This window comes from Nocardia nova (assembly GCF_002933465.1).
GTDB lineage: Bacteria > Actinomycetota > Actinomycetes > Mycobacteriales > Mycobacteriaceae > Nocardia > Nocardia nova_B.
The window spans coordinates 1-57,671 of record NZ_PSZE01000036.1; the positions used below are offsets into that span (position 1 = coordinate 1).

51 protein-coding genes and 3 pseudogenes are annotated in these 57,671 nt (G+C 65.3%); 22 read left to right on the forward strand and 32 right to left on the reverse strand.

Translation table 11 applies throughout. The annotated features are described in order from the left end of the window. Nucleotides 1–32 precede the first annotated feature (32 nt). The 3 genes from C5E41_RS29205 to C5E41_RS29220 all read right to left on the reverse strand — a co-directional run bounded on the left by C5E41_RS29205 (nucleotide 33) and on the right by C5E41_RS29220 (nucleotide 3,641). Nucleotides 33–1,205 carry an amidohydrolase family protein gene (locus C5E41_RS29205; protein WP_104378943.1) on the reverse strand — a complete coding sequence of 391 codons (1,173 nt, stop codon included), beginning with the start codon at nucleotides 1,203–1,205 and terminating at the stop codon, nucleotides 33–35. A 214-nt stretch (nucleotides 1,206–1,419) separates the two neighbouring features. Then, entirely contained in the window at nucleotides 1,420–2,907 is a 1,488-nt protein-coding gene (locus C5E41_RS29210; RefSeq protein WP_104378944.1) for an aldehyde dehydrogenase family protein, read from the reverse strand. A gap of 278 nt (nucleotides 2,908–3,185) precedes the next feature. Further along, nucleotides 3,186–3,641 (reverse strand): MaoC family dehydratase, encoded by a 456-nt coding sequence (locus C5E41_RS29220; RefSeq protein ID WP_104378946.1) that lies wholly within the window; start codon nucleotides 3,639–3,641, stop codon nucleotides 3,186–3,188. A 721-nt stretch (nucleotides 3,642–4,362) separates the two neighbouring features. On the opposite strand from C5E41_RS29220, the gene C5E41_RS29225 reads away from it, so the two are divergent. From C5E41_RS29225 to C5E41_RS29260, 9 genes and pseudogenes are all read left to right on the forward strand, one after another. After that, a complete protein-coding gene (locus C5E41_RS29225) occupies nucleotides 4,363–6,795 on the forward strand; it encodes a sensor histidine kinase (protein WP_104378947.1) in 2,433 nt (810 codons plus the stop codon). Continuing rightward, a complete protein-coding gene (locus tag C5E41_RS29230; RefSeq protein ID WP_104378948.1) occupies nucleotides 6,792–7,208 on the forward strand; it encodes a roadblock/LC7 domain-containing protein in 417 nt (138 codons plus the stop codon). Before C5E41_RS29225 ends, C5E41_RS29230 begins: the two co-directional genes overlap by 4 nt. Next, the gene (locus tag C5E41_RS29235) at nucleotides 7,205–7,582 is read left to right on the forward strand and encodes a DUF742 domain-containing protein (RefSeq protein ID WP_104378949.1); all 378 of its coding nucleotides are present in this window, start codon (nucleotides 7,205–7,207) and stop codon (nucleotides 7,580–7,582) included. The genes C5E41_RS29230 and C5E41_RS29235 overlap by 4 nt, the downstream gene beginning before the upstream one ends. Next, nucleotides 7,563–8,162 (forward strand): GTP-binding protein, encoded by a 600-nt coding sequence (locus C5E41_RS29240; protein WP_104378950.1) that lies wholly within the window; start codon nucleotides 7,563–7,565, stop codon nucleotides 8,160–8,162. Before C5E41_RS29235 ends, C5E41_RS29240 begins: the two co-directional genes overlap by 20 nt. Nucleotides 8,163–8,459: 297 nt before the next feature. Then, complete coding sequence (locus C5E41_RS29245; protein ID WP_181063472.1) at nucleotides 8,460–9,398, forward strand: alpha/beta hydrolase; 939 nt, start codon at nucleotides 8,460–8,462, stop codon at nucleotides 9,396–9,398. A 442-nt stretch (nucleotides 9,399–9,840) separates the two neighbouring features. Beyond that, the gene (locus tag C5E41_RS29250; RefSeq protein WP_104378952.1) at nucleotides 9,841–10,800 is read left to right on the forward strand and encodes an alpha/beta hydrolase; all 960 of its coding nucleotides are present in this window, start codon (nucleotides 9,841–9,843) and stop codon (nucleotides 10,798–10,800) included. Between the two features lie 24 nt (nucleotides 10,801–10,824). After that, nucleotides 10,825–10,988: pseudogene (locus C5E41_RS35465) on the forward strand (methylated-DNA--[protein]-cysteine S-methyltransferase); the annotation flags it as partial. Between the two features lie 560 nt (nucleotides 10,989–11,548). Continuing rightward, nucleotides 11,549–11,920: a hypothetical protein gene (locus C5E41_RS29255; protein ID WP_104378953.1), complete on the forward strand. Its 372-nt coding sequence runs from the start codon at nucleotides 11,549–11,551 to the stop codon at nucleotides 11,918–11,920. Nucleotides 11,921–12,126: 206 nt separating this feature from the next. Beyond that, entirely contained in the window at nucleotides 12,127–14,454 is a 2,328-nt protein-coding gene (locus tag C5E41_RS29260) for an ATP-binding protein (protein ID WP_104378954.1), read from the forward strand. A 29-nt stretch (nucleotides 14,455–14,483) separates the two neighbouring features. Here C5E41_RS29260 and C5E41_RS34190 read toward each other — a convergent pair whose 3' ends face one another. The 6 genes and pseudogenes from C5E41_RS34190 to C5E41_RS35795 form a co-directional block, all read right to left on the reverse strand. After that, a complete protein-coding gene (locus C5E41_RS34190) occupies nucleotides 14,484–14,630 on the reverse strand; it encodes a hypothetical protein (RefSeq protein WP_181063473.1) in 147 nt (48 codons plus the stop codon). A 283-nt stretch (nucleotides 14,631–14,913) separates the two neighbouring features. Continuing rightward, nucleotides 14,914–16,491 (reverse strand): class I adenylate-forming enzyme family protein, encoded by a 1,578-nt coding sequence (locus C5E41_RS29265; protein ID WP_104378955.1) that lies wholly within the window; start codon nucleotides 16,489–16,491, stop codon nucleotides 14,914–14,916. 197 nt (nucleotides 16,492–16,688) lie between these two features. After that, the gene (locus tag C5E41_RS29270) at nucleotides 16,689–16,868 is read right to left on the reverse strand and encodes a hypothetical protein (RefSeq protein WP_104378956.1); all 180 of its coding nucleotides are present in this window, start codon (nucleotides 16,866–16,868) and stop codon (nucleotides 16,689–16,691) included. 202 nt (nucleotides 16,869–17,070) lie between these two features. Next, on the reverse strand, nucleotides 17,071–18,264 hold the full coding sequence (locus tag C5E41_RS29275; RefSeq protein WP_104378957.1) for a thiolase family protein: 1,194 nt from the start codon (nucleotides 18,262–18,264) through the stop codon (nucleotides 17,071–17,073). Next, the gene (locus C5E41_RS35790) at nucleotides 18,261–18,488 is read right to left on the reverse strand and encodes a Zn-ribbon domain-containing OB-fold protein (RefSeq protein ID WP_308706134.1); all 228 of its coding nucleotides are present in this window, start codon (nucleotides 18,486–18,488) and stop codon (nucleotides 18,261–18,263) included. The genes C5E41_RS29275 and C5E41_RS35790 overlap by 4 nt, the downstream gene beginning before the upstream one ends. A gap of 81 nt (nucleotides 18,489–18,569) precedes the next feature. Further along, a pseudogene (locus C5E41_RS35795) lies at nucleotides 18,570–18,647 on the reverse strand (zinc ribbon domain-containing protein); the annotation flags it as partial. A 233-nt stretch (nucleotides 18,648–18,880) separates the two neighbouring features. Between C5E41_RS35795 and C5E41_RS29285 the strand changes: the two are divergent. Then, nucleotides 18,881–19,699 carry an enoyl-CoA hydratase/isomerase family protein gene (locus C5E41_RS29285; protein WP_104378959.1) on the forward strand — a complete coding sequence of 273 codons (819 nt, stop codon included), beginning with the start codon at nucleotides 18,881–18,883 and terminating at the stop codon, nucleotides 19,697–19,699. Between the two features lie 48 nt (nucleotides 19,700–19,747). Here the strand turns inward: C5E41_RS29285 and C5E41_RS29290 are convergent, their stop codons facing one another. The 8 genes from C5E41_RS29290 to C5E41_RS29325 all read right to left on the reverse strand — a co-directional run bounded on the left by C5E41_RS29290 (nucleotide 19,748) and on the right by C5E41_RS29325 (nucleotide 28,651). Continuing rightward, on the reverse strand, nucleotides 19,748–20,920 hold the full coding sequence (locus C5E41_RS29290; protein WP_104378943.1) for an amidohydrolase family protein: 1,173 nt from the start codon (nucleotides 20,918–20,920) through the stop codon (nucleotides 19,748–19,750). Between the two features lie 104 nt (nucleotides 20,921–21,024). Next, entirely contained in the window at nucleotides 21,025–22,236 is a 1,212-nt protein-coding gene (locus tag C5E41_RS29295; RefSeq protein WP_104378960.1) for a CaiB/BaiF CoA transferase family protein, read from the reverse strand. 378 nt (nucleotides 22,237–22,614) lie between these two features. Continuing rightward, a complete protein-coding gene (locus tag C5E41_RS29300; protein ID WP_104378961.1) occupies nucleotides 22,615–22,872 on the reverse strand; it encodes a hypothetical protein in 258 nt (85 codons plus the stop codon). 303 nt (nucleotides 22,873–23,175) lie between these two features. Further along, nucleotides 23,176–24,744, reverse strand: coding sequence for a class I adenylate-forming enzyme family protein (locus tag C5E41_RS29305; protein ID WP_258081338.1), 1,569 nt, complete (start codon nucleotides 24,742–24,744; stop codon nucleotides 23,176–23,178). A gap of 794 nt (nucleotides 24,745–25,538) precedes the next feature. Next, nucleotides 25,539–25,793, reverse strand: coding sequence for an AMP-binding protein (locus C5E41_RS29310; protein ID WP_146097731.1), 255 nt, complete (start codon nucleotides 25,791–25,793; stop codon nucleotides 25,539–25,541). Beyond that, nucleotides 25,790–26,236, reverse strand: coding sequence for an enoyl-CoA hydratase/isomerase family protein (locus tag C5E41_RS29315; RefSeq protein ID WP_181063474.1), 447 nt, complete (start codon nucleotides 26,234–26,236; stop codon nucleotides 25,790–25,792). Before C5E41_RS29315 ends, C5E41_RS29310 begins: the two co-directional genes overlap by 4 nt. Nucleotides 26,237–26,308: 72 nt before the next feature. Beyond that, nucleotides 26,309–27,490: an acetyl-CoA C-acetyltransferase gene (locus C5E41_RS29320; protein ID WP_104378963.1), complete on the reverse strand. Its 1,182-nt coding sequence runs from the start codon at nucleotides 27,488–27,490 to the stop codon at nucleotides 26,309–26,311. A 24-nt stretch (nucleotides 27,491–27,514) separates the two neighbouring features. Then, the gene (locus tag C5E41_RS29325) at nucleotides 27,515–28,651 is read right to left on the reverse strand and encodes an acyl-CoA dehydrogenase family protein (RefSeq protein WP_104378964.1); all 1,137 of its coding nucleotides are present in this window, start codon (nucleotides 28,649–28,651) and stop codon (nucleotides 27,515–27,517) included. 100 nt (nucleotides 28,652–28,751) lie between these two features. On the opposite strand from C5E41_RS29325, the gene C5E41_RS29330 reads away from it, so the two are divergent. The 4 genes from C5E41_RS29330 to C5E41_RS35470 all read left to right on the forward strand — a co-directional run bounded on the left by C5E41_RS29330 (nucleotide 28,752) and on the right by C5E41_RS35470 (nucleotide 34,427). Next, on the forward strand, nucleotides 28,752–29,336 hold the full coding sequence (locus tag C5E41_RS29330; RefSeq protein ID WP_104378965.1) for a TetR/AcrR family transcriptional regulator: 585 nt from the start codon (nucleotides 28,752–28,754) through the stop codon (nucleotides 29,334–29,336). 408 nt (nucleotides 29,337–29,744) lie between these two features. Next, entirely contained in the window at nucleotides 29,745–31,982 is a 2,238-nt protein-coding gene (locus C5E41_RS29335) for an MMPL family transporter (RefSeq protein ID WP_104378990.1), read from the forward strand. Nucleotides 31,983–32,007: 25 nt separating this feature from the next. Beyond that, nucleotides 32,008–32,625 (forward strand): TetR family transcriptional regulator, encoded by a 618-nt coding sequence (locus C5E41_RS29340; RefSeq protein ID WP_104378966.1) that lies wholly within the window; start codon nucleotides 32,008–32,010, stop codon nucleotides 32,623–32,625. A gap of 434 nt (nucleotides 32,626–33,059) precedes the next feature. Next, nucleotides 33,060–34,427 (forward strand): TetR/AcrR family transcriptional regulator, encoded by a 1,368-nt coding sequence (locus C5E41_RS35470; RefSeq protein ID WP_258081339.1) that lies wholly within the window; start codon nucleotides 33,060–33,062, stop codon nucleotides 34,425–34,427. Nucleotides 34,428–34,485: 58 nt separating this feature from the next. On the opposite strand, the gene C5E41_RS29360 is transcribed toward C5E41_RS35470, so the two are convergent. From C5E41_RS29360 to C5E41_RS34195, 3 genes are all read right to left on the reverse strand, one after another. Continuing rightward, entirely contained in the window at nucleotides 34,486–35,556 is a 1,071-nt protein-coding gene (locus C5E41_RS29360) for a LacI family DNA-binding transcriptional regulator (protein WP_104378967.1), read from the reverse strand. An 84-nt stretch (nucleotides 35,557–35,640) separates the two neighbouring features. Then, the gene (locus C5E41_RS29365) at nucleotides 35,641–37,689 is read right to left on the reverse strand and encodes an alpha-L-arabinofuranosidase C-terminal domain-containing protein (protein WP_104378968.1); all 2,049 of its coding nucleotides are present in this window, start codon (nucleotides 37,687–37,689) and stop codon (nucleotides 35,641–35,643) included. Then, complete coding sequence (locus tag C5E41_RS34195) at nucleotides 37,686–37,838, reverse strand: hypothetical protein (protein WP_181063475.1); 153 nt, start codon at nucleotides 37,836–37,838, stop codon at nucleotides 37,686–37,688. Before C5E41_RS34195 ends, C5E41_RS29365 begins: the two co-directional genes overlap by 4 nt. A 111-nt stretch (nucleotides 37,839–37,949) precedes the next feature. Between C5E41_RS34195 and araB the strand changes: the two genes are divergently transcribed. The 6 genes from araB to C5E41_RS29395 all read left to right on the forward strand — a co-directional run bounded on the left by araB (nucleotide 37,950) and on the right by C5E41_RS29395 (nucleotide 43,895). After that, entirely contained in the window at nucleotides 37,950–39,728 is a 1,779-nt protein-coding gene (gene araB, locus C5E41_RS29370) for a ribulokinase (protein ID WP_104378969.1), read from the forward strand. Further along, entirely contained in the window at nucleotides 39,725–40,429 is a 705-nt protein-coding gene (locus C5E41_RS29375; RefSeq protein ID WP_104378970.1) for an L-ribulose-5-phosphate 4-epimerase, read from the forward strand. The genes araB and C5E41_RS29375 overlap by 4 nt, the downstream gene beginning before the upstream one ends. A 14-nt stretch (nucleotides 40,430–40,443) precedes the next feature. Further along, complete coding sequence (araA, locus tag C5E41_RS29380; protein ID WP_104378971.1) at nucleotides 40,444–41,955, forward strand: L-arabinose isomerase; 1,512 nt, start codon at nucleotides 40,444–40,446, stop codon at nucleotides 41,953–41,955. A 137-nt stretch (nucleotides 41,956–42,092) separates the two neighbouring features. Next, nucleotides 42,093–42,464, forward strand: coding sequence for a sugar-binding domain-containing protein (locus C5E41_RS36065; RefSeq protein ID WP_146097732.1), 372 nt, complete (start codon nucleotides 42,093–42,095; stop codon nucleotides 42,462–42,464). Further along, entirely contained in the window at nucleotides 42,449–43,444 is a 996-nt protein-coding gene (locus C5E41_RS29390) for a DUF4982 domain-containing protein (RefSeq protein ID WP_104378973.1), read from the forward strand. Before C5E41_RS36065 ends, C5E41_RS29390 begins: the two co-directional genes overlap by 16 nt. Before the next feature lie 124 nt (nucleotides 43,445–43,568). Next, nucleotides 43,569–43,895 carry an SDR family NAD(P)-dependent oxidoreductase gene (locus C5E41_RS29395; RefSeq protein WP_104378974.1) on the forward strand — a complete coding sequence of 109 codons (327 nt, stop codon included), beginning with the start codon at nucleotides 43,569–43,571 and terminating at the stop codon, nucleotides 43,893–43,895. Here C5E41_RS29395 and C5E41_RS35475 read toward each other — a convergent pair. The 8 genes and pseudogenes from C5E41_RS35475 to C5E41_RS29430 all read right to left on the reverse strand — a co-directional run bounded on the left by C5E41_RS35475 (nucleotide 43,871) and on the right by C5E41_RS29430 (nucleotide 52,575). Further along, nucleotides 43,871–44,806: a glycoside hydrolase family 3 C-terminal domain-containing protein gene (locus C5E41_RS35475; protein ID WP_258081344.1), complete on the reverse strand. Its 936-nt coding sequence runs from the start codon at nucleotides 44,804–44,806 to the stop codon at nucleotides 43,871–43,873. The genes C5E41_RS29395 and C5E41_RS35475 overlap by 25 nt on opposite strands. A 35-nt stretch (nucleotides 44,807–44,841) precedes the next feature. After that, nucleotides 44,842–45,756, reverse strand: a pseudogene (locus C5E41_RS35480) (glycoside hydrolase family 3 C-terminal domain-containing protein); the annotation flags it as partial. Beyond that, nucleotides 45,756–46,187, reverse strand: a complete 432-nt coding sequence (locus tag C5E41_RS29405) for a MarR family transcriptional regulator (protein ID WP_104378975.1) — start codon at nucleotides 46,185–46,187, stop codon at nucleotides 45,756–45,758. The pseudogene C5E41_RS35480 and the gene C5E41_RS29405, both read right to left, overlap by 1 nt. Continuing rightward, on the reverse strand, nucleotides 46,184–47,581 hold the full coding sequence (xylB, locus tag C5E41_RS29410) for a xylulokinase (protein WP_104378976.1): 1,398 nt from the start codon (nucleotides 47,579–47,581) through the stop codon (nucleotides 46,184–46,186). The genes C5E41_RS29405 and xylB overlap by 4 nt, the downstream gene beginning before the upstream one ends. Nucleotides 47,582–47,586: 5 nt before the next feature. Then, entirely contained in the window at nucleotides 47,587–48,369 is a 783-nt protein-coding gene (locus C5E41_RS29415; protein WP_258081340.1) for a TIM barrel protein, read from the reverse strand. A 1,096-nt stretch (nucleotides 48,370–49,465) separates the two neighbouring features. Further along, nucleotides 49,466–50,497, reverse strand: coding sequence for a DUF3533 domain-containing protein (locus tag C5E41_RS29420; protein ID WP_104378977.1), 1,032 nt, complete (start codon nucleotides 50,495–50,497; stop codon nucleotides 49,466–49,468). Continuing rightward, nucleotides 50,494–51,507 carry a hypothetical protein gene (locus C5E41_RS29425; protein WP_146097733.1) on the reverse strand — a complete coding sequence of 338 codons (1,014 nt, stop codon included), beginning with the start codon at nucleotides 51,505–51,507 and terminating at the stop codon, nucleotides 50,494–50,496. The genes C5E41_RS29420 and C5E41_RS29425 overlap by 4 nt, the downstream gene beginning before the upstream one ends. A 345-nt stretch (nucleotides 51,508–51,852) precedes the next feature. Beyond that, a complete protein-coding gene (locus C5E41_RS29430; RefSeq protein ID WP_104378979.1) occupies nucleotides 51,853–52,575 on the reverse strand; it encodes a TetR/AcrR family transcriptional regulator in 723 nt (240 codons plus the stop codon). 742 nt (nucleotides 52,576–53,317) lie between these two features. Between C5E41_RS29430 and C5E41_RS34200 the strand changes: the two genes are divergently transcribed. Next, nucleotides 53,318–53,494: a hypothetical protein gene (locus C5E41_RS34200; protein ID WP_181063477.1), complete on the forward strand. Its 177-nt coding sequence runs from the start codon at nucleotides 53,318–53,320 to the stop codon at nucleotides 53,492–53,494. Between the two features lie 92 nt (nucleotides 53,495–53,586). On the opposite strand, the gene C5E41_RS29435 is transcribed toward C5E41_RS34200, so the two are convergent. Then, a complete protein-coding gene (locus tag C5E41_RS29435; protein ID WP_104378980.1) occupies nucleotides 53,587–54,369 on the reverse strand; it encodes a dioxygenase family protein in 783 nt (260 codons plus the stop codon). Nucleotides 54,370–54,454: 85 nt separating this feature from the next. Here C5E41_RS29435 and C5E41_RS29440 point away from each other — a divergent pair, with 85 nt between their 5' ends. Next, a complete protein-coding gene (locus C5E41_RS29440; RefSeq protein ID WP_258081341.1) occupies nucleotides 54,455–54,922 on the forward strand; it encodes a MarR family winged helix-turn-helix transcriptional regulator in 468 nt (155 codons plus the stop codon). Between the two features lie 56 nt (nucleotides 54,923–54,978). Here C5E41_RS29440 and C5E41_RS29445 read toward each other — a convergent pair whose 3' ends face one another. The 3 genes from C5E41_RS29445 to C5E41_RS29450 form a co-directional block, all read right to left on the reverse strand. After that, nucleotides 54,979–56,376 carry an ABC1 kinase family protein gene (locus C5E41_RS29445; RefSeq protein ID WP_104378981.1) on the reverse strand — a complete coding sequence of 466 codons (1,398 nt, stop codon included), beginning with the start codon at nucleotides 56,374–56,376 and terminating at the stop codon, nucleotides 54,979–54,981. 81 nt (nucleotides 56,377–56,457) lie between these two features. Beyond that, entirely contained in the window at nucleotides 56,458–56,634 is a 177-nt protein-coding gene (locus C5E41_RS34205; RefSeq protein WP_181063478.1) for a hypothetical protein, read from the reverse strand. A 14-nt stretch (nucleotides 56,635–56,648) separates the two neighbouring features. Beyond that, complete coding sequence (locus C5E41_RS29450; RefSeq protein WP_104378982.1) at nucleotides 56,649–57,671, reverse strand: alpha/beta hydrolase; 1,023 nt, start codon at nucleotides 57,669–57,671, stop codon at nucleotides 56,649–56,651.

The following is a 57,671-nucleotide window of genomic DNA, read 5'->3' on the forward strand; positions in this document are numbered from 1 at the left end:
CGGACCGTTCGCCTCCGGGACTGTGCCGATGGTCAGCTCACCCTGGGAAACCGCAGCATCGTGCGAGCATTGGTTTCGGTGATCTTCTCCACCTCGTCATCAGGCACATTCGCCAACACCTCAGCCGCACGCTTACGACTGTTCGGCCAGTTGGAATCCGAATGCGGAAAATCGATCTCCAACATGATCCGATCGATACCCACCTTATGCCGATTCTCCACACCGAACTCGTCGTCGATGAAACACCCCCAAAAATGCTGCGCGAACAGATCCGACGGCCGAGCATCGAAATCGATCGGCTGATAATGCCGGTGCCGCTCCCACACGAAATCCAGCCGCTCCAGCATATACGGAATCCAGCCGATCCCACCCTCAGCAAGGGAGAACTGCAAATTCGGGAACCGCTGCAACACCCCCGAGAAAATCAGATCAGCAGTGCTCCACATAAGATTCGTCGAGAAAATCGAGATCGCAACAGCGAACGGCGCGTCCGGCAACACCACCTCACCCGGAATAGCCCGAGTCGCGGCGAACGAGAAACCAGGAACATACGAACCCGAACCGAAGTGCAAAGACACCACCGTCCCGGTCTCCTCACACGCCCGCCAGAACGGATCCCAATGCGCATTGTGGAACGACGGCAAACCCAACGGCACAGGACTATCCGGAAACGACACCGTACGCGACCCCTTCGCCGCCGTCCGGCGAACCTCGGCCGCCGCCGCCTCCACATCCCAGAGCTGAACTATCGACAACGGAATATAACGATCCGGCGCCGTACCACACCACTCATCGATATAGAAATCGTTCCACGCCTGCACACACAACCCCGCCAGATCCTTATCCTTCGCACGCTGGAAGACCCCACCACCGAAGCCAGGAAACGACGGGAAGCACAACGCGGCCTGCACCCCATCCAGATCCATATCCTTGACCCGCGCCGCCGGATCATAACAACCCGGAATCATGTCCTCATACCGGACCGGATCCAACCCCCACTCCTCCGGCGGCTTACCCGCAACAGCATTGAGCCCGATCGTCGGGAACACACCACCGTCGTAATGCCACACATGCTTGCCGTTCTCTTCCACGATCCTCGGCCCCAAATCCCGGTACCGAGAAGGCAGACGGTCCTGCCACACACGCGGATGCTCCACGAGATGATCGTCGACCGAAACGATTTGATGATAATCCTGCAACGGCATAACAGCCTCCAAAACAAACGAACCGTACAATAAAATTATCTACCCAAAAGGCCATTCTCAGGCCCAACAACCGCACACGACACAGCCCGAGCGCACCACAGCCCCTACAACACGGCGTTAGTATAGTTGAATAATTGGTTATCAATAGCCTTTTCGACAGACTTTGGTGACCAGCCCACACAGCCGACGTCGAGACGAGCCGATGAGCCATTGCCTAACCAGCGGGGGCGGCAATAACCTTGGTCTGGAGATACTGCTCGAAACCCTCACGACCGTTCTGACGACCCAGACCGCTCTGTTTGTAACCGCCGTAGGGGGCGTCTGCGCCATAGAACATTGCGCCGTTCACCGACACGATCCCGCTACGGATGGCTTGCGTCATCGCATCGGCACGTTCCTGGTCACCGCTCCAGATAAAGCCCGTTAGCCCGTACGGGCTGTCGTTCGCGATGCGAATCGCGTCGCGGTCGTCTTCGAACGGAATGACCACGAGCACCGGACCGAAAATCTCTTCGCGCGCGATGGTCATCGTATTTTCGACATCCGCGAAGACCGTCGGCTGCACATAGTATCCCTTGGGCAGGTGCTCGGGCCGGGCCCCGCCGGTAGTGACCCGAGCGCCCTCGTCCCTACCTTTGCGGATGTAGTCCAACACCCGCTCTCTCTGCCGCGCGTTGATCAGCGGACCACAAAAGGTGGCCGGATCAGTGGGATCGCCGTACGGGATCCCGGCGAATGTCGCCGTCGCGATCTCGACCGCCTCGGCGTAACGATTGCGCGGCACCAGCAGCCGCGAAGGTAGTCCACATCCCTGACCTGCGTGCATGCAAGCGATCATCGATTGCGGGATGACACTGGCGAAATCGGCATCATCGAGCACGATCATCGCGTTTTTGCCGCCGAGTTCGAGGAAAGTCCGCTTCAATGTGGGCGCGGACAACTCGAGGACACGCTTGCCCACCGCAGTCGATCCGGTGAACGAGACCATATCCACCCTCGGATCGATCAAAAGCTGTTCGGCGACACTATTGTCCGAGGTCGTCACCACATTGAATACACCCGCCGGAATATCGGTCCGCTCGGCGACGAGTCGGCCGATTCGGGTAGCCCCCCAGGGGGTATCCGGGGCGGGTTTGAGAACCATCGTATTGCCGGCCGCGAGGGCCGGGCCGATCTTATTGAGTGCTACTTCGATCGGAAAGTTCCACGGCAGGATGGCGCCAACCACACCAATCGGCTCCTTGACCACGCGACGGTGATTGACGAGGCCGAACAAATCCGTATCGGGTAGACTCCGCTCCCACTCGAATTTCGCGATGAGTTCGGCCGGATAGCTCACACCGTCGGCAAGCGGCCAATCGAGCTGCGCCACCTGGGTGATCGAGACGGGAGCCCCCGCCTCGGAGACCAGTTCGGCCCGGAATTCCTCTTTCTCCTCCTGCAGCGCCTCGTTCAGCTGCTGAAGGCAGTGTTTGCGGAATTCTCGATCACGGGCCCAGCGCCCTTCGTCGAAGGCCCTCCGCGCCGCCGCTATCGCAAGCTCCATGTCCGGACGACCGGCGTCGGCGGTGTCACCCAGGACCTCCTCGGTGGCCGGATTGATGTTGTCGAAGCGAGCACCCGAGACCGCTTCGGCGAGAACGCCGTCGATCAGCATGCGAGCTTCACCGCGAGCGGTTTCAGATGTCGTGGGAGCTGTCATCGTCGCCGAGACTCCTTCGTGTCGGACATGGTATCGAGCTACGCGAGCCAACGTGGCGTGCGTCACAAGCCACTATATGTAGTCATATAATTCAGATCAAATACTTCCTCGGCCATACTTCCCGGGTCCAGAGTTGGCGCCGTTGACCCGAAGTCCTCGAGCGAACGTCCCCGCCTCGCCTCCGACAACGAATCCGACCACACGCGTTCCATCTGCGGCCGGGACCTGCCCGTCGACCCCATGTCGACGGGCAGGTCCCGGTTCGGCAGCGCCACAGCTCAGAAGTAATAGCGGGCAACGAGTTCGGCCACGCACGCCGGCTTGTCGCCACCCTCGATCTCGATCGTGGTTCGGGTGATAATCTGCACGGCGTTTTCGCCGATCAGCTCGCATTCGGCCAGCGTGCTACGCGCCCGGATCCGGGTGCCGGCGCGGACCGGAGCCGGGAAGCGCACCTTGTTCAGGCCATAGTTGACTCCCATGCGCATGCCCTCGATCTGACGCAACTGACTCAAGAAGTAGGGCACCAGCGAGACCGTCAGGAATCCATGCGCCACGGTCGCTCCGAACGGCCCCCCAGCCGCACGCTCCGGCTCGACGTGGATCCATTGATGATCCTCGGTGTCGTCGGCGAACCCGTCGATCCGCTTCTGCTCCATAAGAAACCAGTCGGTTGGCCCCAACTCCTCGCCGACCCCCGCCTGCAGATCCTCGATTCCGCGGTAGATCTTCATGACTCACCTTCCGCCGGCTTGGTTACCCACCGGCTGTTTGTGGCGACGGCTGCTGTCCGCCGCTCGCTTGCTCGCGGCTCAGCGGCTGCTCACGCCGATCCGGCTTCTCGATCTCGCAACCCGCCCATCGATTACGGTCAATTATATAGCTGATTCTATCCAGGATAGAAAATATTGCCCACACGAGCGATGCACAGAGCGCCGAACCGTGGAAGTTACCACCCGCCCTACAAGGGCTGACGTTCGAGGAAACGGCGCCGGGTAGCGCGGCGACGAGTCGACCGCCGCGCAGATTCCCGGCGGATACGACGGCCTCTTGGCAACCGGGATGTACTCGACCGATCCAGGGGCTCAGACACCAAGGTCTGCGACGCGGTCATCGACAAGTACACCGAAAGCAAGGTCAAGACAGGCACAGCGCCGACCGGCTACCAAGCGGTACTCGGGTTCGCCCGCGCCATATCAGGACTCGAGGTGAGATGACCCGGCAGACCGTCAGCGCCACCCTGAGCGCGATGCCCGCCGCGCAGCATATGCCGCTCGGTGCTGGTGCCGCCGTCCAATGGAGATCAAGCATGATGGCCGTGCCCCTTTGTAGCCCAAAGGATCACGGCCATCATGTACGCGTCCGTGCGCGCGTCTCGCCGACTACTTGTGGCGAATGCGCGCAATTATTATCTTTATTTGCCACTGTCGCAACTCGTCCAGTTAGGCTGTATCGGTGTTCAAAGTCAAACTCGGTGTCCGAGGCCGGATTCTGTCGATCGCCCTGGTGCCGAGTCTGGTGCTGCTATCCGTCGGCATCTGGTCGGCTACGTCACAGTGGTCGGAAGGCCGGCATGCCAAGAGTTGGGCGGCCGAACTCGACCGGGGCAGCGCACCCGGTATGGATTTCGCAGTCCAGCTACAGGAAGAGCGCAGACTCACTCTTCTGAGAATCGGCGGTAACGAGCTCCACGAAGAAGATCTCACGACGCAGCGCACGCGGGTCGATCATGCGATGCAGAACCTCCTGGCTGCGGGCCAACGCCTCACTGCCATCGATCCGCGTAGGATGTCGGCCACGCTGGAGGCCGGCCACACACTCAGCGCGCAACTTCCCTCGATTCGCCAACGTGCCGATTCGGGATCTCTACCTGCGGAGGAGGCCTACGAGTTCTTCAACCGCCTTATCGGTGTCGCGGTGGCCGGCATGGATCTCCTGCCCGTAGCTTCGCCGACTGCGGCCACTGCCTCCCAGGAATCGACCGCGACCGATCTGTTCCATGCCGCCGAGGCTATGTCGCGAGGCAACGCCCTCGCTGTCGCGGCGATCAGTGGACGCGAACAGACCGTCGACCAGCTCCGCGACTTCAGTGGCCAAGTCGGCTACTACCGCAATGAAGTCGCGAACCTCGAACCACGTTTGGACTCCACCGAACAAGCTTCGCTGCACGCTCTTGTGTCCGGCGACCCGTGGCGACGGCTGAGCTCGGTGGAGGACGCCATCATGGCGCGCGGATTGGTCTCATCGTCAGTCGGTTCCACCACGACCGGAAAGTCGGCCGGGGTGAACGAAATGGCATCGCTGCCGCTGAGCGTGGCCGACTGGCAAGACGCTGCCACCGCTGTGAGCACGGCGCTGGTCAACCTGTGGCAGGCACAGCATCGCCAGGCAGTCCATGCAGCCGCAGCTCACGGCGAAGCGACCGCGCGAAACTCACTGATCAGCGGCATTGTGACGCTTCTGCTGTCCGTCGGCGCATTTCTGATCGCCGCTCAGCTGGCAACTCTGTTGATTCGGCGGCTCCGTCGGCTGCGTCAGGAAACCCTCGCACTCGCGGATGAGCAGCTCCCCAGGCTCACCGAGCGACTGCAAAACAAACAGCCCGTCGATCTGGAAACCGACATCATCCGGCTCGATTTCGGAACCGACGAGATCGGCCAGGTCGCCGACGCCTTCAACCGCGCGCAGCTCGCTGCCGTCACCGCCGCCGTTTCCGAGGCGAAAACTCAGGCAGGCGTCAATGCCCTGTTCCTGAACATTGCCTACCGCAGCCAGGTGATGATCCATCGCCAGCTGGAGGTCCTCGATCAAGCCGAACGTGAACAAGAGGATCCCGCTCAGCTGGATCTGTTGTTCAAACTTGACCACCTGGCCACCCGGGAGCGCCGGAACGCGGAAAATCTCATCATTCTCGGCGGAGGCCAGCCCGGTCGGCAGTGGCGCAATCCGGTTCCGCTGCTCGATGTAGTCCGCAGCGCCATCGCGGAGACCGAAAATTACACCCGTGTCCAGGTTGCCAGACTTCCCGAGGTTTCGATCAGCGGAACCGCCGTGGCCGACGTCATCCACCTTCTCGCAGAACTGGTAGACAATGCGACCTCATTCTCGCCGCCCGAGTCGAAGGTCGAGGTCACAGGGAATATCGTCGGCAAGGGCATCGTCGTCGAGGTCTCCGACCAGGGCCTGGGTATGACCGCTGCGGAAATCGAGCGGGTGAACGAAACCTTGTCCAACCCACCGGATTTCAGCGTGACGAATGTGACCGACGATTCTCGGCTCGGACTGTTCGTGGTCGCGCTGCTCGCGGTCCGGCACAATATCTCTGTGCGACTGGCCGAATCGCACTACGGTGGTATTCGAGCTATCGTTGTCATCCCGTCTGAACTCATCGCAGCCCCAATGGCGGCCGACTCATGGTTGCCATCTACCGCGAACGATGTCGCAGCACGCTCCGCGCAGACCCTTTCGGCCGGCGCGCCCGAACTGACGGCCGGCGTGCCGCCCGTGGTCGGCAGGCGAGACCCTGCGGACTACGCGGTCCCGGAGGCTCCTGCCCCGACCGAAATTCCGTCTTCGTCCACCTCGTTCTGGAATCCCCCACCGATCCACTTGCCTCCACCACCGGCGCAGTCGGATCCGAACGGCTTCGGGCATCGCGGTGGTCCCCCGGCAGGCAGCAAACCACAGCTTCCGCGCAGGCGGCGCCAGGAGAACCTCGCACCACAACTCGCCGAGCCGTCCGACCGGCAAGGTAGCCAACCGACCGTTCGTCGAACGCGTTCGCCAGAGCAGGCGCGAAGCCTTATGTCGGCCATCGAAAATGGCACGCGCCAGGGCCGCCAACTACCTCCTGACATTGATCCCTACACCCCCGGAGACCACCTGTGAGCACCCCCACCCACAACCTGGACTGGCTTCTGGACGACCTCGTCGGACACCTCCCCGGCGTGCGGCACGCCGTGGTGCTGTCCACCGACGGTTTAGTGCTCGGCCGCTCGGCAGCTATGACCAGCGAGGACGCCGAACACTTCGCCGCCATGGCCGCCGCGCTGCACAGCCTGGCCCGAAGTGCCGGGCAACGCTTCGACGGTGGCGCCGTCCGCCAAACGATCATCGAACTGGACGAGGCTGTGCTGTTCGCCAGCTCTGCCGGCCCGAATGCCTGCCTCGCGCTGCTCACCGACGAAACCGCCAATATGGGCATGGTCGCATACGAGGTGAACCAAACCGTCTACCGAGTCGGCAACTACCTATCCACCGCACCTCGCCGCGGCTTCGACCGCATAAACGGAACGCAGTGACCGGCCGGCCAGCATCCTGGTTCGAGGACGAGGCTGGCCCCCTGGTCCGTGCCTACGCCGTGACCGGGGGACGCACCCACAGCACCCGGGCCGACCTGGACCTGATCACCCTGGTCATCGCTGTCGACCCTGCCGCGGAGCTGCGACGGCGCGAACCGGAATACTCGGCCATCATGCGCCTGTGCCGAGTACCGCAATCGGTCGCCGAAGTGTCCGCGGCTCTGCGCCTTCCGCTTATGGTTACAAAAGTCCTGCTCGGTGACCTCATCGCCGACGGCCACATCATCTTCCGGTCCGTGTCACCGGTAACCGACACCGGACTACACAACGTCGATCTTCTGCGAACGGTACTGGATGGCATCCGCAACCTCTGACCCCATCGAACAACCCGCTCTCGCCACGTCGGTGAAAATCCTCATCGCCGGCGGCTTCGGAGTCGGCAAAACCACCATGGTCGGCGCAGTCAGCGAGATTACTCCGCTGCGAACCGAAGAAGTCATCACCGAAGTTTCCCGCGATGTCGATGATCTGTCCGGTCTCGAGTCGAAAACCACAACGACCGTCGCCATGGACTTCGGTCGCATCACCATTTCCCCCGAACTGGTCCTCTATTTGTTCGGCACTCCAGGACAGGACCGATTCTGGTTCATGTGGGATGAATTGGCACTGGGCGCCTTGGGCGCCATCGTCTTGGCCGACACTCGCCGCCTCGACAGCAGTTTCGCCGCTGTCGACTTCTTCGAGCGTCGGGGCCTGCCGTTCGTGGTCGGCGTCAATTGCTTCGATGGCGCACCCCGGTATGACGCCGACGACGTGCGTTACGCCCTTGACATCCCTGACCATGTACCCATCGCGCTCTGCGATGTCCGACGGCGTGACTCCGCCAAATCTTTGCTCATAACGCTGATGGAATACCTCATCGCGCACCACCAGACCGTCCGACATCGCAGCTGAGCAAGCACGGCTGAGCAAGGTCATTCATCGTAGCAACGCCGGTTCCGGTCTGCCCGACAATCGAAGCCGGCCCGTCGAAATTCGTTGCTCTGCAGCAGGCCAACGTTCCGGTTAATTAGTAATTTCATTTCGCTACTCCTGATAACCTCTTCTGCAAATCAGGTCACGGAAGGCAGGGCAGCGATGAAAACTTCAAAGCGAAGGCGAATTTGGGCCGCCATCGTCGCAACGGCAGCTCTCGTCGGCTCGGCAGCACCGGCAATGGCCACTCCGCCACTCGGCGGAAATTGCTCCGACGTGTCGATTCCCGTTACTACGGGCCCCCCGAGCACCGGCCATTTCACCCACATCGCCGGAACATATTGTCTGCCGGACAATCCGTCCCCGACCCTGCAGATCCTCATCCCCGGAGCAACCTACGACCGGTCCTATTGGAACTTTCCCGGTTTCGACGGCCGTTACTCCTATACACAATATGCCACTCGCGCGGGGCTGGCTACGGTCGCCCTCGACCCGATCGGAGTCGGCGAGAGCACCAAACCGGTCGGATGGCAGGTCTCTGCCATGTCCGCAGCACAGGCCGTGCACGACATCATCCGAGCCGCTCGCACTGGCGCCCTCGGACGCTCCTGGGCTGGAGTGGTCCTGGTCGGGCACTCCTTCGGGTCGCTGACAGCGATGCTCGAGGCGGGCACCTACCGCGACGTCGACGGCTTGTTGATCAGCGGCGCCTCACACATTCCCGGCCCCGGCGGAATCGCGAGCATCGCGAGCGCTGCTCGCCCGGCCTTGGACGATCCCGCGACCGCCGGCCAGGTGCCCAGCGGCGATCTCGGCTACCTGAGTGTGCCGGGTATCCGGCGAGACTCCTTCTACGCGCCGGACGACTCCGACCCTCGGGTCATCGCGCAAGACGAAACGTCGCGCACCGCGGGAACCATCGGAATCCTGGCCACCATTCCGGTATTCATTCCGTCCACCTTCGACATCGAAATGCCAGTGCTCGTCGCGAACGGTAGCTCGGACAAAGTCTTCTGCGCACAAGGCGGAGGCGGATCGCCCACTGACTGTTCCAGCGCTGAGGCTCTCTACCGCTCCGAACGTCCCTTCTTCCCGCGCGCAATGCTTCAAACATATGTTCTGCCGCGAGCCGGCCACTCCATGAATCTGGCACTCAACAGTACGGAGTTCTTCGAGCGTGCCATCGCATGGGTACAGAGCCGTCCTTGGGCGTGATGCAGCTCCCGCTCGGTGCCGACGGTCACAGAGCGGGACGCTCGCGCCTTCTTCGTCGACCTCCGATCCGCACCACGGCGTCGAACGAGTGAGCGCCACCACCATGCCATCGGCACTACAGGCACTGTCGGCGTACGACACAGGCTTGCCTGGAACCCGGCGACCTGGACGGCGGCTCCACACGATGGCCCGTCGCTGTTTCCTCGGCGACTACGAATCGTCAGAGCGCTCATCCGCAGCTCCAGCTCACCCGAAGCGAGCTGCGATCCTTCGTCGATACCTCGGTTCTGGCACCGCGGGAACCGATACCACCGCGAGGATGCATGGAATCCGACTGTGGCCGAGTCCGCGTACCGGACTCACACTGGCAAATGCGCATAATTCTTACAATCGTCTACTTAACCCGCGCCTCGCACTCCCTGCGGCAAGTATCGTCAGGGCCATGTCCTCCAGCATTTTTCATCCCGATCTGCGCATCGCCGCGCCGTTTCTCCCACGGGCTTTGGTCAACGGCCCGCGCAGGCTGCGGCTGATGCGGGCGCTGTTCGGGCTGGTTGCACGCCGGCCCGCTTCCGATGTGGAGGTCGTGCCGGCCGGGACGGCCGCAATCCGGCTGCATCGGCCGCCCGCCGCGAACGGTCCGCGTCCGGCGCTGCTGTGGATACACGGCGGCGGCATGATCAGCGGGTGCGCGGCGCAGGACGATCCGCTGTGCCGCCATTTCGCCTCCGAGCTCGGCATCGTCGTCGGCTCGGTGGAGTACCGGCTGGCTCCGGAGCATCCCTTCCCGGCGCCGCTGCACGATTGTTACGACGCGTTGCGCGCCCTGGCCGCACTGCCGGAGGTCGACGCGGACCGCATCGTCGTGGGTGGGGCCAGCGCCGGCGGGGGATTGGCGGCGGCATTGGCACAGCTCGCCCACGACCGCGGCGAGATCCGCCCGATTCTGCAGCTGCTGGCCTATCCGATGCTCGACGACCGGACCGCGACCCGCACCGACATCGAGGAGCGCGGCTTCCGGTTGTGGAACAACACCGCCAACCGGTTCGGCTGGCAGTCCTACCTGGGCCGTCCACCGGGCGCGGCGGACATCGATCCGTTGGCCGCCCCGGCCCGCCGCACCGATTTGTCCGGCCTGCCACCCGCCTGGATCGGCGTCGGCACCCTCGACCTGTTCCACGACGAGGACATCGCCTACGCCGGCCGTCTCGCCGCCGCGGGCGTCCCGCAGCAGCTGGAAGTCATCGAAGGCGCCTTCCACGGTTTCGATCAGGCACTGCCGCGCGTCGGTATCGCCAGGGAGTTTCGTGCTATGCAGCGCAACGCGCTCGCCGCGGCGGTGCACGGAGGCACACCGGCCCGGCGACGCCTCCGGCAGCGTTCCCACAAACCGGTGCGCTGACAAGAACCGGATGGACTGACCGTGCGCGCGGCAGCCAACGCCTGTACGCGAAATGCCGCCGCACTGTTCGTTCCTACCACCGGATTCCGCGGACCGACGGCTCACTCGGTGGTTTCCGCTGGGGACTGGCATGTAAGCGCTGGCTGCTAGCCCACGAACGGGCAGCGGAGGACAACGGCGCACGCTAGCGCGCCTCGTGCTGAGCTCACCCGTCGCTCGGGATCTCCGACGCGGCGAACCGGTGCCGAACCGCCGGCCCGCCAGGCAGAGCGTCAATAGTGCCCGCACCCTCCCCCACTCCCCCGGACTCGAGGCACTCGCCGGCGGTAGCTCCGACCAGAATTACGTAGGCCAGAATTACGTAGGTACGTACGTATCTCTCCCGACGCCCACGACACGTGTCGACAATCACAGTGTTTTGCGACACAGGAGTCAAGCGAGGGAGCGCAGAATGAGAAGCGCAACGAGAACACTGGACACGGCAAGCGGCGGTTCGCCGCGCGAGTCAGCGACGGACGCGGTCGGCTTGCTCCGTTTCCCCACCACCGCCTGTGCGCAAACACCAGACTCGTGTCCCCGGTGTGACGATTGCGGCGATGACTGCGCCACTTGTGAGACTTGCTTGTCCGGGGATTGTCCGCAATGTACCGTGCCGGACCTGACCCCACGTACCGCGGGAATGCTTGTTGTGGCCTGCCGGGATCTCGCGGAACATGTTCGAGAAACCACGTTGCAAGGCCCGCGTCCAGTGTTCCTGTACCATATCTCCCGCGTCCTCGACGCCCTCGCCACCACGCTAGGCAGGGGCGAGCGTCCCGAGATCAAATCTCTAGCCCAGCAGTTGTGCCTGCATGTAGCTATCGACCATGCCCGCGGGCTGGCGTGCGCGTACGGCGATGAGTTGGTCGGGCGGATGCCGATCAGCAACTACGACTACTACTTCGACAAGTTGTACGACACATTGCTTCCCGGTGACGAACACGAACACCTGGTCGAGTTGGCTCGAACAGTCGGTAACGCCGCGGAGCCGTTGGACTTCATCGCGCTCGGTGATCTATTGGCCGGTACCGCCATGGGCGCACTGTTCGCACCCTACGAACACGATCATCGCGTCGCTTGATCCCTCGCCTACCGGCCACCAGGAGCCCCGTGCATTTCGACATCGTGAACCCCCTCGAGCAGTTCGTCAGAATGCTCGCGTACCTGCTGCTGCGAGGCCAACTACCGCCGCCGACGTAGCGGCGGCATGGTTGCCACAACGCATCTCACACTCGGCGAGGTCGGCAAGTACGAGACGTGACCGCGGTCTGATCCTAAACTGAAGGCATGGCCATGCCCGTAACGTCACTGGGATCGTCCGGTGCGTTACCGGCCGATTTCACGAACTTTATCGGCCGTCGCCATGAACGGACCCAGGTCAAGCAACTTCTGTCGCAGTCCAGGTTGGTCACACTGACCGGGTTCGGCGGAGTAGGGAAGACCCGCCTGAGTCAGCGCGTGAGCGTGGACCTGTCGCGCGCTTTTCGCGATGGCGTGGTGTTCGTCGATCTCGCACCGATCACGGATCCGACCCTGCTCGTCGACACGATCGCCAAGGCTTTCGGGTTTCACACACCGGCGTCGAATCGGACCACCACCTATATATTCGAACAGCTTCGCGCCCGGGTAGTCCTGATAGTCCTCGACAATTGCGAGCACCTGATAGACGCGTGCGCGAAACTCGTCGACGCCATGTTGCGGGGTTGCCCGGGCGTTCACGTCCTAGCCACGAGCAGGGAACCCCTCGGTATCACCGGAGAGGTGGTACTTCCGGTGGCGCCGTTCACGGTTCCGCCCAAAGACGCTCAGGTCAGAGGGCAGATGACCGAGTACGACTCGGTTACCCTGTTTGTCGAACGAGCCCAGGCAGCCGTGCCCGGATTTCAAATCACCGACGAGAACCGCGAGCATGTCGCCGATATTTGCCGCCGCCTCGACGGCATACCGTTGGCCCTCGAGCTGGCGGCGGTTCGCCTGCGCGGACTGACTCCGGCACAGCTTGTCGACCGTCTCACCGATCAGTTCCAGTTGCTGAACGCGGGCAGCCGGGCGGCTCAGAGCAGGCAGCGGACGCTGCGGGACTGTATCGAGTGGAGTTACAACCTGTGCTCCCCCGACGAGCGGAGGCTCTGGGCCCAGGCATCGGTCTTTTCCGGTGGGTTCGAACTCGACGCGGCCGAAGCCGTGTGCATGACCGATGAAGGCGCCGGCGCCGATGTGCTGAACACGCTGCTGGCCCTGGTCGAGAAATCGATTCTGATCAGTGAGGAAGTCGACGGGCAGATGCGCTACCGAATGTTGGAGGTGATCCGGCAGTACGGCGCGCAGTGTCTACGGGAAATCGGCGAAGAGCACACGATTCGCATCCGGCACCGCGACTTCTTCGCCGACCTCGTGCATCGCTCGGAGCCCGAATGGGCCGGCTCGGGCCAGCGATTGTGGATCGGCCGATTGCGGCGAAATCACGCGAATATCCAAGCCGCCCTTGCTTGTTGCGCCGCCGGACCTGCCGAGGAGGCCGAGATCGGCCTGCAGATCGCGTCGGGCCTGCGTGATCACTGGATCAATCTCGGGACACTGAGCGAAGGGACCTACTGGATCGAGCTCTTGCTCCAGCACGGGCCCTGCGCCACACGCACGCACCTGTCGGCGCTACGTACCATGTCCTGGACGGCACTGATACACGGAGAATCCGACTACGCGAAGTCCTGCATCGACAAGGGTCTCCAATTGAGCAAGAGCTCGGGTACAGCCGCAGCCGACTTCGACACCCTGTGCGCGCTGTACAGAATCTTCGAGGGCGACTGCGCCGAGGCGATTGTCTACGCCACGCAAGCACTCGAGGTGGCGCGAGCCACCTCCGACCCGGCTCTCGAAATGATCAGCTTGATCGCCATGCAGTTCGCGCATCACTATCTGGGTGACATCGAACAGTGGCTGCGGTGGCACGCCGAATGCCTTCGGCTCGCAGAGCGGATCGGCGATACCTGGTATCTCTCGTACAGTCTCTGGGACGCGGGACTGGGCCGGTTCGAGCATGGCGACGTCGAGGCTGCCACCGAGACGTTGCGGCGCAGTCTTCAGATCCAGCAGGAGATGGCGAACCGACTCGGCGTGGCGATCGGGATCGAATCGCTAGCCTGGGTGAGGGCCTCGGTGGATCCGCGCGAGGGTGCCACACTGCTGGGTGCCGCAGCCGCACGCTGGCGTTCCGTCGGAGGTTCCGTCACAGCGGCCGCGCTTCTCGCGGACCGACACGAGCGGTGCGTCGCCACATTGCAGTCCACGCTCGGAAACCAAGACTTGGCCGCTCTGATGGACAGCGGGGCGCGATTGGACTACGCGGAGGCGATCGACATCGCGATGGGCCGTCCCCGAGGTGAACGGCGCTCCGGCGGCAAACCCTCCGAGCGCGCCGCAACGCAGCTCACTCGCAGAGAAAGGGAGGTTGCCGGGCTGGTCGGGCGTGGTCTGTCCAACCGCGAGATCGCCCAGACACTGGTCATCGCCCAACGCACCGCCGAGACCCACGTCGAGCGCATCCTCACCAAGCTCGGCTTCACCACTCGGGCGCAAATCGCAGCCTGGCTGGCTGATCAGCAGCGGTCGAACTGAGCGGCGAGAGCGCCGGTGCCGGTTCGGCTTCACCGACTTCCGTCGTCATGATCGGGGTGCTCCGCCAGTTCATCCAGTTCGCCGGGCGCCGGCCCCAGCAGATCCCGCACGTCGTCGAGGTCTGCCCGCTCGACCGCATCACCGATCTCGTTGTGCCGCTGCGGATGCCGTGCCATCCGGAACGCCTAGCGCAGGGCTGGTTTCGGTGGAATCGATGCCGCGGCGGCCCTGGATCAGGTGACGGAAGGTCGCGTCAGCGCGAGTAGCCCTCGGCTCCCGGATCTCCACGGCGGGCAATTCGATGCCGAGCAATTCCGCGAGCGCCTCGGTGGCTATCAGATTCGTCTCGCTGGTTCACTGCAGGGCCGGCACACCGTGTTCGTGCAAAATCCGGTGAAATTCCATCTCGTGGCGCAACGGGACCAGCGCCTATCCATGCGAAGCACCCGTGTCGCTCCCCTAGTCAGTCGTCCGACCGGCCGCGGGCAGAATCATTTGCACGATCTCCTGTTTGACGAGCTTGCCCATCGGACTTCTCGGCAGGGCGTCGACGAGTTCGAGGTGTTCCACGTGTTTGAACCGGGCAAGTCCCGCGCGCCGGCACTGCTCGATGATCTCGGCGAGCACCGGAGGATCTGCGGGGTCGTTCGCGACCACGACGGCGCAAACACGTTCGCCGCGCACATCATCGGGCAGTCCGACCACCGCGACATCGGCGACCTTCGGGCTGCCGGCCACGATCGCCTCGACTTCAGATGCGGAAATGTTCTCGCCGTTGCGAATAATGATGTCCTTGATCCGGCCGGTAATTTTCACCCGCCCGTCGGGGTACTGAACGGCCAAATCTCCGGTACGCACGAATTCGCCGGCATAGCGAGCCTTCGAGTCCATGTCTCCATCCAGATATCGGACAAATAACTGAGGCGCATTCAGGACCAGCTCACCTTGGCGCCCCGGGGGCAGCGGCCGGTCCTCGGGGTCGATGATCCGGACCTTCACCCCCGAGCCGGGGGTGAAGACCGATGCGTCCACCAGCTCGTCCGGGTCGCCCGGCACCGGATAACCGATGCTCGGACATTCGGTCAGCCCGTAGCCGTTGAATATGCCCTGCCCGCCCATCAGCTCCGCGAAGCGGGCGTGCAGGCCGGGCGGTGTCGGGGCGCCACCGCCGACGGCAAACCTCAGGCGAGGAAACAACGGTTCGGGGCCGTGCGCTTGCTGCGCGGCCATATAGGCGTGGAAGAACGGCGTTGCGCTCCCGAGAATGGTGGCGCCGTGGCGTGCCATCTCGAGCGGCGTCCGCACGGGGTCGAAGGTCGAATGCAGCACCACACTGCAGCCGACTCGCAGGGTCGCCGTTATCCAGGTCATCCCCCCGATATGTGTCATCGGGAAGGCGATGGGAAAGACATCCGTGCTCCGCACGCCCAACAACTCGATCAGCGGGTGAGCGGTCGCCATCGTCGACGTGTCGGTGTGCACGATGGTCTTCGGGCGCGCGGTCGCCCCCGAGGACGTGTAGATCCACCGGGGCCCGTCGGCGTCCGGGACGGGTGGCAGCGCTGCGGAATCCTCCTGCGGAAGGCACAGCCCCGCAGCATTTTCCAGTTCGAGGACGAGAACATCGGCACCGATTTCCGCGGCGAGGTCACGCGCCGGCTCGGCATGGTTGTATCGATTCCATGTCCGGGCGACGATGATCAGATCCGGTCGCACCTCGGCCAGAATCGGGCGAAGCTCCGCCTCGCGAAGAACCGGCAACAAAGGGTTCTGGGTGACCCCCAGCCGCGCCAGCGCGCCGGTAACGATCACGGCTTCCAGGCACGTCGGGAGCTGCCAGCTGACCGTCATACCGGCTCGAATACCCCGCCCGTAAAGGGCGGCCGCCACCTCCTCCGCGCTGTCGCGATACTCCTGGAACGACCACGACACCCCCCGGTCGTCGACGAACATGAGTTGCCCGGGGCTCGTGGCGACGCGCCGCTCCAGGAGCTTCCACACCGTGTCGCCGGCGGCGAGAACATCATCTCGAGACATCGCAGAACTCCTAAAGCATTGAACGATACCGACGATGGTGCGATGGGCGGCTCATCTCGGCGGCGCCGCCGGGACGTAGCGTGCACGCAGCACCCAGACCTGCTGGTCCACCTCGTCATCGGGAACAGCCTCGGACCCCCCCCCGACGCTCGAACGGGCCGACCACGACATTAGCACAATGCGTTAACTAATTTAGTTTAATCGATGGCAATCGTCGGACGCTGGCGATCGTCGGCCGATACCAGCGCCGTCGCCGCGACATCGGCCTGCGTATCGACCTTCTTCTGCTGGGCCGCGAGGACGACCACGTCTTTGATCGTTGCGCCCAGAAAACCGTCGAGCCGTGGTGCCGCAGGCCGAACCGAACGAGCGCTCATCCCAAAAGTCCGTTTCGACGCCCGGAAGGGCCGCCGGAAATCGACCCTCCGACCAAGCAGGCAGGTGATTACACGAATATGCGGAAAGGCAGCCGGATTGCCGCAAATGCACAGCGACCCCGGATGGTATCCATCCGGGGTCGCTGTCGTCCGTCGCGGCAGCACCGCGCGGCTCATGGCACGGCGCGGCCCACGGCATGATTCAGCGCCTGCTGACGAGCATCGCGCCGGCGACCGGGCCGCCACCGACAGCCACCGCGGCGAGTTCGGGGGTCTTGCGCACCTGACGATCACCACCCTCACCCCACAACTGCACACACGCTTCGTGCAGAAAACCCATACCGTGCAGACGGCCCCCGGACAACTGCCCCCCACTGGTATTCAACGGCAGCTCACCATCGAGCCCGATACGATGCCCGCCATCGACGAACTCACCCGCCCGGCCATGCTCACAGAATCCCAGCGCCTCCAGCCACTGAATGGTCAAAAAGGTGAAACCGTCGTACAACTGCGCGAAATCAACATCCCGGGGACCCAAACCGGTTCGCTCCCACAACGTAGCGGCCGCGTCATGAGCAGCCATCGTAGTCAGATCGACCCTCTGATCCCACGTCGCCCGCTCGAACATCCCGGTACCGACCGATTCCACGGTCAACGGCGGCTTCGCCAACCCCGCAGTCGCCTCCCTACGCGAGACGATCACCGCCGTCGCCCCATCACACGGAATATCGCAATCATAAAGACAGAACGGATCCGAAATCATCCGGGCATCCAGATAATCCGCCATCGTCAACGGATCCCGGAAAATCGCATCAGGATTCAGACCAGCATTCTTCCGAGCATTCAGCGCGACCGCACCCAATTGCTCCCGGGTAAGACCATGCTCATACATATACCGCTGCGCCGGCATCGCGAGCCAGTTCGCCGCCGATACCGCACCGAACGGCCCGAAAAACTCCAAATGCTGCGGAGCCCGGCCACTTCCGAACAACACCGACGCCCGGCCCCTGTCCGCCTGAGCCGTCGATTCCCACACCGACCGAAACACCACCACATGATCCGCGAGCCCGGTCGCCACAGCCATACACGCCTCGATGACCGGACCTATCTGACCAGCCGTCTCCATGGCACTGACAAACCACCGCGAACGCAACCCCAACGCATTACGCAAGTCCTGCACAGTAGCACCGGAGAACCCGCGATCGGGCGCACCAGGCCCCGGATAACTCGCCACGCCATCGATATCCTCCGGCGTCAACCCCGCATCAGCGATCGCACGCAGAACCGCCTCGACCGTCAGATCCAGACCCGTACGGCCCAACCTGCGACCCACCTGCGACTTACCCGCCCCGCTCAATACCGCCCGCCCCTGGAACGGACCACCGAACTCACTCATGCGCCGACACCTTCCACGGGACGAAACAACGGCAACCACACGTCATCCCACTGTTCGAAAAACACTTCCACCTCGAGCCCCACCGCTACCTCGTCCAGCGCCACGCCCACCAGATTGCTGACCACCCGCACATCAGGCTCGTCATCGAGTTCGATCATCGCCACCACATAAGGCGGCTCGAATCCAGGAATCCAAGGCTGACGATTGATCGTGTACGCCGCCACCCGACCCCGACCCGAGGTCGCCTGCGGCCCCACCTCCGTACTACGACAGCGAAAACACACCGGACCACCCGGATGGAACCACCGCTCACACGAACGACACCGATAGATCAGCAGCCTCCCCTCCCGACCACCAGTCCAGAAAGCCTCGGAATACGGCATCGGATCAGCAACAACCGCGTCCTGGGCCGATCGTAACCAGCCGGCACAACCGCCACCTCACGCACATCATCGTTCATAAGGCACCTCGTCACTCATCGTTGCGCGCTCGCGCAGTCCGGGGCGGCACAATCCGCTCCTCCCACCAAAATAGTCGATTAATTAAACGAGATGAACTACTTGGGGGAAGATGAGGGGCACGACACCGATTTCCGCCCTCGAGACTGGAGACAGAAATGGCATCGGATGCCCCCCGCCCGCCCGCAGGCGACTGGCTGGGAACCCCCTACCTCAACTTTGCCCGCCACGGCGTGGTCGCGACCTGCACCGTGGACCGGCCCGAGGCCCGCAATGCCCTCACCCCGGCGATGTACTTCGGCATCCGATACGCGATCGGCCGCGTGGACAGCGACCCCGACCTCGCCGGACTGATCCTCACCGGCACCGGTGACGTGTTCATTCCCGGCGGTGACCTCGGCAAGACGGGCGCCGACGACTGGATGGAGTTCGAGCCGACCCTCGGCATGGACGTGACACCGTTCGACACACTGCGGCGTGCGTACAAACCGGTTGTGTGCGCGGTGAACGGACTGTGCCAGGGCGGCGGACTGATGATCGCGATGTGCAGCGATATGGCCGTGGTCAGCGACCGGGCCACGTTCCGGGTTCCCGAACTGCTGCGTGGCATCGCCGACACCTACTATGCGCAGGTGCTCTCGCGCGTGGTCGGCGCGGTGCGCACCCGCGATCTGATGTTCACGGGCCGGACCCTGTCCGCCCAGGAGGCACTCGACTGGGGCATTGTCGCACGGGTCGTCCCGCACGACGAATTGCACGATGCCGCAACCGAAATCCTCACCCAGATCTGCCAGACCGCGCCCGATGCCCGGCGGCAGGTCAAGGCGAGCCTGGACACCTATCTCGGCCTGTTCGACCGGATCGGCATGGAGGCGAGTATCGCCGCACCGGAGGCACTCGAAGGCTTCCGAGCCTTCAAACAGCGGCGCACGCCGGAGTGGGTACATCCCGCACTTCGCCGCAACGGCCGCGCCTGAACGCAAGTCCCGGAGGCGGACCGTTCGCCTCCGGGACTGTGCCGATGGTCAGCTCACCCTGGGAAACCGCAGCATCGTGCGAGCATTGGTTTCGGTGATCTTCTCCACCTCGTCATCAGGCACATTCGCCAACACCTCAGCCGCACGCTTACGACTGTTCGGCCAGTTGGAATCCGAATGCGGAAAATCGATCTCCAACATGATCCGATCGATACCCACCTTATGCCGATTCTCCACACCGAACTCGTCGTCGATGAAACACCCCCAAAAATGCTGCGCGAACAGATCCGACGGCCGAGCATCGAAATCGATCGGCTGATAATGCCGGTGCCGCTCCCACACGAAATCCAGCCGCTCCAGCATATACGGAATCCAGCCGATCCCACCCTCAGCAAGGGAGAACTGCAAATTCGGGAACCGCTGCAACACCCCCGAGAAAATAAGATCAGCAGTGCTCCACATAAGATTCGTCGAGAAAATCGAGATCGCAACAGCGAACGGCGCGTCCGGCAACACCACCTCACCCGGAATAGCCCGAGTCGCGGCGAACGAGAAACCAGGAACATACGAACCCGAACCGAAGTGCAAAGACACCACCGTCCCGGTCTCCTCACACGCCCGCCAGAACGGATCCCAATGCGCATTGTGGAACGACGGCAAACCCAACGGCACAGGACTATCCGGAAACGACACCGTACGCGACCCCTTCGCCGCCGTCCGGCGAACCTCGGCCGCCGCCGCCTCCACATCCCAGAGCTGAACTATCGACAACGGAATATAACGATCCGGCGCCGTACCACACCACTCATCGATATAGAAATCGTTCCACGCCTGCACACACAACCCCGCCAGATCCTTATCCTTCGCACGCTGGAAGACCCCACCACCGAAGCCAGGAAACGACGGGAAGCACAACGCGGCCTGCACCCCATCCAGATCCATATCCTTGACCCGCGCCGCCGGATCATAACAACCCGGAATCATGTCCTCATACCGGACCGGATCCAACCCCCACTCCTCCGGCGGCTTACCCGCAACAGCATTGAGCCCGATCGTCGGGAACACACCACCGTCGTAATGCCACACATGCTTGCCGTTCTCTTCCACGATCCTCGGCCCCAAATCCCGGTACCGAGAAGGCAGACGGTCCTGCCACACACGCGGATGCTCCACGAGATGATCGTCGACCGAAACGATTTGATGATAATCCTGCAACGGCATAACAGCCTCCAAAACAAACGAACCGTACAATAAAATTATCTACCCAAAAGGCCATTCTCAGGCCCAACCACCGCACACGACACAGCCCGAGCGCACCACAGCCCCTACAACACCGCGGAATCCGTCTTGAGCTCGATGATCCGATCCCAATCGAGGCCCAATTCCTGCAGGATTTCGTCGGTGTGCTCGCCATGCCCCGGCGCCGGGCTCAGCGTCGGTGGCCGACCATCGAACTGCACCGGATTGGCAGCCAACGCGAAGGTATTGCCGTGAGCGTCGGTGACCTTCGGCAGATACCCGTTCGCCGCCACCTGCGGATCGTCGTGGATCTCGAGGGCCGACTGGAACACATCCCACACCCCGTCGAACCCCTCGAGCCGGCCCCGCCAGTGCTCGAGCGGCTGCGACTCGAATGTCCGACGCAACTCAGCGACACACTCCCGGCGGTTGACGAAACGGACCTTCGCATCGGAAAAGCGCTCGTCGGAGATCAGATCGCTCCGGTCGATCCGCTTGCACAACTCGCCCCAAAACCGATCGGCCTGCAGCAGCACGAGGGCGATAAAGCGATTGTCCTGGGTCCGATACAGGCCCGCCAACGGGTTGGGCATCTCCTCGAGATCGAACTTCGGAATAACGGCTCCCGTGGCCCCCGCGCCGACGACATCAGGCCCCAACTGCCAGATCGCCGTGCCCAGCAGCGACACGTCGACCACACTCGGCTCGCCCGTGCGCTCCCGCTTGTACAACGCACCGACGATCCCCGACGCGATCGCGAACCCACCGACAACGTCACCGAAAGCCGGCCGCTGAACAGGCGGATACGAACCGTCACCGGCAGCCAGCGCGTCACCGATTCCGCCCCGCGCCCAATACGCCGCGAGATCGAAGCCGCCACGTTCAGCCTCCGGACCCCTCGATCCGTAACCATGCCCACGCGCATAGATGATCTTCGGGTTACGGGCACGCACCGACTCCAGATCGATCCCCAGACGCCGCTGCGAATCAGGCAACAGGTTGGTGGCGAAGACGTCGGCCTTCTCCAGCAGCTGATACAAAACCTCGCGCCCTTGGGGGTTCGCAACATCGAGTCCGATACTGCGCTTGCCACGATTCGGCTGCTCGATGAAGTGATTCACCCCACCCCCGCTGGCCACCATACCGGAATTGACCAAACCACGCTGCGGATCTCCGGTCTCGGGATGCTCGATCTTGATGACATCGGCCCCCCAGTCCGCGAGCACCGCACCGGCCGACGGCACGAACGTCCATGCCGCAAGCTCCACTACCTTCACGCCGTGGAGAATCGGGTCCATTGCCGACTCCTTTCTGTTGCCAAGTTTCGGCCATCGTCCTGCGGACCCGTCCGGACCACAGAGCACACGCCGCACACCACGCGAGGAATCCGAAACAAAGACAGGCAGCTGTGACAGCGGATACTTCGGCCCAAACTTCGAGTGGCGTGCACCACAACCTTATATAGTGCGATAATTAGAATCAATAGCCGATTCAAAGTGGGCGGCGGGCGAACTGATCTCCACCGGCTATGTCGATCGAGGGCACGATCTTCGAGCACCCTGCCGACCGGCACCGCCGACGAGCCCGGACCGCGCAAGATTGCCGGCTCGTCCCCAGTCCCACGCTCGGCTACCCTAGGGTCGGAGGGCGGAGCGCGCAGCGGCGCGGCACGCCAGTTAGCGCTGCTGCTCGAGGAGTGGCTGCCGGCCTTCGACGGCACGCCGACTCCCGATGTGCCCAGCCTCGCAGACGGTCTCCGAATCCAGCGGCTCATCACTGCCGCACGCCGGAGCTCTGCCGGAGGGCTCGCCCTGACCGGCGACGACGCGCTGACCGATGACGCCTTGACCGACGAAGAGGCCATCGGTTTGTGGGCGGTCCTTCGCCATCGGCAGGTTGCCGGTGTTGATCACACCGAATACTTCGGCTGTCATAGCCGACCCCTGTCTACACGATGATCGGCCGGCAACCGACCACTTCACACTGATAGGCAAATAATTATACTCTATTAGCCCCGTGGATGCCACCTAGCGGCCGGTCGTCATTCCCGCGTCGACGTTGAGCGTGGTCCCGGTGAACCAGCGCCCCGACTCCGAGATCACAGCTCCGGATTCTCCGTCACCATCGGGGTCGCGCAGTTGATCGGTGCGACACCCGTTCACGCGAACGTGGTGCTGGGCAAGATAATTCGCAGCCGGCCCGATGCGATGCCGGAACGGGATTCGTTCGCGGCCGGATCAACGCTGCAGAACCTGAAGACGCAGCGCCTTCTTGTCCACTTTTCCGATGCCGGTCTTGGGCAGTTCGCCGACGATCTCGAGCTGCTCTGGGCTTTTCTGCAGCATCAGGCCTGCCTCCCGCAGATACTCGGAGAGTTCGGCGAGGGTGGGAGCGGGGGCGCCGGGCCGGAGCGAGATCACGGCACAGACCCGTTCGCCGCGTACGTCGTCGGGCAGTCCGATCACCGCGACATCGGCCACAGCCGGATGCCCGGCAATCAGCGATTCCACCTCAACCGGGCCGATGTTCTCTCCCTTGCGGATGATCACATCCTTGAGCCGACCGGTCACCTCGAGATGGCCGTCCGGACGTAGATGACCGAAGTCGCCCGTACGCAGCCACCCGTCGGCGGTGAAAGCCTCGGCGGTCTGGGCCGGATCGGTATAGCCGGCGAAGACTGTTTCCCCCCTCACCTGTATCTCGCCGTCGCGTCCCACCACCGGCTCGCCCGCATCGTCGACGACCCGCACCTGGAGCCCGGGAACGGGCCTGCCTTCGGTATTCGCCAACTGTTCGTCGGTATCGTCGGGCGCGGCCACGCACATCATCGGCGCCTCCGTCATCCCGTAATCGTGGGCGACGGTCACTCCCATTTCGTCGCGCACACCGAAGTACACACTCGGCGGGCACGGCGCCCCACCGCCTTTGAGCAGTCGCAGGCTCGGCACCAGCGCCTGCCCGGCGGGTAGCTTCCGCTGTTCGGTGAGCAGAGCGTTGTAGAAGACCGTGCTGCCGCCGGTGAACGTCACTCCGTATCTGCGCCACAACGGCACCGCCGTCGTCGGATCGAATGCCTCGAGGAGCACCGAGGGAAAACCCGCGAACAACATCGCCATCAGGTAGATCACCCCGCCGACGTGCGCGATGGGGAAGGGTATCGAGCCGACGTCCTCCGCCCCGAATTTCCCGTGCACGGTGAATCCCCGCGCCGCCGCGAGCAACGATCGGTCGGTGTGCCGCGCCCCCTTGGGTAAGCCGGAGGAACCGGAGGTGAAGTAGATCCACCCGACATCATCCGATCCGACGGCTGGGGCGGGAAGCGTCGACACCGTCGACGACTCGGGCGCCTCCAGACCAATCGTGAGGATCTGCGGACGTGGCTCGAGACCGCCCGCCATCGCGACGTAGTCGGTGCCCCGCCAGGTTCCCGGAACCAGCATCACCTCGGCGGCCACCGAGGCGACGGCCGCGGAAACCTCCCGTTCCCGATAGATGGGGATGATCGGCGCCTGTATCGCGCCCAATCGGGCCAAAGCGGCCATCACCAGCGCGGTACTGACGCGGGTCGGCAACTGCCACGCGACCCGGGTACCGCGACCGATGCCCTGCTCTCGCAGTGCCGCGGCGACTCGCTCGGCCCGGTCCCGGAACTCGGCGAAGGTCAATGTGACGTCGCGCTCGTCGAACAGCATCGGGCGATCACCGGACAGTTCGGCACGAAGGGTGATCAACTCCCACAGCCCTTCCACCGCGAAAATATCATCGGGGCGGGAGCCCATCAGATCGTCAGCGACACGTCCGGACACGTCGAGCCCTTCCTCAACCCCCTGTGCGTAACCCCCATCACCGCACAATATAGTGAAATTATTCGTTTGTATACGCCATCGGGGCCGCGCCGACCTCGAACACCCCGAACCCGTGTATACGTACAACTATATAGCTACTTCGAGGATACACGGAGTGGTGCGGAAGTGGGCCTGTACTTCGATCTTCGGAACCTCGAACGGGGCCATCCGGCCCCCGACTCCCTCGCGACACGCGGCCGGCGCTCCGGCAACGAGGCCGGCCAGGCCTTCTGCTGATCCCGACTGGCGGCCGGCTCTCGTGGAGGCGCCATATTCGCGCAGGATATGGATGCTGGGCACCACCGGACTTCCGCCGCAGACGCGCGCCCGCGCGACGGGCCGGGCCCGGAGCAAAAGTAGTAGCGCGCAACGAGTTCGGCTACAGCCACCGGACCGCAGCCAGCGCGTCGCCCAGCGAACCACCTTGTCCAAACACTTTCCGGAACCGAGAATTCAGTACTCAGGCGCGACGGCACGATCGCGCTCGAGTATCGGCCCGTGCGCATGATCCGAGGCCGCTGATATCGCTGCCGGTCGGCGGCGAGGGGAATCGGACGCACGACGTGCGGATGTTCGTTGCTCCCGCCCGATCCTCAGCCGAGAAAGCACCGTCACGCCTCGCCGATCGGATGACATCATCAAGGCCCGGACAAGGGTCATCCCGGACAGCGCGATCACGACCCCGGCGAAAGCCGCACGGACGCCCGCGATGAAAGCTTGCCGCACCGCGGAAACCAGCGAGTCACACCCGGCCGTCATATACGACGCCAGATGAACACCCGCACGAACATCGTCGGCACCATCTGGGTGACCGTGACCTCGCAGTCCTGGATCGCGCGCACCGCGCCTGTGCCGTCGAACTTCTCCATGAGGACGACGGTGTCGCCGCGGGCATGGGTCGCCCCGCACCAGCGAAGAGGCGCAGCGTAGTAGATCGGCGCAGGCGACAGGTAGACATCGTCAGGGCCGAAGCCGAAAGCCCGCTCCGGCCAACATTGTGACGGGGTCAAGAATGGGCGGAAGACTCATCGGACACTCCTGTCCGGGGTCGGTGACGCCTGCCTTCCGGCCGTGAACGCGTCGATGCGGCCACGGGCATCAGCACCCGCCGCCATGCGCGCGATCGTGATGGCTTCGTCGTCGAGGTGTTCGCCGAAGGATCGGGCCGATCAGGGACGGCGAGTCCGGACAATGTCGTCAAGGCTCGGTGCATTTCGTCGGCGAGTTCGGAGATGAACGCCCCGGTGTCGGTTGCGGCGGCCATCTCGTTCACATCGCCGCCGACGCAGAAATTGGCGCCCTGCGCACGCAAGAGAACAGCCTTGACCACCGAAGACTGTTCGATCTCGGCGATCGCCCGGGCGAACGATCGTGCGGTGGGCAAGTCGATCGCATTGGATCGGCCGGGCTGGTTCAGCACGAGATGCGCTACCGGGCCGGTGATGTCGAGCAATATCGGCGTGTCCTCGGTCGCGTGACGCGTGGCCGATTCCGCCATGGCGATAGGTCTTCTCGGGGGCGGCTGTCAGGCGACATTCAGGATCAGCGCATCGCCCTGGCCGCCGCCACCGCACAGCGCCGCGGCACCGGCGCCGCCACCGCGGCGGCGCAGTTCGAGCGCCAGATGCAGGACGAGGCGGGCGCCGGACATCCCGATCGGATGCCCGAGCGCGATCGCGCCACCGTTGACGTTGACGCGGTCGGGGTCGACACCCAGGGCACGAGTGGACGCGACGCCCACGGCGGCGAATGCCTCGTTGATTTCGATCAGATCCAGCTCCGTTGCCGAGATTCCCGCGACAGCACAGGCTCGCGCGATCGCCTCGGCCGGTTGAAGCTGAAGTCCCGAATCGGGCCCGGCGACCATACCGTGGGGGCCGATCTCCGCGAGCCAGCGCAATCCCTCGGCCTCGGCCCGGTCCTTGCTCATCACCACCACCGCGCATGCCCCGTCGTTGATGGTCGAGGCGTTCCCAGCGGTGACCGACCCGTCCGAACGGAATGCCGGGCGCAGTCGCGACAGCGATTCGGCGGTGGTATCCGGGCGAATACCCTCATCGCGACGTATCCACTGGGTATTTCCCTTGCGGTCGGTGATCTCGACCGGCACCACCTCGTCGTCGAAAATGCCGCTGTCCCAAGCTTTTGCGGCGAGTTGATGCGAGCGGGCGGCGAAGCTGTCCTGGTCGGCGCGGGAAACCGGGTCGAGGTCGTTGCCGGCTTCGGTGAGCAGACCCATCGGCTGATCGGTGAACGCGTCGCGAAGTCCGTCGTATGCCATGTGATCGAGCAGGGTCACGTCGCCGTATTTGAATCCGTTGCGCGAGTTCGGCAGCAGATGCGGCGCCTGGCTCATCGATTCCATGCCGCCGGCGACGATCACGTCATACGTTCCGGAACGGATGAACTGATCGGCCAGGATGATCGAGTCGATGCCGGACAAGCAGACTTTGTTGATATTCAACGCCGGCACGCTCATCGCAATACCTGCCCTGGCGGCGGCCTGGCGGGCCGGCATCTGCCCGGCGCCGGCGGTCAATACCTGCCCCATGATCACGTACTGCACCCGGGTCGCCGCGATCCCGGCCTTGCCGAGCGCCGCCTCGATGGCGACCCCGCCCAGCTCGGCGGCGGTGAATCCGGCCAGGCCGCCACGCAGCCGCCCGATCGGCGTGCGCGCACCAGCAACGATGACAGAGGTCGACATAGGAGTCCTCATTCGGTGAGACGGTCAGTTCGCAAGCGAGCGGCCGATGACCAATCGCTGAATCTGGTTGGTGCCCTCGAAGATCTGGGTGATCTTCGCTTCGCGCATATACCGCTCGACACGGAAGTCGCGGGTATAGCCGTAGCCACCGAAGACCTGCACGGCATCGGTGGTGACCTTCATCGCGGCGTCGGTGGCCACCAGCTTGGCGACCGAGGCCTGCCGCGAGTAGGGCAGGCCGGCATCGCGGCGGCGGGCGGCATCGATGTAGGTGGCCCGTGCCGAGTCGACCGCGGCGGCCATATCGGCGAGCAGGAAACCCAGCCCCTGATGATCGATGATCCGCTTGCCGAACGCCGTGCGCTCCTTGGCGTAGCGCACGGCTTCGTCGAGCGCCGCCTGGGCCAACCCGGTCGCCACCGCAGCGATCCCGAGACGGCCGGAATCCAATGCGCTCAAGGCGATCTGCAAACCCTGCCCCTCCTCGCCGATCCGCCGATCGGCGGGCAGGAAGGCATTGTCGTAGTGCGCGGTAGTCGTCGGCACCGCGTGCAGGCCCATCTTCTGCTCGGGCTTGCCGAAGCTCAACCCCTCGAGATCCTTCGGGACCAGGAAGCAAGAGATGCCGCGCGATCCCTCGCCGGTGCGGGCGAACACGTTGTAGAAATCGGCGATTCCGCCGTGGGTGATCCACGCCTTGGTGCCGTGGATTCGATAACCACCCTCGGCCGGTGCCGCCTTGCACGCCACCGCCGCCGCATCCGAACCCGCCTGCGGCTCGGACAGGCTGTAGGCGCCGATCGTGGTGCCGCCCAACATCTCCGGCAGCCACCGCTGCTGCTGTTGCTCGGTGCCGAACGCCAGCAGCGGATGACAGGCCAGGCTGTGCACGCTCACCGCGACCGCCACCGCCGCCCACCGCGCGGCGATCTCCTCGAGCACTTGCAGATACACCTCGTACGGCTGACCGCCACCACCCCACTCCTGCGGATACGGCAGGCTCAGCAGTCCCGCCGCACCGAGCGTGGCGAAGACACCGCTGGGGTAGGTCTCGGTCCGCTCGTGCTCGTCGACGATCGGCGCGAGGACCTTGTCGGCGATATCGCGCGCGAGCTCGATCAGATCGCGGGCCTCCTCGGTGGGCAACAGACGATCGACCACAGACTTCTCCGTTCGGGCCACGAATCATAGTACTCAGTTACCAATTACGGTACTGTCAGCCACGACAGTACCGCAAGCGTCACGCCAGTACTATTCGGGTATGGATCAGCTCATACCTGGCGGTTTCGCGACACGCAGGCGGACCGAACTGTTCGACGCCATGGTCGCGCTCTTCCTGGCCGAGGGTTTCGCACATCTCACCCTCGACGAGATCGCATCCCGGCTGCGATGCTCGAAATCGACGCTGTACACCCTCGCCGGCAGCAAAGAGCAGCTGGTGCGGGCCGCGACCGTGCACTTCTTCCGCCGCGCCACCGACGATGTCGAGCGCGAAGTCGCCGGGAGCACGGGAGCGCGCGAACGCATCATCGCCTACCTGTCCGCAGTGGGAACCACTCTCAGCGCCGCGTCGGATCAGTTCATGATCGACCTGGACGCCTTCGCACCGGCTCGCGAGGTGTACGAGCAGAACACCCGCATCGCGGCGCAGCGCGTGCGCGAACTCGTCGACGCCGGGGTCGCCGACGGCGAATTCCGACAAGTACATGCCGCGTTCGCAGCGGATCTCGCCGCCACCATGATGGTCCGGATCCAACAGGGCGGCGTACGCACCGAGACCGGCCTCGACGACGCCGACGCCTACAGCGAACTCGCCACCATCCTCACCACCGGCCTGCGGACGTAGGCAACACAATAGGCAACACAAGGTTGTGAGAGTGCGCGACTTCCGCGCGGACGCGGGCCGGGGGCCGCCGAGTGCGAGGTCGGCGATATCCTCTGCGGTCCGATCGCATGCCAGTAAACCAATCGCGGCAATCGAACTCGGCCACCCGGGTGTGCCCACGCGCTATGCGCCGCGACTCCGCACATGCGCGGGTTCCGGATATCTACGTCGGCAGAAGGCACGGGTCCTCCGTACCTGTGAGGCGCACTACATCCGACCGCATATCCGGCCGGCTCGCGATCCCCATCACAGGTACTACCCGACTGCGAAACCCGGCAGTATCTTGTTATCCAATACCAACTGTTAGTCACTAACAGTTGTGTGTCGAGCAAGTTAGCTGGATGAGACGACAGCGGATTGGAGCGTGTGATGGCGGCATTGTTGTACCGGCTGGGCCGGTTCTCGTTTCGGCACAAATGGTGGGTGATCGCCACGTGGCTGATCGCCGCGGTGACAGTGGCCGGGCTGGTGGGAGCGCTCAATCCCAAGTTCGCGAAGGATTTCGATCTGCCGGGAACGGACTCCGGGACGGCGACGAAGCAGGTGGAGCAGTACTTCCCGCAGGTCATGGAGCAGCAGAAGCATGCCTCGACCAGCATCCTGGTCGCCGCCGACGACGGCATCGCCAATCACACGGCCCAGATCGACGCACTGGTGGCGGATCTGAAGACGCTGCCGGAGGTGGTGGATCCGCAGACCGTGGTCGATCCCGTGCTCGCCGCCCAGGCGAATCCGGCGATCGCGGCGTCGGTGGTCGGCGACAACGGCAAGGTCGGGTTGATCCAGGTGCGTCAGAACATCGAGATAATGGATCTGAAGCCGGACCAGAAGCACCAGTTGCAGGACATTCTGGCCAAGCACGATGGGCACGGCCTCGAGGTGGCGGCGACGGGGTCGCTGATGCAGGTCATGGAGACCGGCGGTAAGGCCGAAATGATCGGCTTCGCAGTGGCTTTCGTGGTGATGATCGTCGCCTTCGGCGCCCTGGTCGCCGCCTTCATCCCGCTCGTGACCGGTCTGGTCGGGGTGCTCATCACGATCCTGCTCGTCACCCTGAGCGCGAAGTTCATGAGTGTCAACGACACCGCGACCGGCATCGTGACCATGCTCGGTATCGCCGTCTCGATCGACTACGCCCTGTTCATCGTCTCCCGCTATCGCAGTGAGGTGAAACGCGGCGGCGGGCGCGCGGATGCGGCCGGGCGTGCGGTTGGGACCGCCGGGTCGGCGGTCGTGTTCGCGGGCTTGACGGTGATCATCGCCGTGGTGGCGTTGACGGTGATCGGTATCCCGCTGATCACACAGATGGGCGCCGGGGCGGCCCTGGCGGTGGCGATCGCGGTGCTCGCCGCACTGACGTTGATCCCGGCGCTGCTCGGCGCGGTGGGCCGCTTCGCCTTCACCCCCCGCATCCCGTGGATCAAGCACGCCGAATCGTCGGAGACCGTCGACACCAACGGAGTGCGATTCGGACGGGCGGTGGTGCGCCGGCCCCTGCCGTTCATCGTGGCGGGCCTGGCCGTCCTCGTACTGGCGGCGTTGCCGATGAGCAAACTCGAACTCGGCCTGTCGATGTCCAGCCCGGACGAAGCACGGGCAATGACATTGCTGCAGCGCGGTTTCGGAAAGGGCGTCAACGGCCCGCTGCTGGTCACGGTGCACAACGAGGGCGGCGATGTGAGCCGCGCGGCGAACGACACCGTCGCCCATATCAAGACGCTCCCCGACGTCGCCAATGCGAGCACTCTGACCTGGACCGGGAACGGCACCCCGCAACCGAATACCGGTGCGAACACCGCGCTGATCATGGTTACGCCGAGCAGCGGCCCGGCCGAACAGGCCACCCACGATCTGATGGAACGGATTCGCGACTACGCGCCCACCGTGGCGCACGACGGTGTGGAACTGCACGTGGGCGGGCAGACCGCGATCATGGCGGATCTGTCGGCCAAACTCGACAAGGCGCTGATTCCCTATCTGGTCGTGGTCGTCGGGTTGGCGTTCCTGATCATGATCGCGGTGTTCCGGTCCATCTGGGTTCCGCTGGCCGGCACCGTCGGATTCATATTCTCGGTGCTGGCGACCTTCGGTATCACCGTCGCGATCTTCCAGGAGGGTGCGCTCGGCCTCATCGACAACACCCAGCCGATCCTGTCGTTCCTGCCGATCTTCCTCATCGGCGTGGTGTTCGGCCTCGCCATGGACTACCAGGTGTTCCTGGTGACGCGGATGCGGGAGGAATATATCCACGGCATGAGCGCCAAAGACGCCATCATCGCCGGCTACCGGCACGGCGCCCGGGTGGTGAGTTCGGCCGCGGTCATCATGATCAGCGTGTTCGCGGCCTTCATGCTGGCACCGGACACCACCTCGAAGATGCTCGGCTTCGCGCTGGCCATCGCGGTGTTCTTCGACGCCTTCATCATCCGCATGATCGTCGTGCCGGCGGTGATCACACTGCTCGGCGACCGCGCCTGGGGACTGCCGAGGTGGCTCGATAGGCTCGTTCCCAACTTCGACATCGAAGGTGGCGCGGTCCGCAACCTCGGCATCGCGCCCGCGGAAGAGACCACTCCCCCCGCCGACGTCGTCGGTGCGAGGAGCTGACGGTAGTTCTCATGAAGGAGCTGTTATGACGTCGACTACCGCCCCGGGCGAGAGCCCGGGGCGGCGGGTCGGTCTACGCGAGAAGCACAAGATCCGAACCCGCACCGCTATCCGCGAGGCAGCGATGCGGCTGTTCGCCGAACAGGGATATACACCCACCACGGTCGAACAGATCGCGAAGGAGGCCGATGTCTCCCACACCACCTTCTTCCGCTACTTCACCTCGAAAGAACAAGTCGTCATCAGCGACGACCTGGCCGACGAACGCGAAGCCGCGACCGCCGCCCTGCCGCCCGGGCTCAACCACTTCGATCTGTTGCGGGCACTGCTGCGCGAACTGTTCCGAATCAGCGCCGCCGATCCCTGGGCTGCCAACCCCGAACGAATGCGGCTGATCCAATCCGAACCCGCGCTCCTGACCGCCTTCCAGATCGAATCCGACCGCGCCCTCTTCGACATCCTCGCCTTCTTCGCCGACTACCTCGGAGTCGAACCGGACAATCCGCGACTGCGGGTATTCGCCGCCGCCGCCCGCGGCGTGATAATGCACCTCGCCAACGACATCACCGACCCGAAAGACCCACAGATCCTGGCCACGTTGCTCGATGCCGTCGACCTGCTCGAGCAGGGACTACCGCTGTAACCCGGCGACTGGACCGCTCCGGCCGGCTACCGCGTCGGTGCGGAATGCGCCACTATCGCCTGCGGCACTGGGCACCAGACCTGTCGCCCGGCGCCCGGATCCGCGGGCAATAGCGGCAAACAACGCGGTGGCCCCAAACGCCGAGGGTGTGTGGCTACGCCGAGGGTGTGTGGCCGTCGGCGATGTCGGCTCGACGCATCCATTTCGACAACGTCATCGGACGAATCCCGAAATCGGCCGCGATCTGATCCAGAGTGACTCCGTCATCGCCACGGCAAGCCATCTCGGCCGTCGGCTCGCCACGCAGCAGTCCCTTGTTCGAAAGGTCAATAGCTCAGTCGCTCAACTGTTTCGAAGGACAAAGTCGCTCATCGAGCCGAGTGTTCGTTGCTATGCTGAACCGGCAGTCTTCGGATAGCTGGACAGGAGCCCAGGTGCCGCGAAAAGCTACACGACGGCATCGCCCGATTCAGGATCGCGCCAAGCAGACCAAGGCGCATATCGCCCGCACCGCCGCTTTGTTGTTCGGTGAGCGCGGCATCGAAGCCACGTCGATGAACCGGATCGCCACCCAGGCCGGGGTCGGCATCGGTACCGTCTACCGTTACTTTCCCGACCGCGCAGCGCTGGTCGATGAATTGCTGGAATCCCTGCTGCAGAACGTCGAAGAAATTGTTACCCAGCGCATTTTCGGAGTGGCACAGCTATCTCCCGAAGAGCTTTTCACGGCCATTCTCGGTGCCGCCTCGGACGAGCTGATGAACAACGTCGAGCTGATTCGGGCATTGACGGCGTCCGTTCAGTTCCACGACAGTGGACTGTCGGAATTCGAGCGGCGTCTGCGCTTGCTCTTCAAGGTGGCCGTCATCCAAATACTCGGCCCCGGAGACGACCATACCTACGACATCATGTGTATCGTCCTCATCAATACCGGTTTCGCGGCGGTGCTCCGGTCGGCCACACTCGAGATCGCCGATCGGAAGCGCGCGGAGATTCTCACCATCACCGCCCGGGCGATGGCGGAATGGATCGAGGCCGAACGCAGCGCCCAGGTGGACGGATCATCGCTCGATGTGCGCGCACAGCCGAGTTCGCCGAACGGTCGCGAGTGGACCGCACCACGCGTACCCTCTGTCGACCAGATTACGGAACAGAAACGGTCCGTGCCGAATGCTGCCGTGGACGGGCGACGGGTTCCACGACAGGAACGGGCGATGCTCACCAGAGAGCACATCCTCGATACCGCCGCGCAATTGTTCACCGAACGTGGAATAGCAAACACCTCGACCAACCGCATCGCCGCGGAAGCCGGAGTCAGCATCGGAACCCTCTACCGGTATTTCGCCGATCGCACGGTGATCGTCCAGGAGTTGATCCAGCGTTTAATGGCCAGTGGCGAGAAACACTTCCGGCAGAGTGTGCTCGACCGCGACGGCGAGACGATTCTGGAAGTGGCTACCATCGCACTCGAGGTTATGACCGACGAGATCATGAGCAACGCGGGGTTGGTACGCGCCCTCGTCGCCGGAGCGCAGTACTACAGCAGTGGGATATCCGAATTCGAGCCGCGCCTGCTCGAAGTGAGCACGAATCTGGTGTCCCACGCCTTCGGCGACGGCGACGAACTTCTTCACGACGCCATGGCAACCGCCATGGTCAACACCACCTTCGCCGCCGTCCTTCGCGCCGCAACGCTCGATTCGGACAGCGGTGACCACAGGGAAGTCGCGCAGATGACCGCCCGGCTCATCGCAGCGGCCGCCCAGGCGGAACTCGCCGCACGGCATCCTCCCGCGAGATGAAGCCAACAACGGATCTTTTGCCTCTCGGGGATGCCCAACAGCGAGTCGGGCTTTCCGTTCATCCCCGGAAACGACGCGACATACGGATTTCGCGAGAGGACACGGGTGGTGCCGTGGAGTCGCGCACTACCAGCAGCGGTGGAACGGTACTCCTGTTCTCATGCGGCTGCCCGGTCAGGATGTCGAGGGCTGTCTGCACGCCACACCGGCCGAGTTCCGCGAAATCCTGCCTGACGGTGCTCAGGGCAGGCAGAAAGTATCCGGATTCCGGAAGGTCATCGAAGCCGATGACACTGAGATCGCCCGGGACGGAAATCCCGCGCTCCTGCACAGCTTTCAGCAAGCCCAGCGCCATCTGGTCGTTCGCCACGAATACCGCGGTCGGCCGGGCTCGCCCCTCCGCGCTCAGGAGGGCGGCGAACTCGACGCCGGCTCGGTAACCCGCGGCGGCGGTCCAGTCGCCCGGTAGCGGCTCGGGTACGTCAATTCCCCTGTGGCGCAGTTCTTCTTCCCAACCGAACAGGCGCTGACGGGCGTCGAGGGAGTCGGGTGGCCCGGCTACGTGGTGGACCGTGGCATGGCCGAGATCGAGCAGGTACCGCGTCGCCATTCTGGCACCGGCTTCCTGATCGACCCAGACCGTCGGCCGCGCCGGGGCGGGTGCAGCCCGAACGCTGACTACCGGCACCGCGGTACGAAGCTCCTGGACAGCGTCGAGAGCGCCCGCGTATGTGCCCAGAACGATGACAGCGTCCACGGACTGCCCCACGAGTCGTTCCACCGCCTCCTGCATCGCCGGCGCGCTGATCTCGTCGAGAACAGTGATGGTCAGCGAGTAACCCGCGGCCCGTGCTGCCCGCTCCAGCCCCAGCATGGTCTGAGCCGGTCCGTACTCACCGATATTGAAGGTGACCAAGCCGATACTTCGAGTGACCCCCGTTGCCAGAGCCCGCGCGGCGGTATTCGGACGGTAGCCCAGAGTGGCGATCGCCTCCTGTACCCGCCGGCGTGTCCGATCGGCGACGTAGGGATGGCCGTTGACTACGCGGGAGACCGTCTGCTGCGATACACCTGCAAGTGACGCGACGTCCGACAGTGCCGACCGGCGCTGCCTTTTTCCGGCCTCCACCTCATTCCTTCCACGCGGACGTCCCCGGCGCCGCTCCGGTGTCGCCCTACCGCAGCCACACCATACCGCCGCCCATCCGGGCGGTCATGAACCCACCGATTCCGGCAGGGCCTCGCGCTGGAGAGTGAGCGATACGGCCGTTGCGGAGTAGGCCGGCAATGAAAGCGCCACCGTCCCGTCGTGCACGAACTCCGATGTCTCCTCGACGGAGACCTGCGTGTGCGCCGTGCCGTCCGAATCGAGCGCGTTGCGCGCGCCCGGGTCCGCTTGAATCCGTTGCACACGAGCGGTATCCGACGTCGGGCCGTCGACCACGAGCCGAAGCGCCGCCGTTTGCCCCGAGGTATTGACGAGATGTATGAACAACGCCTGGTCGGTTGTGCTTGCGGAAGCGAAAATATCTTCGGGCAGGGCTCCGCTCAGGGGGACGATCCGGGTACCCAATGTGGTTGCGAACAGTTGGTGGACAACATAATTGGCGGTCGGCTGGACCGTGAAGGCGGTGAAGTCGACCATGTTGTGCTGCCACTGACCGGAACCGACGCGGTTGAGCAGCGGAGCGTACGAGGACATCGCCACGACATCGGCGTTGCGCTCGAGTCCGGTGAGGAAAGCCGCCTCGGCGAGGGCGCTCTCGAACGTATTGGCCGGCTTTCGCGCCGGCGCGGGCAGCATCAGCGTGGGAAAATGAGCGGCGTACTCCCCGACGAAGACCCGGGCACCGCCGCGCGGATAGTCGTCATAGCGCCGAGCCGCCTTGCGGAACCACGACGGTCGGTTGTAAAAGTGCTCGTCGACGAGGAGGTCGGACCGCCCGGCTCTCGCATGAGACCAGGAGAGATCGAAACCCTTGCCGCGGGGAAACGGTCCGCTGGACATGATGATGGTCAGCCCCGGATGGTGTGCCTCGACCGCTGTGCGAATGCGCTCGAAACGGTCGAGATAGTCGTGGCCGTGGTTCTCGTTGCCGATCGCGAGGTAGTTGAGGCGGAATGGTTCCGGGTGTCCGGCCTCGGCGCGCAGCGCGGCCCACGAGCTCTCGCCGGGGTCCCCGGTCGCCCAGTCGATAAGGTCCAGTGTGTCGGTGATCAACTGATCGAATCGGACGTCGTCGGTCGCCAATACCTCGCGCGATCGGTACTGACAGCACAGCCCCGCGGAGACGACAGGCACCGGCTCCATGCCGAGGTCCTCGCAGAGTAGGAAGTACTCGTAGAAGCCGATCTGCCGCGATTGCGAATAGTCACCATGGGCACGGCTCAGCGCCCAGAGATTGTAGTCGGGACGGCGCTGTTCGATCGGGCCGACCGACGCCTTCCAGTCGTAGGCGTTGCTGCCCTCGAGGCCCTCGACGATACAACCCCCCGGGAATCGCATGAACGTGGGGGCGAGGTCTCGCAACGTTTCCACGAGGTCCCGACGCAACAGCCCCTGGCTCCACCGAGGATCGCCCGCGCCCCAGTGGTCGGCGGGGACGAGCGAAATCTCGTCCACGTCCACTATGCCCGTGCCGTGCACCACCAGCTGAAGTGCGGCGAGTTCCGTTCGTTCGGGGTGAAGCCGCACGGAGACTCGCTGCCATTCGTCGCCGGTGCCGACGTCCAGGCGCGCGGAGGCGTTCGTCCGTCCGTCGAGGCCGACTATCCGGATTTCCAGTTCCCCTCGCCAGGAGACCGGACGAACATGGGCCCGGAAGTCGAGCGGAACGCCCGAACGGGCGGGCATGGACGGGGTTCCGCCATCGCCCGGGTAGCCGGGGTTGGACAGCACCGCCGTGCCGCCGGAGTGCAGCCGGGCGAAATGACCACCGGCGGCGACCGGTTCGTCGTCCAAGACTTCCAACCGGCCGCCGCTGATCGACCAGTGCCGCGCACGGTCGAATTTGCGGCGCGGCCGCCGCCGGGTGACCACTGCGACGAATTCGGAGTGCAATCGGCGATCGAGGTAAACCCCCTCGAAGCTGTGGTTGTTCACCAGATTCGCGTTCAGGCCCCCGTCGCAGGCGAAATTGATGTCTTCGAAGAACAGCCCCACCAGCGTCGGACTGACCGGCTTCCGGGCATCCTGGGCCGCCACCGCGATATCGACCGGCGTGGTGTCAAGAGCCTTTGTCTGCGGAGCGAGCGAGTTCACGCGATACCTCCCTGTCCGAGCGGCGCTGTGGCCACGTGGCTGTTGTCTGCGAGAGCGGGTCGTTCGAAAGCGTGCGCGACGGAGCCGATGCTGGTTAACGTCGAAGGCAGGAACTCGAGCTGCGGCTCTGCAGCGAGCTGGATGATCATACGAGGCTTCCTCGGGCTCGGCGGATGTGGGCATGCGCGTCAGCGTCGTGTGAGTACAAGTTAACACTTAGTATGTTAGCGCTAACATGACGAATCTGTTAGCGTTAACATATGGCCGTACCAGGAGCTTCCGCTTCGACGCAAAATCAACCTTCCGGTGATTCCGACGCCTGCGTGGTGGGCGTCGACTTCGGGACACTGTCCGGTCGTGCGGTCGTGGTCCGGGTCCGCGACGGCGTCGAGATGGGCGCGGCCGTGCACGAGTACACCCACGGGGTGGTGAACAGCCGCCTGCCGGCGACAGGGGAGCTCCTACCTCCGGACTGGGCGCTGCAACTGCCTGAAGATTGGACCGCAGTGCTTCGCGAGGCCGTGCCCCGGGCGCTCGCCGACAGCGGCGTGAGGCCGACCGACGTGATCGGCATCGCCACCGACTTCACCGCGTGCACGGTATTGCCTACCACCGCGGACGGGACGCCCTTGTGCGAGTTGGCCCAGTGGCGGAACCGGCCGCACGCCTATCCGAAGTTGTGGAAGCACCATGCGGCGCAGCCGCAGGCGGACCGGATCACCGCCGTGGCGGCGGAGCGAAGCGAGCCGTGGCTGGCTCGATACGGCGGGCGGATATCCAGCGAATGGGAGTTCGCCAAGGCATTGCAGGTTCTCGAGGAAGATCCGCAGGTGTACGCCGCCACCGAGCGGTGGGTCGAGGCTGCCGACTGGATCGTGTGGCAGCTGTGCGGGCAGTACCTGCGCAACGCCTGCACGGCCGGCTACAAGGGCATATACCAGGACGGTGAGTATCCCTCCCAGGCATACCTGGCCGCGCTGAACCCCGCCTTCCAGGACTTCGTCACCGAGAAGCTGGCCCACCCGATCGGAGAATTGGGGCGTCGCGCCGGCGGACTCGGCAAACGAGCCGCGGCCTGGACCGGGCTTCCCGAAGGAATCGCCGTCGCCGTCGGCAATGTGGATGCGCACGTGAGCGCGCCCGCCGCGCAGGCGACCGAGCCCGGGCAGATGGTCGCCATCATGGGCACCTCCACCTGTCATGTGCTGAACAGTGACCATCTCGCGACCGTCCCAGGTATGTGCGGCGTCGTTTATGGCGGCATCGTGCCTGGGCTGTGGGGGTACGAGGCCGGGCAGAGCGGTGTCGGAGACATCTTCGACTGGTTCGTGAAGAGCTGTGTGCCCGCACCATACGCCGAAGCGGCCGCCGCGCGCGGTCTCGGATTGCACGAATACCTCACGGGGCTGGCCGCAGCGCAGGAAGTTGGCGAGCACGGCCTGATCGCCCTGGACTGGCACAACGGCAACCGCTCGGTACTGGTGGACCACGAGCTGTCGGGCGTCGTCGTCGGGCAGACGCTGGCGACCAGACCCGAGGACACCTACCGGGCGTTGCTGGAGGCGACGGCCTTCGGCACCCGCACCATCATCGAGACATTCGAAAACGCCGGCGTGCCGGTCACCGAACTCATCGTCGCCGGTGGGCTACTGAAAAACGAGTTCCTGATGCAGGTCTACGCGGATGTGTGCCGGCGGCCGCTGTCAGTGATCGGCTCGGCACAGGGCCCCGCGCTGGGAGCGGCGATACACGCGGCGGTCGCGGCAGGCGCCTACCCCGACGTGCGTGCGGCGGCCGCGGCGATGGGCAGGGTGCGGCGCGACGTATATCAGCCCGATCCGCACCGCGCCGACAGGTACGACGCCTTGTACAGCGAGTACCGGCGGCTACACGACCATTTCGGCCGCGGCGACGGCATGCTGCACCGGTTGCGTGAGATTCGCCGGGCCGCGCTGAGCCATCGCGACTCACTCACCCAACCGTCGAACGCCACTCCGCCGGGTACTCCGGCACCGACCCTGGAGGTTCATTCGGCATGACTGCCCTTGTCAATTCCGACCCGGTCAGTTCCGATCCTCGAACCGAGCGGGGCACCCACCGCCCGCAGCGTGGGGCCGTGGCCGCGCTGCACTCGGAGCTGACCCGTAACGGCTTGGTCACCTGGACCTCCGGGAACATCTCCGAGCGGGTTCCGGATGCGGACCTGTTCCTGATCAAGGGCAGCGGCGTGTCTTACGACGAACTGAGCTGGGAGGATGTGACGGTCTGCGACCTCGATGGCAATGCTGTCGACGGCCTGCGCCGGCCCTCGTCGGATACCGCCGCGCACGCCTACGTCTACCGGCACCGGCCGGACGTTCGCGGGGTGGTGCACACGCACAGCCCTTACGCCACCGCCTGGGCCGCACGGGGAGAGGAGATCCCCTGTGTGCTCACCGCGATGGCCGACGAGTTCGGCGGGCCCATCCCGGTCGGCCCGTTCGCGCTGATCGGGGACGACTCGATCGGCCGGAGCATCGTCACAACCCTGGAAGGCTCCCGGTCACCAGCGGTGCTGATGCGCAACCACGGTGTTTTCACGGTCGGTCCCGACGCCCGCGCCGCCGTGCAGGCCGCGGTGATGTGCGAAGACGTCGCGCGCACCGTGCACCTGGCCCGCCAGCTCGGCGAACCGCTGCCCATCGCGCCGGCCGACATCGACGCGCTCCATGCCCGCTACCGAAATGTCTACGGACAGTAGGAGATTCACCGATCATGCGTACCCGACCGTTCGCCGACGCCGAGATCTGGTTCGTCACCGGTAGCCAGGGCCTCTACGGCGAGGAAACCCTGGCCCAGGTTGCCGAGCAGTCCCGCCGCGTGGCTGCCGCGCTCGACGCGGCCGCCGAAATCCCGGTTCGGGTCGTCTGGCAGCCGGTGCTCACCGACGCAGATGCCATCCGCCGCACACTGGGCTCGGCCGAACAAGATTCGGCGTGCATCGGGGTCGTGACCTGGATGCACACTTTCTCGCCCGCGAAGATGTGGATCAGCGGGCTCAGCGGGCTACGCAAACCGCTCCTGCACCTGCATACCCAGGCCGACGCCGCCCTGCCTTGGGCGACGATCGACATGGATTTCATGAACCTCAATCAGGCTGCCCACGGCGACCGGGAGTACGCCTCCGTGCTCACCCGGCTGCGCGCCCCGCGCACGACCGTCGCAGGCCATGTCGATGATCCTCGCGTGCGCCGGCGAGTCGGCTCGTGGGCCCGCGCCGCGGCCGGTGCCGCGGAGGTCCGCTCGCTGAAACTCGCCCGGTTCGGCGATAACATGCGCGACGTCGCCGTCACCGAGGGGGACAAGGTCGAGGCCGAGATAGCCTTCGGCGTATCGGTGAACACCTGGTCGGTCAACGAGCTGGCCGCCCGGGTCGACCTTGTCGAGAACGCAACCGTTGACGACCTGGTAGCGGAGTACGGCGACCTGTACGACATGGACGCCGATCTACGTCCGGGGGGCTCGCGGCACGAGTCGGTGCGGTACCAGGCACGCATCGAGGCCGCGTTGCGGACGTTCCTCGACGACGGTGACTTCGCAGCGTTCACGACCAACTTCCAGGATCTGGGCGGGCTTCGCCAGCTACCCGGCTTGGCCGTGCAGCGGCTCATGGCCGCCGGCTACGGGTTCGGCGCAGAAGGCGACTGGAAAACCGCCGCCCTGCTGCGGATGCTGAAGGTCACCGGGCATGGCTTGCCGGGCGGCACCTCGTTCATGGAGGACTACACCTACCACCTCGCGGGCGATCGACCGAAGATTCTCGGCGCCCACATGCTCGAAGTATGTCCTTCCATCGCCGGCCAGCGCCCACGTCTCGAGGTACACCCGCTGTCCGTCGGTGGCCGGGAGGATCCCGCCCGGCTGGTGTTCACCGCCGCGCCCGGCGCCGGCATCGTCGTAGGCTGGGCCGACCTGGGCGACCGATTCCGCTGGGTGGCCAACGAGATCGACGTGGTCGATCCCGATGAACCGCTGCCCGCTCTCCCGGTCGCGCATGCCGTCTGGGAACCCCGGCCGGACTTCACCACCGGCGTGGAGGGTTGGCTCACCGCGGGAGGACCACACCACACCGTGCTGTCCACACAGATCAGCGCTGACGAAATCACCGACCTCGCCGAGGTCTTCGCGACCGAACTCGTGCTGATCGACGGCACAACCACCCGCCGCGGACTTGCCGACGAGCTGCGCTGGAACGCCGCATACCACCGCCTTGCCGCCCGGCTCTAGCACCTCGACGAAGAGTGCAGGATGAAATGACCTAATTCGCGCAATCCCCCGTGCGTTGTCACGTCGAGCTCAGCACGTGGCTGTTCTCCCGCGAAGGTGACACGGCCGAGTGCCAGGTACGTCTGCCGCACGACGCGATGATCGGTGCAGCCCGTACGGCGACCGCGTCGGGTGGCGCGGACGCCGGCTGGTTCAGCGGAGGGCTGTACACCTACCGGACGACGTGGATACCGCCCGGCCCCGTGGGGAACGGGCGTATCAAGCTGCGGTTCGAGGGCGTACAAGGTGATGCCGAACTGTTCGTCAACGGTCGACTTGCCGACTCCATTCGTAGCGGCTACGTCGACTCCGAGCACGACATCACCGAGCTGGTCCACGATGGCGTACCCGTCGAAATCCGTGTAGTGGTCGACGATCGATCACATCCGCGTAGCCGTTGGTATCCGGGCTCGGGCCTATTTCGGCCGGTCCAGCTCATGATGGTTCCCTCAACGTGTTGGCCTCGATGAAAACTGGGCCGTACCAGGAGCGCGACAACCGAGACACGGCGGAAAAGGCCGGGAATGCGCCGGGGTCGTCTCTCGCCAACATCCTGATGAACAAGATAGGAGTGCTGTTCGACCTGGTAGCCCGCACTCCACGTGCCGAGCGAGTCACCCGGGAAGTGTTCGCGCACCTGGACGTCGCCGGCTACAACTACGCGCTCGGCCGCTATCGTCGCGATGCCCGGAAGTACCCGGACAGGGTCATCCTCGGCACCGAGACATTGCCCGGAGAGGTAGCCCGCGCATGGCATCTGGTTCGAACAGTGCCCTCGGTCATCGGTGACTTCGTCTGGACCGGATGGGACTACTTGGGCGAGTCGGGCATTGGTGTATGGGTCCCCGGGAAGCGTTTCGCGCCGCTGTTGAAGCCCTATCCCTACCTCACCGCAGGACCGGGCATGTTCGACATAACCGGCCTTCCCGATGCGTCTGTTCGCCTCGCTCAAGCGGCGTGGGGTGAACTTTCGGCCCCGGCAGTAGCGGTTCGCCCGCTCGATCGTGCCGGCAGGTCTGTAGCGCGTGTGTCGTGGCGCAGCACCGATGCCGTCGAGAGCTGGTCCTGGCGGGGCTGTGTCGGACGGACCGCCGAGATCGAGGTCTACTCCGCCGATGAGGAAGTAGAACTGATTCTCAACGGTCGACCCCTTGGCCGTCGCAAGCCGAAAGGCTTCATCGCTCGCTACCGTACCGCCTACGAAGCCGGAATTCTGGTCGCAGTCGGCTACCGGGAGGGTGAGCAGTGCGGCCGCACGGAACTCCGGACGGCTGGTAGCAATGTGGCCCTGCAGGTCGTCCCCGAATCGCCGAGGCTGGCGGCGGACGGTGCGAGCTTGGCCTTCCTCGTCGTGCAGATCGCCGACGTCGATGGTGTGGTCGAGATGCTGGCCGACACCGAGGTCACCCTCGCGGTCGATGGCCCGGCCATCCTCGAAGCAGTCCGGTAGGAGGTTGGGCAGTCGCGAGTGATTTCGGCGGAACGAACGCTATCAGCGCACCCACCCCGATGCCGATCCGTCCAGTACACGGCACCGACATCACGGATCTTGCCGTGCGGCGCTCAGCTGCCTTATGATTACGCCCCGCGCACCGGCTGACGCCACCTCAATCTCGATCGGAATCAAATCCCTTCCGGTGCAGGCGCATTACTCCGCAGCGAAACTCGCTGTCGATGGTCTTACCAAGGCCGCAGCAATCGAGCTGGGCGAGTATGGAATTCGAGTCGATTCGATCACCTGTGGTGTGGCGACCCCAACGGTGCAGGACCCCAATATGGTCGAGGTCCTCCGAGCTCATCCCAATTACGGAGCTTCCATGGCCGCTTGCTTCCCGGGCTTCCATAGCCGAGCCCGAGGACATCTCCGACGCGGTGTTTACCTCGCGTCCGACTTGTGGTGAGCGGTAACGGCCACGCAACTCACCGTTGATATGGGCGCGACCGAAATCTGACCGGCATGGGTCGAGCGGGCGGCCGCGGTACGGCGCCCGCAGTCGACCTGGCCGCGGCGAGTCCAGCTCCACCAGCTGCCCGGCCAGTAGACCCGCTCGAGGAATTCCAGCGGTTTCGGATTACCTCGGTCAACAGTGACGGGTCGCCGGGCCGGGCCACCGACACCGTCGGTGGCCGCCACCCCTGCCGATCTCCGTTCCGGTCTTCGTGCGACCGCGCATCGATGACGACGCTTTCGAGGACTGGACAAGCTGGTGTGCTCGGTTGCGGTCACCGATGTGGGCTTGCCCCTGGGATGGACGACCAGCTGGGCACAGCCGTCACCGCGGTCGCTGCGGCGGGGTCGCCGGAGAAGGCGGCGGCTTCGAGTCGCACCTCGCCGGCGTCGAGCACGAAGCGTGTGCCATCCCAGCGTTGCAGCGGGCGGGTACTGCAATCGACACTGACCCGGGCTCTCGCCGGCGGACAGCTCGACGGGGCGGAAGCCGACCAGCGCCCGCACGGCCGTGCCGTCGGACCCGAGCATGCGGGCATAGATCTGGACGATGTGCCGCCCGGCCCGGGTGCCGGTGTTGGTGAGAGTGACCGTGGCGGGTAAGTGCTCGCCGTGCACCGGACCGGCCTCGAGGCCTTCGACGCGGAAGGTGGTGTAGCCCAGCCCGAAGCCGAAGGGGTAGGCGGCGGGTGTCCCGTCACGGTCGAGCTTGCGCTGGCCCCACCACCGGCCGTACCTGACAGTGCGGGCGGTCCAGTCGACGACCGGGAGGTCCTCGCGGCGGCGCGGGACAGCCACCGGCAGCCGGCCGCCCGGCTCGGCGTCGCCGAGGAGCAGGTCGGCAACGGCTTCACCTCCTGCCATGCCCGGGTACCAGGCCAGGCGACCTCGGTATCCCACGGGTCGAGGACAACGGTGCCGCCACCGATCACGACGACGATTGTGCGCGGGTTCCCGGCGGCGACCGCGCGGATGAGGGCGACGTCATCGGCGTGCAGACGCAGGTCGCGCCGGTCCCCGCCACTGTGCCTGAGGCGAGCGAGCGTGGTCATGCCCTTGCACAGCAGCGCGGCGACCGGCCGGAACCGGGCGATGCCGCCGAGGAGCTGAATGGAACTGGTGTCGGCTGCGACCAGTGACTCGCCTTCGTCTGCGGCTGAGAGGCCGACGACGACCACGGCGGCGTCGGTGTCGCGGGCCGCGCGCGCCGCAGCGGCCGGCTCGGTGTGGGCGACGTGCACCACCCGGTCGCCGAGGCGCCCGCGCAGCCCGGCCAGGATGGTGATGGTGGTGGTGGTGGTGGGCGGGTGGACTCGCGAGGAGCCGTTGTCGCCGAGGTTGGGCTTGTCGGCCAGCGGTCCCAGGACTGCGACCCGGCCGAGCGACTCCTGCTGCAGCGGCAGCGCCGGTCCCGCGCCAACCGGCTCGTTGCGCAGCAGCACTGTGCCCTGCCGGGCGATTTCCCGAGCCAGAGCCACATGCTCCGGGCAGGCGACGACGGTGGCCGCAGGAGTGGGCCGAGCTCGCAGCGCGAGGCGCACCTGCGCGCCCAGCAGCCGGGCGGCCGCCCGCTCGACATCGGCGCGCGCCAGCCGCCCGTCCCGCAGCGCGCCCGGCAGCGCGGCGGCGCGCTGCTGCCGGAACGGCATTTCCAGGTCCTGCCCCGCGCCTACGGAGCCGATCGGGTCGCGCAGGCCCCAGATGAAGTCGGTCATGACGAAGCCGGTGAAGCCCCACTCGTCGCGGAGCACCTCGGTGAGCAGATGTCGGTGCTGCCCGGCCCAGGTCCCGTTGACGGCGTTGTACGCGCTCATCACCGCGTCGGCCCCGGCCTCGACCACGGTGCGGAAGTGAGGAAGGTATATGCAGGCAGGCCGCGAAGGGCTACGATCTCCACCTCCTGCCCCCGGATTCGGCCGGTCAGATCGAGCACGCAGGCCGCGACGTAGTCGACGTTGATCTCCAGGCCCAGACCGGCAGGGCCGTCGGGATTCAGCGTCAAGGGTGTGGCAGGTCGACCACGCAGCCCGCGATCGGCGTCGTTCTCCCGCAGGAGGCCCTTGGCCAGCAGGTCGTCGACCAGCGCGGACACTGTCGCGCGGGACAAGCCCGCGCTGGCCGCGATCTGAGCACGCGAACGGCCCGGATCACGGCTCACTTCGCGGAGAACGACGGCTCGATTGTGCCGTCGCACGGTCTGCTGCGAGGCCGGTGAACCGGTCGTGTCCACGGGCTTCGGTGTCACTCGACACCTCGGTAGTGCGCGTACTGTTCACGGACACTCGGAAGGGCTTCGGCCGTATATTCCTTCGGATCGGCCAGCGGCCAGTCCGGTGGCTCAGCGGCGCCTGACAGCGTCCAGGCAGCCTGCCGCGCAGCGCCGAGGGCGACGTACTCCATAGCTGCCGGCACCAGCACGGGCCGCCCGAAGACCGTGGGCGCGACCTGGCGCACGGCGGCTGATCGGGCGCCGCCACCGACAAGGAGGACACGCCGGGGCTCGACGCCTGCCGCGATGAGGGCGTCGACGCCGTCGGCCAGCCCGCACAGCAGACCCTCGACGGCAGCCCGCGCGAGATTGGCCGGGGCCGTGGACGCCAGCCGCAAGCCGTGCACGGACGCAGTGGCGTCCGGCCGGTTGGGCGTGCGCTCACCCTCGAAGAACGGGACGAGCACAACGCCGTCGGCGCCGGCAGGAGCCGACAGAGCCAGCTGGTCCAGGGAATCGTGGCCGACGCCGAGCAGCGTGGCGCACACGTCGAGCACTCGCGCGGCGTTCAGAGTGCAGACCAGCGGCAGATAGTCGCCGGTAGCGGCGGCGAACCCGGCGACGACGCCGGTCGGATCGGCGGACGGACTGGCGCTGCGACCACACGCGACGCCGCTGGTCCCGACCGAGACGACGACATCTCCAGGCCCGGCACCGACGCCCAGCGTGGCCGCGGCGTTGTCACCGGTGCCGGGGCCCAGCAGCACCCCGGATGGTGTATGGCCGACGTTCTCGGCGGGCCCCAGCACGCGGGGCAGCAGCGCGTCGTGGCCCAGCGCGCGGGTCAACAGGTCACGCCGGTAGCTTTCGGTCGCCGCTGACCAGTAGCCCGTCCCGCTGGCATCACCACGGTCGGTGACGAGGTCCTCGAGCCGGCCGGTACCCCGCAGTCGCCAGGTCAGCCAGTCGTGCGGCAAACAGACCGCTGCAGTCGCCGCAGCATGCTCGGGTTCAGCGTCGGCCAGCCAGCGCAGCTTCGTGACCGTGAACGACACGACCGGCACGCTGCCGACCGCCTCGGCCCACGCGCCGGGACCGCCCAGCTCTTCGATCAGCTGGGCCGACGCGGCCGCCGAGCGGGTGTCGTTCCACAGCAGCGCCGGGCGCACCACGGCACCGCCCTCGTCGAGGCAGACCATCCCGTGCTGCTGGCCGCCGACGGCGAGCGCTGCCACATCGTCCAGTCCGCCCGCCGCCGCCAGAGCTGCCTGCAGCGCGTGCTCCCAGGCGTACGGTTGCACCTCGGTGCCGAGCGGATGCGGCGCGCGTCCCTCGCGGACCACTGCGCCGGTATCCGCATCGCACACGACGACCTTGCACGCCTGACTCGAGGAGTCGACACCGGCGACGAGCGTTCGACCGGTCGCCACCGCGACTAACCCCCGTTCGCAGCGCCGAGCAAGTGCTCGATCGCCAGCTGGGTCAGCCGCACCACACCGGTGTAGCGAGCCCCGGCCGCGTCCGGGTCGTAGTCCTCGAACGCCGAGCGGTCTGCCAGCAGTTCCCGCACGCCGCCGTCGCCGAGTGTCGGCTGCCGCAGCTCCGACACCGCCACAGCCTCCAGCGCTTCCTGGACCTCGGGATCGGCGCGAAATGTGCGCGCCCGCTCGCGCAGCAGCAGATAGGTGCGCATATTCGCCGCCGCCGACTCCCAGACTCCCGCGATGTTCTCGCTGCGCAGCGGCTTGTAGTCGAAGTGCCGTGGCCCCTCGTAGGCCGGACCTCCGCCGGGCCCCCCGTGCTCGACCAGATCGACCAACGCGAAAGCGTTGAGCAGATCACCGTGCCCGAAAACGAGGTCCTGGTCGGACTTCGGGCCGCGCTGGCCGTTGAGGTCGAGGTGGAACAGCTTGCCGGCCCACAGCGCCTGCGCGACGCCGTGCGCATAGTTGAGATTGGCCATCTGCTCGTGCCCGACCTCGGGATTTACGCCGACGATGTCACGGTGCTCGAGTTCGGCGATGAACGCCAGGGCATGACCCACCGTCGGCAGGAAGATGTCACCGCGCGGCTCGTTGGGCTTCGGCTCCAACGCCAGCCGCAGCCCGTACGCGTTGTCCTTGACGTACGCGGCGATGGTGTCGATCGCCTCGCGGTACCGGTCCAGAGCGGCCGAACGGCACCAGGTCGTCGTCGTGGAACGTGACGCCCCAAGCACCGAGCTCCGCCAGCCGATACACGGAATCGACAGGATCGAGCGCCGGCCGCGTAGCGTCCCCGAATGGATCACGAGCCGGCCAGCCGACCGTCCACAGCCCGAAACTGAACTTGACTTGCCGGGTGGGCACAGGGGCGACAGGTCTCTCCCGCCTTTAATTCAGCAACTGAACATAATCAGGTTAGTGCCTCGTTACCGCTGGGACAACCCGCCCCGCGCGGCTTCGGCCATATAGGCCCGCCGGATCAGTCGGCTGGACCGATCCCGACGCCGGCTTGGCCGTCGGACTCGTGCACAACTGGCTCCCGGAAGCGGGCTGCCTCCCGCGGGCCCGGTTCGTCCTCCCGCGCCTGCCGGCTCCCATCGTCAAGGCCACGACGATCGGCACCGCCCATAGCGACCCGTCGGATCTACGGAAAATCTCCTGAAGCAACATCCGCGATAGCCTCTCACCGCTGTATCTCAGTCGAGAATGTCCCGCGCCGGGAGGGTCTGTAAGAAGAAACTGGTACAGAACAGAATCCGTCACGATATCGATGGATTCGCCGGGTTGGACGCGCTACTCGCTGTCCCGGGCATCCGGGTCGCGATCGAGCGTGGCGAGGGGCAGCTGGTGGAGCACCTGCAGCCGCGAGGACTGCCGGTCTGCTGCGTGTCGCCCGCGCCCGGCGACCGAGTCCGACGCCTTCGTGCCGGCCGACACCTTGCGCCATGAACACACCCATTGGCGGCCGCTACCAGTACTGACGGAACGCACCGCCGAACTCGAGGCGGTGACTCGCGACCGGGAGGGGATCCTCTGGCCCCAGCGCAGCGTGGAGTCGCAGCTACGAGCCGTGCTGGAGACCTATCACCCAGCCGGCGCTTTCCGCACGAGAAGAGCCGGTGGGAGCCGCTACTCCACAGGATGATGCCAGCCATGACGGCACCGCGCCCCCCGCAGCGGGTGGATGACAATCTCGCCCGGACGGGGCAAACCCTCGGATTGGCCTAGGACTCGAACCCGGCGCATCGGCCGGTCGGAACAATGTGTCACGCACACGGAGCGGCCGATAACCGGTGGGGCCGAGCTGAATCAACGCGACCCCGGCCACGATCAAGCCGATGCCGACGCGGCGGCTCCGGCGACCACGGCCTCGTCAGCTCCGAGGTTCCCGAACGCCCCGTTACCGGGTACGGCGACCTTCTTCCTGGTCACAGCCAACACGACCATGGCAGCCAAGCCCCATGCCGCCATGACGAGGAGGTCGACCCCGACACCTTCGCCATCGAAGTAGCAGACACTACGCAACGCCGAGAGCCCTCGCGCCGTGGGCAGCACGTCGTGCATCCAGTTGTAGAACGCGGGTGCCATATCCAGCGGCACCGGCAGTCCGGACGCCGTGACTCCGCACAACACCAGCAACAGGATCGACACCATCACCATCGCTGGTCCGATCAGACGCGTACCGGCCAACGTCACCACCCCGGCGACCAGAGCGATACCGGCAAGGACAGCGGCGCCCGCGGCCGCGTTTCCTGGGAATATGTCGAAAAGTACCCAGCCATAGAATGTTTCGATTCCCGCTACCACAACGGACATGACCGCCACCACGGAGACCTGGGTGCGCACCCGCAGGCCGGGCGCGATCATCGCGACGATCAGACCGGACAGGAATCCCCCGACGATGGCGCCTATCCCGATGTAGAGCGCGCTCGTTCCGAGACGATCGGCGGTCGGCAACGGGACCACATCCCGCACCTGCAGCGCCGTCCCCCCGGCTTGCGCCACGGCGGCGAACAGTGCGCGGCCGGCCTCGGTGGCCTGAACGCTGCCGGCCGACGCCACGTACAGATCACCGGTGGCCGGGTCGTAGGCCGCGCGAACCTCGCGGTCCTGCACGGCGTTTCGACCGGCATCCGCGTCGGACAAGGTCTGCACCTCGAACCCCTTCGCGTGCGCGGCGAGCTGATTCGCCACGGTCTGCGCCTGCGGGCCCGTGCCGATCACAGCTACTTCGACCTCGTGCGGCGCCGGCGAATGCAGTAGGCCCAGGAAGAGCCCCGGCAGTGCGATCAAGAAGAACAGCGGCAGCATCAGGACGCCGGTAACGATTCGGCGCCGAGCGAGGCGATCGTTGGTGGTCATCGTGCACCTTCCTGTTCGGCGACCACCGCACTGGTTTTCGGTGACCGCAGGGTGGACAGCCAGAACGCGCCGGCACCGAGGGCGATCCACAATCCGATGATCGGCAGGTCCGCGTCGATGCCGCTGCCGCCGAAGTACAGCGTCCGTCGCAGTCCGTCCAGCACCGCCGAAGTCGGCAACCAGGAGTGCAGATGGGCGAACACGGGCGGAACCATGTCGACCGGTACCGCAATTCCCGAAGCCGGGATGCCGAGGATGATGAGCACCGTCACACCGACTACGGTCATTCCCGGCCCGATCAGCTTGATGCCGCCGGATTGCAACAGACCGGCGCAGATCGTGCCTGATGCCGCCAGCAAGGCGACTTCGACGAGGTGCCCGGACAGCGCGCCGTACGCCGAGTAGGCGATGAAAGTGGTGATCACCGCGGCGACGAGCGCGACCAGGCCGAGAATCGCTATCTCCGCCCGGAGCGATAAGCCGGGAACGGCGACGTTCAGCACGGTCGCGGTGACGAAGCCCGCGAGAATCGCCGCCAAGCCGACGAACAGCAGACTGACGCCCACTCGGTCGGATTCGGGCAGCGGCGCGACATCTCGAACGGTGAGTTCGGTTCCGAGCTGCCGCGCGACGGCGCCGAACGCGGTCTGTACCGCCGACTCGGCGAGCGGACTACCCGCGCTCGCGACATAGAGCGTGCCGGTGGCGGGATCGAAGGCGCCCCGACTGCTCATATCCGTCAGATGGCGCCGGGCCGTGTCTGCATCGGCCACGGAGGTGACCCGGAACGACGGCGCCATCTTCGTCGCCAAGCCCAAGGCCAGCTGCGCCGAATCGTGATTGGCGCCGATGATCTCGACCGGCATCTCGTGGGGTTGTGGTTGATGGAAGGCGTAGAGATAGACGCCTGGCAACGCCAGTGCCATGAACAACGGGAAGATCAAGGCTGCGACCAGTGCTTTCCCCGCTGATCGTGCAGTTGCGCTGCTGCCGTTCCCTGACTCGGACATCGTCCCCCTCTCGGGCTAGTTGTAATTTACGTTTGTAAATTACACGACATCTGTAAAATATCGTCGGGAGATCGGGGCGGTATGGCACATCTCACCGGGATGATCCGAATACGGGACCGCACCCGAGTCGGCGCACGGGCGAAGCTGCCGCCACTCGTTCGACCTCACACACCGCCCCCGACAGAGTCACGGGCGGCCACCAACCATCGACAGAACGAAACCGGAGCAGATCCGCCGAATCTTCAAGAAGAGCAAAACATATCTATACGTATCAGGAGTCCGTGCGCAACCGACCCGCAGAACGTGTCAGAATTGTCTCACCCGCGCCTCGCATCCGCGCTACCGTCAAGCGGACAGGCGCCGAATCAACTCCCAAAGTCGCTCCGCCGCCTCGCGCACCATTTCCTCCGGCTCGGCCTCAACCGACCTCAACCAATAGGCGAGAAAGCCCAGGATCCCGCCCGCCAGGAACTGGGAGAATTCCTCCGCGCCGGTCACCGCCTCGCCGCGCGACCGCAAGACTCGTTCGACGAGTCGGTCGGCCACCATCTCACGAGCGAGGCCCGCGATACTTCGCGCGCCGAGCAGGCGACGGTATATTGCACGGTCGGCATTGACCTCGGTCAGAATGTTCACCAGCCAGTCCGGCACCTCTGCCGCCTCGGGAGCGACATCCTGATCGCGACCCGTAAACCCCCGTATGCGTTCGATCAGCGCGTCCGCGGCGAGTTCGTCCAGCGAGGAGTAATGCTGGTAGAAGGTGGGGCGACTGACCCCCGCGTGACGCGTGAGATCGGTGATCGAGATCTCCGACCAGTCCCGGTCGGCCGCGAGCTCCAGAATCGCCGCACGCAAGCTCTCCCGGGTTCGCCGAATTCGGATGTCCACCCGTTCGGCCACAGGCTCCGACGCTTCAGCCAACGATCCTCCTCGAATGCGGAAACCCATGCGACGCATGTCGGCCATGACCGTAGCGGGTGGGTAAAGTACTCCCGAGAATACGAGCACCCGGTCCGCTGTCCAGGACGGGCGCCCAGTAGCGTTCCGGACAGCCACGACGGCCGCCATGCGCTCGAGTATCGCGCCCCGCTGCCGACGAGCCGGGGTTCAACTTCTCGAAGGTAAGCGCCGCTTCGGTGATGTTTTTCAACGCAAGGTCCACCTTCGGTCAACTTCTTGCAGCCGAGCAGAAACGTCTGGTCACCGACCGCTTGCATGAGGCTGAACCGCCCCTGCTGCCGCACGGCTGCTCGCGCGAAGTCCATGGCAGGCAAGGCGTACTCCCCCGCTCCTCGGCCCAGTTCTTCAGATCTTGCCCCTGCACGACGAAATATGTTGCTCCGCAACCACCGATGAAGAGTAGTGCGAGCCTGGGAACCAGGGCGATCGAGCCCATAAGCTCGCCACCCACGACTCGACGCTCATCTGCCGGCCGGCCGCTACGACCACAACTACGAGCGACTACTCAACACGCTCCCTCCCCGACGGCGGGTACCGACTGCTCGCCGAGATCGGCTCCAGTGGCGGAAATCCCAACGCTCGCTTCGACTTCCTATCACTGTGCGATACACCGACTCCTCGCGGCTCGAGCGAATTCTTCGCCCCTCTGGAGCCGGACAACCGGGTCGCATGAGCGCGGCGGCGAAGACGGCGGCATAACGCCGGCAGGAGCAGTCCGGTGAACTGCGACGGGTACGGCTCTATGCCGGTGAGTTGATGCTCGAGTTTCGACGATACTCGCGGCGACTACGGCCAGCACGATCGCGGCCACGCCGCAGACGAGCCGGTGCGTGCGCGGCACAGGAAGGTAGTGGTCGACGGAATGGCGGCCGGGTCCGGTGAGGGCGAGAGCGGCGGCGGCCAGGGCGAGGGTCGATTCGTATTCGAAACCCTTGGGGGCGAGGAAGGAACCGGTGCCGCGCGCCTCGGTGGCGTTGATCACGACGCCCAGCACGGCGGCCGCCGCCAGTGGGGTGAGCAGACCTAACGCCAGACCGAGACCGCCGAACGTTTGCTGAGCCCGCCAACCGCCGCCACGGTGTCACCCGCGGGATAGCCACTGGCGGTGAAGAAAGTGATTCAGCCGAGTTGGATGGAGCGTTTGGCGAGGCCGTGCCAAAAGCCGTCGACGACGCTGCGCTGGGTGGCGAGGTCGGCTTCGCCCGCACCGAGGGCGACGAACAGCGGGGCGAAGTGCTCGGTGCGCGGGTGCGCGAGATGCGCTGCGGGGGCCTTGTTCTCGAAGTCGAGCAGGGCATCGATATCGCCCGCGGCGAGCGCGCCGTGGCCCCATTCGTCGAATTCGGCCATCACCGGATGCACGGAGCCGTCTTCGGTGAGCGCCCGCAGATTGTGCGAGAAGAATCCACTGCCCACGATCAGCACGCCGTCGTCACGAAGCGGAGCGAGCTTGCGCCCGAGCTCCATCAGCTCCGGGGGATCAAGAGTGGGCAGCGACATCTGCAGCACCGGAACGTCTGCCGCCGGATACATCTCCACCAGTGGCACGTACGCACCGTGATCCAGGCCCCGGTCCGGCGCTTCCCGCACCGCCATCCCCGGACCGTGCACCAACTTTCGAACCTGCGCGGCCAACTCGGGCGCACCCGGTGCTGGATAGCGAACCTCGTAGTAGTGCCGCGGAAAGCCCCAGAAGTCGTACACCAGCGGAACCGTCTCGGTTGCCCCGAGCGCCACCGGCGCATCCTCCCAATGCGCCGAAATCATCAGCACCGCTTTCGGTTTCGGCAATGCCGCCGACCACTGCGCCAACTGTTCCGGCCAGATCGGGTCGTCGGCCAGCGGTGGCGCGCCGTGCGACAGGTACAAAACCGGCATCCGGTCCGTCCGCTCGGCAGTCATCACTCCTCCTATTGTTCAAATTTGAACCTTATGCGGTAATGGTACGCTTTTATTCAAATTCGAACAAGATGGGTAGACTGAGCGCGTGCGATGGCTCGACGACCAGGAAATGCGCGCCTGGAAGGCGTTGCTCTCCGGCTGGGCGCTGCTCGAGCGGCAGATCGACGGCCAGCTCAAACGCGATGCCGGACTGTCCCACGGGCAATACGAGGTGCTGGTCCGGCTGGCCGACGCCCCCGACAGCACCCTCCGGATGACCGCGCTCGCCGACTCGCTCATCAACTCCAAGAGCAGGTTGAGCTATCAAGTGGACCAGCTGGAGAAGGCTGGACTGGTCTGCCGCGGGACCGTTCCCGGCGACAGCCGCGGGGTCACCGCCACGCTGACCGACAAGGGCCGCCGCGCACTCGAACAAGCGGCTCCCGGGCACGTCACATTGGTCCGCGATCTGCTGATCGACGTTCTCACGCCGACACAGTTGACCGCCCTGGCCGACGGCCTCGGCGAAGTCGCACGCCGGATCCAGCAAGCGGAACGCCAGACCGAAGGCTGAGGCCGGCCCTGGTCGGCATCGCTTTCCTTCTCGTGGTGCCGATCCCGCCGGTGAGCTCAGTCGGCGGGCAGTTCGATCCCTTCGGCGGCGACCTTGGCGGTTACCTCCTCGGGGAAAATGTTGCGGAACAGATACAGATCCTGGCCGAGCCGCCAGCCCGGAGCCAGCGCGACCGCATAACGTTCGAAGTAGCCGAGCTGCTTGCCCATCAGCAACAACTGTTGCGGGCCCGAGGCGCCTCGGCGTTTGCCGAATTCCACCAGCCGGGCCGCGACCTTGCCCATATCCAGTTTCGCCAGCTTGCCCGACAGCACCGGCGCCAGCGCGGTCGCCAGCTGCCTGCCGATGGTGGCGTCGTCACCGTCGTCGCCGTCGAGCAGATCCAGTTCCCGCAGTGCCCGCGCGACCGGGCGGAAGTCACCGTCGATCGCGCTGGCGTGGAACAGCGCGCGCACGAATGCGCGCCACTGCGGCGTCATGGTGCCGACGATGCCGAAATCGAGCATGGCGGCCCGGCCGTCGTCGAGCAGCCAGAGGTTTCCGGCATGCACGTCGCCGTGGAAAAGGCCGTGCACCACAACACTTTCCACCCACGCCTTGACCAGTCGGCGGATCAGCAGCTCGGGGTCTGGATGGGCGGCGCGGATGTCGTCGAAGCGGTCGAGCGGCATACCACGCATCCGCTCCATGCAGAGCACGCGCGGGCCGCAGTACTCCCAGTACACCTCGGGGACGACTACACCGGTGTTGTCGCCGAAGGCGGCCAGATCGGCCCTCGCCTGCGCCTGGTTGCGGGCCTCGTTGCGGAAGTCCAGCTCGGCGACGGTGGTGACGTACAGATCGCGCACCACGCCTTCGGCATTGGCGATACGGGCGTTCTCCGAACGTTTGGTGAGCGTGCCGGCCAGCCGGTAGGCGGCGCGCAGATCGACGATCATGCGGCGGGCGATGTCGGGGCGCTGCACCTTCAGCACCGCCGGGCGGCCGTCGGCAAGCACGCAGGCGTGCACCTGAGCCACCGAGGCGGCCGAGAGCGGTTCGTCGTCGAATTCCCGGAACAGCCGGTCGATCGGGGCACCGAGATCGGCCTCGATCACCGCGCGGGCGTCGGTGGCCGGAAACGGCGGCACGTCATCGAGGCAGCGCAGGCACGCGTCGGCGAGTTCGTCCGGAAACGAGGCCGGCGACGATGCGATGAGCTGGCCGAGTTTGACGAACATCGGGCCCAGCGCCTCGAAACCGTCGACCGTGCCGTCGGCCATCGCCCGTCGCCGCTTAGCCGGGCGCAGACCTTCGCGCAGCACTCGGCGCGTCACCCGGCTGCCGATCGTCGTGCCGATCGCGGCGGTACGCCGGAACTCCGCGAATCCGAATTTCTCCAGCGCCGGTACCGGCTGCGGCGGAGTCGCCCCCGCGCCCGGTCCGGAGGCGGTCTGCGTGGCCGCCGCCGTCACCGAAGGACCCCGCCGGTCACCTGCTCACCTGCCCGAATCATTCGTTGCGACCATCCCATCGTCGTATGGTTCGTGCACAGTCTACGACTGCCAGGCCACCGTACCGGCCGGTGTGACCCGCCGCACCCGCAGACCGGCCGCCCACAGGGCCATGGCGATGTCGACCAACTGTTCGGGGAGGCGAGCCCTCAGCGGGGCGGCCACGGTGCTGCGCCCGCACGAGGAGATCGCCTTCGCCGCGGCCGGCACGGAACCCACCGATGTCCTCGCCTTCAGGGGGCGATGCCGAGGCCCGCGGCGAGTACCGGCCAGGAGCGTTTCAGCGCGTCCTGCCAGTAACCCCACGAGTGTGTGCCCGTGGGTTCGAAGTCGAAGGTCGCCGGAATTCCCAACTCCCCCAGACGAGTCGACATATTGTGCGTACACCAGTTCACCGCGGCCTCGATCACCCCGCCGATCACGAGCTGATCCAGATATCCGCGCGGCCCCGGCTGCATATGGTCAGCGCCGTACACGTCGTACATACCGGGCACACCGGTGCCGGTGGAGATGAACAGATTCAGTCCCCGCAGCCCGTCGGCATGCACGTACGGGTCGTTGGCCGCCCACATCGGATCGTCGTCGGGGCCGTACATGTTCTCCACATCGCCGCCGCCCCACGTCTGCACCGCCATTTTGACGAATTCACGGCCGATCGGATCACTGATCTGCGCACATCCAGAATACGCGGCCACCGAGCGATACAGTCCGGGGGCGGCGATCGGCAACTGCAACACCGAGGTCCCCGAGGTAGACAACCCGGCCAGCGCGTTGGCGCCGGTGGTGCGATAGCGCCCGTCGATCAGCGGCGGCAGTTCCGCGGTGAGGAACGTCTTCCATTTGTACACACCGAGTTTCGGATCCGGCGCCCGCCAGTCGGTGTAGTAACTCCAGCGGCCCCCGGCCGGCTGCACGACATAGGTCTGCTTCGCGGACAGGAAGCCCGCGACATCGGTGTTGCGCTCCCACGTGGCCGAATCCTGGCCTCCCCCACCGCCGTTGAGCAGATACAGCACCGGCGCGGGGGCCTGGTCGTCGGCGGGCAGCTGCACCTTCACCATGATGTCGGTGTTCATCGCCGCCGAATGCACCCGCAATTGCTCGGTGCGCGGATCGAGCTGCCAGCTGCCGGTGACCGCCGACCCGTCCGCGGCGACCGGTTCGGGTTGTGCCCCGGCGGGCGCGGCCCCCAGCACCGCGCCCGCCAGCCCCAGAACGACGGGAATGATGCTGCCGCACAGCACCTTTCCGAACAT

What these genes read in the sequence shown, in the direction of transcription:
- C5E41_RS29290 (WP_104378943.1), bottom strand. Translation starts at nt 20,920, where the DNA reads ATGCCGTTGCAGGATTATCATCAAATCGTTTCGGTCGACGATCATCTC.
- C5E41_RS34195 (WP_181063475.1), bottom strand. Translation starts at nt 37,838, where the DNA reads ATGATCATCCAGCTCGCTGCAGAGCCGCAGCTCGAGTTCCTGCCTTCG.
- C5E41_RS29450 (WP_104378982.1), bottom strand. Translation starts at nt 57,671, where the DNA reads ATGTTCGGAAAGGTGCTGTGCGGCAGCATCATTCCCGTCGTTCTGGGG.
- C5E41_RS35475 (WP_258081344.1), bottom strand. Translation starts at nt 44,806, where the DNA reads ATGGCAGGAGGTGAAGCCGTTGCCGACCTGCTCCTCGGCGACGCCGAG.
- C5E41_RS29240 (WP_104378950.1), top strand. Translation starts at nt 7,563, where the DNA reads ATGGCATCCGCAACCTCTGACCCCATCGAACAACCCGCTCTCGCCACG.
- C5E41_RS29375 (WP_104378970.1), top strand. Translation starts at nt 39,725, where the DNA reads ATGACTGCCCTTGTCAATTCCGACCCGGTCAGTTCCGATCCTCGAACC.
- C5E41_RS29265 (WP_104378955.1), bottom strand. Translation starts at nt 16,491, where the DNA reads ATGTCTCGAGATGATGTTCTCGCCGCCGGCGACACGGTGTGGAAGCTC.
- C5E41_RS36065 (WP_146097732.1), top strand. Translation starts at nt 42,093, where the DNA reads ATGATCGGTGCAGCCCGTACGGCGACCGCGTCGGGTGGCGCGGACGCC.
- C5E41_RS29330 (WP_104378965.1), top strand. Translation starts at nt 28,752, where the DNA reads ATGGATCAGCTCATACCTGGCGGTTTCGCGACACGCAGGCGGACCGAA.
- araA (WP_104378971.1), top strand. Translation starts at nt 40,444, where the DNA reads ATGCGTACCCGACCGTTCGCCGACGCCGAGATCTGGTTCGTCACCGGT.
- C5E41_RS29395 (WP_104378974.1), top strand. Translation starts at nt 43,569, where the DNA reads ATGATTACGCCCCGCGCACCGGCTGACGCCACCTCAATCTCGATCGGA.
- C5E41_RS29300 (WP_104378961.1), bottom strand. Translation starts at nt 22,872, where the DNA reads ATGACAGCCGAAGTATTCGGTGTGATCAACACCGGCAACCTGCCGATG.
- C5E41_RS29425 (WP_146097733.1), bottom strand. Translation starts at nt 51,507, where the DNA reads ATGTCCGAGTCAGGGAACGGCAGCAGCGCAACTGCACGATCAGCGGGG.
- C5E41_RS29270 (WP_104378956.1), bottom strand. Translation starts at nt 16,868, where the DNA reads ATGAGCGCTCGTTCGGTTCGGCCTGCGGCACCACGGCTCGACGGTTTT.
- C5E41_RS29285 (WP_104378959.1), top strand. Translation starts at nt 18,881, where the DNA reads ATGGCATCGGATGCCCCCCGCCCGCCCGCAGGCGACTGGCTGGGAACC.
- C5E41_RS34190 (WP_181063473.1), bottom strand. Translation starts at nt 14,630, where the DNA reads ATGGCACGGCATCCGCAGCGGCACAACGAGATCGGTGATGCGGTCGAG.
- C5E41_RS29260 (WP_104378954.1), top strand. Translation starts at nt 12,127, where the DNA reads ATGGCCATGCCCGTAACGTCACTGGGATCGTCCGGTGCGTTACCGGCC.
- C5E41_RS29210 (WP_104378944.1), bottom strand. Translation starts at nt 2,907, where the DNA reads ATGACAGCTCCCACGACATCTGAAACCGCTCGCGGTGAAGCTCGCATG.
- C5E41_RS29335 (WP_104378990.1), top strand. Translation starts at nt 29,745, where the DNA reads ATGGCGGCATTGTTGTACCGGCTGGGCCGGTTCTCGTTTCGGCACAAA.
- C5E41_RS29420 (WP_104378977.1), bottom strand. Translation starts at nt 50,497, where the DNA reads ATGACCACCAACGATCGCCTCGCTCGGCGCCGAATCGTTACCGGCGTC.
- C5E41_RS29275 (WP_104378957.1), bottom strand. Translation starts at nt 18,264, where the DNA reads ATGAGTGAGTTCGGTGGTCCGTTCCAGGGGCGGGCGGTATTGAGCGGG.
- C5E41_RS29320 (WP_104378963.1), bottom strand. Translation starts at nt 27,490, where the DNA reads ATGTCGACCTCTGTCATCGTTGCTGGTGCGCGCACGCCGATCGGGCGG.
- araB (WP_104378969.1), top strand. Translation starts at nt 37,950, where the DNA reads ATGGCCGTACCAGGAGCTTCCGCTTCGACGCAAAATCAACCTTCCGGT.
- C5E41_RS29205 (WP_104378943.1), bottom strand. Translation starts at nt 1,205, where the DNA reads ATGCCGTTGCAGGATTATCATCAAATCGTTTCGGTCGACGATCATCTC.
- C5E41_RS29435 (WP_104378980.1), bottom strand. Translation starts at nt 54,369, where the DNA reads ATGACTGCCGAGCGGACGGACCGGATGCCGGTTTTGTACCTGTCGCAC.
- C5E41_RS29250 (WP_104378952.1), top strand. Translation starts at nt 9,841, where the DNA reads ATGTCCTCCAGCATTTTTCATCCCGATCTGCGCATCGCCGCGCCGTTT.
- C5E41_RS29220 (WP_104378946.1), bottom strand. Translation starts at nt 3,641, where the DNA reads ATGAAGATCTACCGCGGAATCGAGGATCTGCAGGCGGGGGTCGGCGAG.
- C5E41_RS29340 (WP_104378966.1), top strand. Translation starts at nt 32,008, where the DNA reads ATGACGTCGACTACCGCCCCGGGCGAGAGCCCGGGGCGGCGGGTCGGT.
- C5E41_RS29430 (WP_104378979.1), bottom strand. Translation starts at nt 52,575, where the DNA reads ATGGCGGCCGTCGTGGCTGTCCGGAACGCTACTGGGCGCCCGTCCTGG.
- C5E41_RS29295 (WP_104378960.1), bottom strand. Translation starts at nt 22,236, where the DNA reads ATGGACCCGATTCTCCACGGCGTGAAGGTAGTGGAGCTTGCGGCATGG.